Annotated in this window: 54 protein-coding genes and 8 tRNA genes (1 of these 62 running past the window's edge); 17 read left to right on the plus strand and 45 right to left on the minus strand. The window is 45.9% G+C overall.

Going from position 1 to position 57,671, the window contains the following annotated elements:
* From L3V37_RS18940 to fkpA, 9 genes are all read right to left on the minus strand, one after another.
* Positions 1-128: GTP-binding protein (locus tag L3V37_RS18940; protein WP_227484038.1), on the minus strand; the 128-nt coding region annotated here is incomplete at its 3' end.
* Positions 129-281: 153 nt separating this feature from the next.
* The gene (gene fusA, locus L3V37_RS18945) at positions 282-2,381 is read right to left on the minus strand and encodes an elongation factor G (RefSeq protein WP_005382794.1); all 2,100 of its coding nucleotides are present in this window, start codon (positions 2,379-2,381) and stop codon (positions 282-284) included.
* A gap of 75 nt (positions 2,382-2,456) precedes the next feature.
* Complete coding sequence (gene rpsG / locus L3V37_RS18950; protein WP_005382796.1) at positions 2,457-2,927, minus strand: 30S ribosomal protein S7; 471 nt, start codon at positions 2,925-2,927, stop codon at positions 2,457-2,459.
* Between the two features lie 101 nt (positions 2,928-3,028).
* Positions 3,029-3,403 carry a 30S ribosomal protein S12 gene (rpsL, locus tag L3V37_RS18955; protein ID WP_004399892.1) on the minus strand — a complete coding sequence of 125 codons (375 nt, stop codon included), beginning with the start codon at positions 3,401-3,403 and terminating at the stop codon, positions 3,029-3,031.
* Between the two features lie 177 nt (positions 3,404-3,580).
* Entirely contained in the window at positions 3,581-3,856 is a 276-nt protein-coding gene (gene tusB / locus L3V37_RS18960; RefSeq protein ID WP_237306778.1) for a sulfurtransferase complex subunit TusB, read from the minus strand.
* Positions 3,857-3,863: 7 nt separating this feature from the next.
* Positions 3,864-4,220, minus strand: coding sequence for a sulfurtransferase complex subunit TusC (gene tusC, locus L3V37_RS18965; RefSeq protein ID WP_237306780.1), 357 nt, complete (start codon positions 4,218-4,220; stop codon positions 3,864-3,866).
* Entirely contained in the window at positions 4,217-4,612 is a 396-nt protein-coding gene (gene tusD / locus L3V37_RS18970) for a sulfurtransferase complex subunit TusD (RefSeq protein ID WP_017821752.1), read from the minus strand. Before tusD ends, tusC begins: the two co-directional genes overlap by 4 nt.
* Positions 4,609-5,331: a transcriptional regulator gene (locus L3V37_RS18975; protein ID WP_005382804.1), complete on the minus strand. Its 723-nt coding sequence runs from the start codon at positions 5,329-5,331 to the stop codon at positions 4,609-4,611. The genes tusD and L3V37_RS18975 overlap by 4 nt, the downstream gene beginning before the upstream one ends.
* 143 nt (positions 5,332-5,474) lie before the next feature.
* Positions 5,475-6,257 (minus strand): FKBP-type peptidyl-prolyl cis-trans isomerase, encoded by a 783-nt coding sequence (fkpA, locus tag L3V37_RS18980; protein ID WP_017821751.1) that lies wholly within the window; start codon positions 6,255-6,257, stop codon positions 5,475-5,477.
* Between the two features lie 128 nt (positions 6,258-6,385).
* Between fkpA and L3V37_RS18985 the strand changes: the two genes are divergently transcribed.
* Complete coding sequence (locus L3V37_RS18985) at positions 6,386-7,372, plus strand: WD40 repeat domain-containing protein (RefSeq protein ID WP_017633742.1); 987 nt, start codon at positions 6,386-6,388, stop codon at positions 7,370-7,372.
* The gene (locus L3V37_RS18990) at positions 7,369-7,596 is read left to right on the plus strand and encodes a SlyX family protein (RefSeq protein ID WP_005381455.1); all 228 of its coding nucleotides are present in this window, start codon (positions 7,369-7,371) and stop codon (positions 7,594-7,596) included. The genes L3V37_RS18985 and L3V37_RS18990 overlap by 4 nt, the downstream gene beginning before the upstream one ends.
* 83 nt (positions 7,597-7,679) lie before the next feature.
* On the opposite strand, the gene L3V37_RS18995 is transcribed toward L3V37_RS18990, so the two are convergent.
* From L3V37_RS18995 to kefG, 5 genes are all read right to left on the minus strand, one after another.
* Positions 7,680-8,621, minus strand: coding sequence for an isoaspartyl peptidase/L-asparaginase family protein (locus L3V37_RS18995; protein ID WP_186584613.1), 942 nt, complete (start codon positions 8,619-8,621; stop codon positions 7,680-7,682).
* A 130-nt stretch (positions 8,622-8,751) separates the two neighbouring features.
* The gene (gene slyD / locus L3V37_RS19000) at positions 8,752-9,303 is read right to left on the minus strand and encodes a peptidylprolyl isomerase (protein ID WP_005381451.1); all 552 of its coding nucleotides are present in this window, start codon (positions 9,301-9,303) and stop codon (positions 8,752-8,754) included.
* Positions 9,304-9,395: 92 nt separating this feature from the next.
* The gene (locus L3V37_RS19005; protein ID WP_005381449.1) at positions 9,396-9,596 is read right to left on the minus strand and encodes a YheV family putative zinc ribbon protein; all 201 of its coding nucleotides are present in this window, start codon (positions 9,594-9,596) and stop codon (positions 9,396-9,398) included.
* A 33-nt stretch (positions 9,597-9,629) separates the two neighbouring features.
* The gene (kefB, locus tag L3V37_RS19010; RefSeq protein ID WP_237306782.1) at positions 9,630-11,426 is read right to left on the minus strand and encodes a glutathione-regulated potassium-efflux system protein KefB; all 1,797 of its coding nucleotides are present in this window, start codon (positions 11,424-11,426) and stop codon (positions 9,630-9,632) included.
* Positions 11,413-12,003, minus strand: a complete 591-nt coding sequence (kefG, locus tag L3V37_RS19015) for a glutathione-regulated potassium-efflux system ancillary protein KefG (RefSeq protein WP_136977023.1) — start codon at positions 12,001-12,003, stop codon at positions 11,413-11,415. The genes kefB and kefG overlap by 14 nt, the downstream gene beginning before the upstream one ends.
* A 209-nt stretch (positions 12,004-12,212) precedes the next feature.
* Between kefG and L3V37_RS19020 the strand changes: the two genes are divergently transcribed.
* The 6 genes from L3V37_RS19020 (at position 12,213) to crp (ending at position 17,826) form a co-directional block, all read left to right on the plus strand.
* Positions 12,213-14,132, plus strand: coding sequence for an ABC transporter ATP-binding protein (locus tag L3V37_RS19020; protein WP_237306783.1), 1,920 nt, complete (start codon positions 12,213-12,215; stop codon positions 14,130-14,132).
* Positions 14,129-14,617, plus strand: a complete 489-nt coding sequence (locus L3V37_RS19025; RefSeq protein WP_033907158.1) for a TIGR02444 family protein — start codon at positions 14,129-14,131, stop codon at positions 14,615-14,617. The genes L3V37_RS19020 and L3V37_RS19025 overlap by 4 nt, the downstream gene beginning before the upstream one ends.
* 87 nt (positions 14,618-14,704) lie before the next feature.
* Positions 14,705-15,712, plus strand: coding sequence for a hydrolase (locus L3V37_RS19030; RefSeq protein WP_033907159.1), 1,008 nt, complete (start codon positions 14,705-14,707; stop codon positions 15,710-15,712).
* Positions 15,713-15,745: 33 nt separating this feature from the next.
* Positions 15,746-15,958: a YheU family protein gene (locus L3V37_RS19035; protein WP_005381436.1), complete on the plus strand. Its 213-nt coding sequence runs from the start codon at positions 15,746-15,748 to the stop codon at positions 15,956-15,958.
* 125 nt (positions 15,959-16,083) lie between these two features.
* Positions 16,084-16,953, plus strand: coding sequence for a phosphoribulokinase (locus L3V37_RS19040; protein ID WP_005381434.1), 870 nt, complete (start codon positions 16,084-16,086; stop codon positions 16,951-16,953).
* 240 nt (positions 16,954-17,193) lie between these two features.
* Positions 17,194-17,826: a cAMP-activated global transcriptional regulator CRP gene (crp, locus tag L3V37_RS19045; protein ID WP_005381432.1), complete on the plus strand. Its 633-nt coding sequence runs from the start codon at positions 17,194-17,196 to the stop codon at positions 17,824-17,826.
* Positions 17,827-17,962: 136 nt separating this feature from the next.
* Here the strand turns inward: crp and L3V37_RS19050 are convergent, their stop codons facing one another.
* The 6 genes from L3V37_RS19050 to L3V37_RS19075 form a co-directional block, all read right to left on the minus strand.
* The gene (locus tag L3V37_RS19050) at positions 17,963-18,754 is read right to left on the minus strand and encodes a DUF1338 domain-containing protein (RefSeq protein ID WP_005381426.1); all 792 of its coding nucleotides are present in this window, start codon (positions 18,752-18,754) and stop codon (positions 17,963-17,965) included.
* Positions 18,755-19,002: 248 nt separating this feature from the next.
* A complete protein-coding gene (astD, locus tag L3V37_RS19055; protein WP_237306785.1) occupies positions 19,003-20,460 on the minus strand; it encodes a succinylglutamate-semialdehyde dehydrogenase in 1,458 nt (485 codons plus the stop codon).
* Between the two features lie 28 nt (positions 20,461-20,488).
* Positions 20,489-21,508: an arginine N-succinyltransferase gene (gene astA / locus L3V37_RS19060; protein ID WP_005381422.1), complete on the minus strand. Its 1,020-nt coding sequence runs from the start codon at positions 21,506-21,508 to the stop codon at positions 20,489-20,491.
* Positions 21,509-21,617: 109 nt separating this feature from the next.
* Positions 21,618-22,829 (minus strand): aspartate aminotransferase family protein, encoded by a 1,212-nt coding sequence (locus L3V37_RS19065; RefSeq protein ID WP_005381420.1) that lies wholly within the window; start codon positions 22,827-22,829, stop codon positions 21,618-21,620.
* A 361-nt stretch (positions 22,830-23,190) separates the two neighbouring features.
* A complete protein-coding gene (locus L3V37_RS19070) occupies positions 23,191-23,778 on the minus strand; it encodes an aminodeoxychorismate/anthranilate synthase component II (RefSeq protein WP_053303043.1) in 588 nt (195 codons plus the stop codon).
* 189 nt (positions 23,779-23,967) lie between these two features.
* A complete protein-coding gene (locus L3V37_RS19075; protein WP_237306787.1) occupies positions 23,968-26,922 on the minus strand; it encodes an ExeM/NucH family extracellular endonuclease in 2,955 nt (984 codons plus the stop codon).
* A 543-nt stretch (positions 26,923-27,465) separates the two neighbouring features.
* On the opposite strand from L3V37_RS19075, the gene L3V37_RS19080 reads away from it, so the two are divergent.
* On the plus strand, positions 27,466-27,840 hold the full coding sequence (locus L3V37_RS19080; protein ID WP_149192265.1) for a hypothetical protein: 375 nt from the start codon (positions 27,466-27,468) through the stop codon (positions 27,838-27,840).
* A gap of 57 nt (positions 27,841-27,897) precedes the next feature.
* On the opposite strand, the gene trpS is transcribed toward L3V37_RS19080, so the two are convergent.
* The 5 genes from trpS to nsrR all read right to left on the minus strand — a co-directional run bounded on the left by trpS (position 27,898) and on the right by nsrR (position 33,689).
* Positions 27,898-28,914: a tryptophan--tRNA ligase gene (gene trpS / locus L3V37_RS19085; RefSeq protein ID WP_237306789.1), complete on the minus strand. Its 1,017-nt coding sequence runs from the start codon at positions 28,912-28,914 to the stop codon at positions 27,898-27,900.
* 115 nt (positions 28,915-29,029) lie between these two features.
* Complete coding sequence (locus L3V37_RS19090) at positions 29,030-29,716, minus strand: phosphoglycolate phosphatase (protein WP_005382834.1); 687 nt, start codon at positions 29,714-29,716, stop codon at positions 29,030-29,032.
* Between the two features lie 110 nt (positions 29,717-29,826).
* A complete protein-coding gene (gene rlmB, locus L3V37_RS19095) occupies positions 29,827-30,570 on the minus strand; it encodes a 23S rRNA (guanosine(2251)-2'-O)-methyltransferase RlmB (protein ID WP_005381395.1) in 744 nt (247 codons plus the stop codon).
* Positions 30,571-30,640: 70 nt separating this feature from the next.
* The gene (rnr, locus tag L3V37_RS19100; RefSeq protein ID WP_213973476.1) at positions 30,641-33,148 is read right to left on the minus strand and encodes a ribonuclease R; all 2,508 of its coding nucleotides are present in this window, start codon (positions 33,146-33,148) and stop codon (positions 30,641-30,643) included.
* Positions 33,149-33,263: 115 nt separating this feature from the next.
* Positions 33,264-33,689, minus strand: coding sequence for a nitric oxide-sensing transcriptional repressor NsrR (gene nsrR, locus L3V37_RS19105; protein WP_005381392.1), 426 nt, complete (start codon positions 33,687-33,689; stop codon positions 33,264-33,266).
* A 157-nt stretch (positions 33,690-33,846) separates the two neighbouring features.
* Between nsrR and hmpA the strand changes: the two genes are divergently transcribed.
* Positions 33,847-35,031: an NO-inducible flavohemoprotein gene (gene hmpA, locus L3V37_RS19110; RefSeq protein ID WP_237306791.1), complete on the plus strand. Its 1,185-nt coding sequence runs from the start codon at positions 33,847-33,849 to the stop codon at positions 35,029-35,031.
* Positions 35,032-35,111: 80 nt separating this feature from the next.
* Here the strand turns inward: hmpA and L3V37_RS19115 are convergent, their stop codons facing one another.
* Positions 35,112-35,747 carry a tetratricopeptide repeat protein gene (locus tag L3V37_RS19115; protein ID WP_005381388.1) on the minus strand — a complete coding sequence of 212 codons (636 nt, stop codon included), beginning with the start codon at positions 35,745-35,747 and terminating at the stop codon, positions 35,112-35,114.
* A gap of 216 nt (positions 35,748-35,963) precedes the next feature.
* On the minus strand, positions 35,964-37,280 hold the full coding sequence (locus L3V37_RS19120; protein ID WP_005387946.1) for an adenylosuccinate synthase: 1,317 nt from the start codon (positions 37,278-37,280) through the stop codon (positions 35,964-35,966).
* A 172-nt stretch (positions 37,281-37,452) separates the two neighbouring features.
* On the opposite strand from L3V37_RS19120, the gene L3V37_RS19125 reads away from it, so the two are divergent.
* A complete protein-coding gene (locus L3V37_RS19125) occupies positions 37,453-37,638 on the plus strand; it encodes a DUF2065 domain-containing protein (protein ID WP_005381383.1) in 186 nt (61 codons plus the stop codon).
* A gap of 63 nt (positions 37,639-37,701) precedes the next feature.
* Here the strand turns inward: L3V37_RS19125 and hflC are convergent, their stop codons facing one another.
* The 8 genes from hflC to tsaE form a co-directional block, all read right to left on the minus strand.
* Entirely contained in the window at positions 37,702-38,682 is a 981-nt protein-coding gene (gene hflC, locus L3V37_RS19130) for a protease modulator HflC (protein ID WP_005381382.1), read from the minus strand.
* Positions 38,683-38,684: 2 nt separating this feature from the next.
* Complete coding sequence (gene hflK, locus L3V37_RS19135) at positions 38,685-39,890, minus strand: FtsH protease activity modulator HflK (RefSeq protein ID WP_017633728.1); 1,206 nt, start codon at positions 39,888-39,890, stop codon at positions 38,685-38,687.
* A 45-nt stretch (positions 39,891-39,935) separates the two neighbouring features.
* On the minus strand, positions 39,936-41,225 hold the full coding sequence (gene hflX / locus L3V37_RS19140) for a ribosome rescue GTPase HflX (protein ID WP_005381380.1): 1,290 nt from the start codon (positions 41,223-41,225) through the stop codon (positions 39,936-39,938).
* Between the two features lie 38 nt (positions 41,226-41,263).
* Complete coding sequence (gene hfq, locus L3V37_RS19145; protein WP_005381379.1) at positions 41,264-41,527, minus strand: RNA chaperone Hfq; 264 nt, start codon at positions 41,525-41,527, stop codon at positions 41,264-41,266.
* Positions 41,528-41,721: 194 nt separating this feature from the next.
* A complete protein-coding gene (gene miaA, locus L3V37_RS19150; RefSeq protein ID WP_005395375.1) occupies positions 41,722-42,654 on the minus strand; it encodes a tRNA (adenosine(37)-N6)-dimethylallyltransferase MiaA in 933 nt (310 codons plus the stop codon).
* On the minus strand, positions 42,651-44,663 hold the full coding sequence (gene mutL, locus L3V37_RS19155) for a DNA mismatch repair endonuclease MutL (RefSeq protein WP_237306793.1): 2,013 nt from the start codon (positions 44,661-44,663) through the stop codon (positions 42,651-42,653). Before mutL ends, miaA begins: the two co-directional genes overlap by 4 nt.
* An 18-nt stretch (positions 44,664-44,681) precedes the next feature.
* Entirely contained in the window at positions 44,682-46,391 is a 1,710-nt protein-coding gene (locus tag L3V37_RS19160; RefSeq protein ID WP_005381374.1) for an N-acetylmuramoyl-L-alanine amidase, read from the minus strand.
* Positions 46,385-46,849 carry a tRNA (adenosine(37)-N6)-threonylcarbamoyltransferase complex ATPase subunit type 1 TsaE gene (tsaE, locus tag L3V37_RS19165; protein WP_005381372.1) on the minus strand — a complete coding sequence of 155 codons (465 nt, stop codon included), beginning with the start codon at positions 46,847-46,849 and terminating at the stop codon, positions 46,385-46,387. Before tsaE ends, L3V37_RS19160 begins: the two co-directional genes overlap by 7 nt.
* Before the next feature lie 276 nt (positions 46,850-47,125).
* Here tsaE and queG point away from each other — a divergent pair, with 276 nt between their 5' ends.
* On the plus strand, positions 47,126-48,253 hold the full coding sequence (gene queG, locus L3V37_RS19170) for a tRNA epoxyqueuosine(34) reductase QueG (protein ID WP_005381370.1): 1,128 nt from the start codon (positions 47,126-47,128) through the stop codon (positions 48,251-48,253).
* A 620-nt stretch (positions 48,254-48,873) separates the two neighbouring features.
* Here the strand turns inward: queG and L3V37_RS19175 are convergent.
* The 9 genes from L3V37_RS19175 to orn all read right to left on the minus strand — a co-directional run bounded on the left by L3V37_RS19175 (position 48,874) and on the right by orn (position 50,432).
* Positions 48,874-48,950: transfer RNA gene (locus tag L3V37_RS19175), tRNA-Met, on the minus strand.
* A gap of 58 nt (positions 48,951-49,008) precedes the next feature.
* A tRNA-Gly gene (locus L3V37_RS19180) sits at positions 49,009-49,084 on the minus strand.
* Positions 49,085-49,120: 36 nt separating this feature from the next.
* Positions 49,121-49,196, minus strand: a tRNA-Gly gene (locus tag L3V37_RS19185).
* A gap of 36 nt (positions 49,197-49,232) precedes the next feature.
* Positions 49,233-49,308 (minus strand) — tRNA-Gly (locus L3V37_RS19190).
* A 30-nt stretch (positions 49,309-49,338) separates the two neighbouring features.
* Positions 49,339-49,415, minus strand: a tRNA-Met gene (locus L3V37_RS19195).
* A 42-nt stretch (positions 49,416-49,457) separates the two neighbouring features.
* Positions 49,458-49,533 (minus strand) — tRNA-Gly (locus tag L3V37_RS19200).
* A gap of 2 nt (positions 49,534-49,535) precedes the next feature.
* Positions 49,536-49,612 (minus strand) — tRNA-Met (locus L3V37_RS19205).
* Between the two features lie 42 nt (positions 49,613-49,654).
* A tRNA-Gly gene (locus L3V37_RS19210) sits at positions 49,655-49,730 on the minus strand.
* Positions 49,731-49,886: 156 nt separating this feature from the next.
* Positions 49,887-50,432, minus strand: a complete 546-nt coding sequence (gene orn, locus L3V37_RS19215; protein ID WP_017635574.1) for an oligoribonuclease — start codon at positions 50,430-50,432, stop codon at positions 49,887-49,889.
* Positions 50,433-50,561: 129 nt separating this feature from the next.
* Here orn and rsgA point away from each other — a divergent pair, with 129 nt between their 5' ends.
* The 4 genes from rsgA (at position 50,562) to L3V37_RS19235 (ending at position 55,202) form a co-directional block, all read left to right on the plus strand.
* A complete protein-coding gene (rsgA, locus tag L3V37_RS19220; RefSeq protein WP_154204982.1) occupies positions 50,562-51,626 on the plus strand; it encodes a small ribosomal subunit biogenesis GTPase RsgA in 1,065 nt (354 codons plus the stop codon).
* Between the two features lie 116 nt (positions 51,627-51,742).
* Entirely contained in the window at positions 51,743-52,600 is an 858-nt protein-coding gene (gene asd / locus L3V37_RS19225) for an archaetidylserine decarboxylase (RefSeq protein ID WP_005381465.1), read from the plus strand.
* 166 nt (positions 52,601-52,766) lie between these two features.
* Positions 52,767-54,182, plus strand: a complete 1,416-nt coding sequence (locus L3V37_RS19230; protein ID WP_005386418.1) for a DASS family sodium-coupled anion symporter — start codon at positions 52,767-52,769, stop codon at positions 54,180-54,182.
* Between the two features lie 132 nt (positions 54,183-54,314).
* Entirely contained in the window at positions 54,315-55,202 is an 888-nt protein-coding gene (locus tag L3V37_RS19235) for a DMT family transporter (protein WP_025768800.1), read from the plus strand.
* A gap of 82 nt (positions 55,203-55,284) precedes the next feature.
* Here the strand turns inward: L3V37_RS19235 and gpmM are convergent, their stop codons facing one another.
* Positions 55,285-56,817, minus strand: a complete 1,533-nt coding sequence (gpmM, locus tag L3V37_RS19240; RefSeq protein ID WP_033907178.1) for a 2,3-bisphosphoglycerate-independent phosphoglycerate mutase — start codon at positions 56,815-56,817, stop codon at positions 55,285-55,287.
* Positions 56,818-57,364: 547 nt separating this feature from the next.
* Between gpmM and L3V37_RS19245 the strand changes: the two genes are divergently transcribed.
* A protein-coding gene (locus L3V37_RS19245) for a rhodanese-like domain-containing protein (RefSeq protein ID WP_237306795.1) crosses the window boundary here: on the plus strand, positions 57,365-57,671 show its 5' portion. The gene runs 128 nt beyond the window's last position; the window shows 307 of its 435 coding nt (coding positions 1-307); it begins with the start codon at positions 57,365-57,367; its stop codon lies off the right edge, out of view.

Below are 57,671 nucleotides of genomic sequence, written 5' to 3' on the forward strand. Positions count from 1 at the left end.
ACACCGCCGTAAACTTTAGCAAGAGTAGTACAGATAGCTGCAGTTAGAGTTGTTTTACCGTGGTCAACGTGGCCGATAGTACCAACGTTAACGTGCGGTTTCGTACGTTCAAATTTTTCTTTAGACACGATCGTGTTCCTTCCTAGTTATGATTCGTCGTGATCATTATTGATCGACGACGCGCCAGAAATTGTTATTTTATGCGCCAACGCCCGTTAGCGCAATATTTGGACGCCCTGATCTCGCAAAAAGTCGTAAACTTTTTGCAGTTCAATCGTCAATTAGTAACCACGCTCTGCAATAATTTTATCTGCGAAGTTTTTCGGCACTTCAGCGTACTCGTGAAACTCCATAGAGTAAGACGCACGGCCTTGAGTTGCAGAACGTAGATCAGTTGCGTAACCGAACATTTCGGATAGTGGTACTTGAGCACGGATGATCTTAAGACCAGCCACACCTTCGTCCATGCCTTCAATGATACCGCGACGACGGTTTAGGTCACCAACAACATCACCCATCCAGTCTTCCGGAGTGGTTACTTCGACATTCATCATAGGTTCTAGAATCACAGGTTGTGCTTCTAGTGCACCTTTCTTGAATGCCATCGAGCCAGCGATCTTAAACGCCATCTCGCTTGAGTCTACATCGTGGTAAGAACCATCAAATAGTGTAGCTTTAATATCTAGTACAGGGTAACCCGCTAGAACACCACTATTCATTTGCTCTTCGATACCTTTCGATACCGAGCTGATGTATTCCTTAGGAATCACACCGCCCACGATTTCGTCTACGAATACGAAACCTTCACCAGGCTCAGAAGGCTCAAGTTTGACCCAAACATGACCGTATTGACCACGACCACCTGATTGACGAACAAACTTACCTTCAACTTCCGCTTTACCACGAATGGTTTCACGGTAAGCAACCTGAGGTTTACCAACGTTACAATCAACGCTGAATTCACGCTTCATACGATCAACGATAATGTCTAGGTGAAGTTCACCCATACCTGAGATCAGAGTCTGACCTGATTCGTCGTCCGTTTCCACGCGGAATGATGGATCTTCCGCTGCTAGTTTACCTAGCGCGATAGCCATTTTCTCTTGGTCTGCCTTAGAACGAGGCTCTACAGCAATCTGAATAACTGGTTCAGGGAACTCCATGCGTTCTAGAATCACTTTGTGGTTCTGATCACACAGTGTGTCACCTGTTGTTACGTCTTTCAGACCGATAGCAGCTGCAATATCACCAGCGCGAACTTCTTTCACTTCTTCACGCTTATTCGCATGCATCTGAACGATACGACCGAAACGCTCTTTCTTCTCTTTTACTGAGTTGTAAACGGCGTCACCCGAGTTTACAACACCGGAGTAAACACGCATGAAAGTTAGCGTGCCCACGAATGGGTCAGTCGCAATCTTAAACGCTAGCGCTGAGAAAGGTTCGTTGTCGTCAGCATGACGCTCAACTTCATTTTCTCTTTCGTCGACACCTTTAATTGCAGGTACGTCAACTGGTGATGGCAAGAACTCAACTACTGCATCCAGTACCGCTTGAACACCTTTGTTCTTAAACGCACTACCACAAGTAGCCAGTACGATTTCGTTATTTAGTGTGCGAGTACGTAGAGCTTGTTTGAGCTCAGCTTCAGTCAATTCACCTTCTTCAAGGTACTTGTCCATCAGCTCTTCGCTAGCTTCAGCAGCGGATTCAACCATGTGGTTGCGCCACTCTTCAGCAAGTTCAATCATGTCAGCGGGGATGTCTTCGTAAGTAAACGAAGTGCCTTGATCGGCATCATTCCAGTTGATCATTTTCATCTTGATAAGGTCGATGACACCTCTGAACTCATCTTCCGCACCAACGTTCAGCTGGATTGGAACAGGAGTCGCACCAAGACGATTCTTAATTTGGTTCACAACGCGTAGGAAGTCTGCGCCCGCACGGTCCATCTTGTTTACAAATACCAAACGTGGAACGTGGTATTTGTCTGCTTGACGCCATACAGTTTCAGACTGAGGTTCAACACCAGATGAGCCACAGAACACAACCACAGCACCATCAAGTACACGAAGAGAACGCTCTACTTCGATAGTAAAGTCAACGTGTCCAGGGGTATCAATGATGTTTACGCGATGCTCAGGGAACTGTGCTTCCATACCACGCCAGAATGTAGTAGTCGCAGCGGATGTGATAGTGATACCACGCTCCTGCTCCTGCTCCATCCAGTCCATGGTTGCTGCACCATCGTGAACTTCGCCGATTTTGTGAGAAAGGCCAGTGTAGAACAGAATACGCTCAGTTGTGGTTGTTTTTCCTGCATCTACGTGAGCACAGATACCGATATTACGGTAGAGCTCAATAGGAGTTTTACGAGCCACGATTGTATCCTCTTACTAAGGTGTACCTTAGAGTATAGAAAAGTGCTGCGAGAGAACCTCGCAGCACAGAAGGTATTACCAACGGTAATGAGCGAACGCTTTGTTTGCGTCAGCCATGCGGTGAACGTCTTCACGTTTCTTAACCGCAGTACCTTTGTTCTCAGACGCGTCTAGCATTTCAGCAGCTAGGCGTTGAGCCATAGATTTTTCACCACGCTTGCGCGCAGCTTCAACCAACCAACGCATAGCAAGTGCGTTACGGCGAACCGGACGTACTTCTACAGGTACTTGGTAAGTTGAACCACCAACACGGCGAGATTTAACCTCTACCGCTGGGCGAACGTTTTCAAGAGCTTCTTCAAAAATAGCTAAGTGGTCTTTACCAGACTTTTCAGCCATAGCATCTAGTGCAGTGTAAACGATTTTCTCTGCAGTAGATTTTTTACCGTCAACCATTAGGATGTTAACGAATTTTGCCAGCAATTCAGATTTGAATTTTGGATCTGGAAGGATCTTACGCTGACCAATGACGCGACGACGTGGCATGGATTTATCTCCGTTGTCTTCTTCAGGTTTTATCCAAAACTTTTCAGTTTTTTCAAAAAATTAAAAATAATTTAGTGTTTGGCCTTACTTAACGGAATCCATTAAGACTTAGGACGCTTCACACCGTACTTAGAACGACCTTGTTTACGGTCATTTACGCCAGCACAGTCTAGTGCGCCGCGAACAGTGTGGTAACGCACACCTGGAAGGTCTTTAACACGACCACCACGGATTAGAACAACTGAGTGCTCTTGAAGGTTGTGACCTTCACCGCCGATGTACGATGTAACTTCGAAGCCGTTTGTCAGACGTACACGACAAACTTTACGAAGTGCTGAGTTAGGTTTTTTAGGTGTAGTAGTGTAAACACGAGTACATACACCACGTTTTTGTGGGCACGCTTCTAGTGCAGGCACGTTGCTTTTAACAACTTGCTTTGCACGTGGCTTACGTACCAACTGGTTAATAGTTGCCATTAACTAGCTCCTGATTTACTTGAAAGTAAGCTTTGTGAAAAATCTATCCCCAACTGCCAATGCAGTTAGGGACGCAAAATTCTATGCAGCAGTGAGAGGTGTGTCAAGAAATATACGGATCTTTTTTGTTCAATTAGAACAATTCATCCGTAAAGCTTTGTCGACAGCAAATCTTGTTCAATCCCAAGTTAGGGATTTATCCTGTTTTGCTGTTAGTTCAACGAAGCCTGAGTAATTCACAATCGTCAGCGATGGACTGATACGATTTGCAATACCGCGAGCTTGTGCATCGCTCTCTAACACAAATACGCTGCGGTTTTTTAGATGGGAAAATACTTTATGTTGCGAGTTAGCAGCGTACACTGCATCTTCTATAAGTAAGATGTCATCCTGTTCACTGCATAAAGGCATAGCGTCTTCTAGAGCAGAGACTGTTTTTATGATGTGTAACATAACTTCCTCAAAAAGACAGTAGCTTGCCAGCGTGTTGTAACTTATCTTTGAGCTGTTCTGAGCTTAACGCTTGGGCTTCAATGACTAAATCCGCTTGCGCCAAACCTCGCTGGGTTAACGACTCTGAACACACAAAGACTTGTTCGATGTCGTATAAATCGAAAAGCTTTAACATCGGCGCGTAATCTTTACTCAAAATATTGTTGGGGTCTTGTCCGAGTAGAAGCTGGTATACCCCATCACCCACGAAAATGACGCTGATATCTTCACAGTAAGCCGACGCGGCTAACAGTGCATCCACACCTTCACGACCAGCTGCACTGCCATGTGGCGCACTACGAAATAGATAAGTTAACTGACTCAAAACTGTACCACTCTGTCTTGGGTTAACATCGCTTCAGCTAGGCTACCTAAGCCTGCTTGTTCAAAACCATCGGCTAGATTGTTCTGAACCAAACCATGTTGATTCGCTTCTTCTTCACTTACAATCCCGCGACGCAAAGCGGCCGCGACACAAGTTTCTAGGCGAACACCATGCTCTTTAGCCAAAGACTGCCACGCCTTATTGAGATCAAATTCATCGTTGGCTGGCACACTCAAAGCAGTACCATTAGTCACACCATCTTGATAAAAGAAGACGCTCACCAACTGATGGCCTTGCTCTATCACCGCTTTGGCGAACTGATAAGCACTGCGCGCTGACTGGCTGCCATAAACGGGACCATTCACCACTAACGTGTAAGTCAGTTTACTCACCTTTCATCATCCTCGGTTTTACGTTGACGAATGTACAAGTAAACGGTGTGTTTTGAAATATTAAGGCGATCCGCGACACGGTTGATGGCATCTTTAATATCGAAGATACCTTTGTCGTACAACTCCATCACGATCTGGCGATTTTTGGTGTTGTTAGACACGGATTTATCCGCATTGATCTCTTCGATGGTGCGTTCAACAGTTTGGTCCACCAGCTCTTCTACGTCACTAGCAAAGTTGACCGAGGAAGCCGCTTCTTTCGCTTCTTGCGTCGGCATGAAAGACTGAAGGACTTGCGAGAAAGGCGCATCCAAGTTGACGTTGATACACAACAAACCAATCACGCGATTTTCGCCATTACGAATGGCGACAGTAATCGACTTCATCAACACGCCACCTTTTGCACGGGTAAAGTACGAACGTGAGAAGTTGCGCTCCGAGCCTTCGATGTCTTTTAGCATCTTAAGCGCTAAATCAGTGATTGGTGAGCCGACTTGGCGCCCCGTGTTTTCACCGTTAGCGATTTTAATTGCAGAGGTATTTAAGTCTTCTAGAGAGTGAAGAACGATTTCACAAAATGGACCTATCAGGCTGGCGATACCATCCACGACCGCCTCATAAGATCTTAAAATGATTTTGTCGTGCTCGGTAAACGGCATCACGTTAACGGATTCCATTTCGAGCAACATCTCCGCGTTTATTGTTTCTGTAGTTGTCATAAGCCTTCGAGCGAAAAATCAACAAATTGGTGTAAGTTTATCAGAAAATTTGAAAAGCAACCTAGCAAACTCACCAACTAGTGACCTAGAACAAAAAAGGCCCGTTAAACGGACCTTTTTCAATAACTTATCGCAGCTTATTGTTATTGCTCTGCGTTGTCGTTCTCAACTTTTAGCAGCTCAACTTCAAATACTAGCGTTGAGTTAGCAGGAATGCTTGGTGTGTCTTGGTCACCGTATGCTAGCTCTGGCGGGATAACGAATTTGAATTTAGAACCCACAGGCATTAGCTGAACACCCTCTGTCCAACCTGGGATTACACGGTTAAGTGGGAACGTTGCAGGTTCACCACGATCGTATGAGCTGTCGAACTGAGTACCGTCGATCAGAGTACCTTTGTAGTGTACTTGAACCGTATCAGTGTCTTTTGGCTTCTCACCTTCAGCTGGTGTCATTACTTGGTATAGAAGACCTGTATCTGTCTTCACTACGCCTTCTTGCTTCTCAAACTCAGCACGGAAATCATCGCCAGCTTTTTTCGCTTCAGCTGCTTTCTCAGCCGCTTGTGCTTGCATCTTTTCTGCAACACGCTTGTCTAGAGATTCTAGTGCTGCACGTGTTTCTTCTTCATTCAATTCAGCATTGCCTTTGAAGACGTCTTCGATACCTTTTAGTACCAAATCTTTGTTAAGATTAATGCCGATTTCGCTTGGCTTGTCGATGCTTGTGCTTAGGTAGTTAGCAAATGAAACACCGATTGCGTATGCCGCTTTGTCGTCGTCGGTTTTAAAGTGAACCGCTTTACCGGTTTCTGCTTGAACTTGTTCTGCTTGAGGTGCGGTTTCTGTTTTAGTTTCTTCTTTCTGACAACCTACCGCTAGCATAACTGTTGCAGCAAGTAGCGACACTTTTAAAACTGATTTCATTAAATTCTCCCAATAATGGCTCTGCCATTGGTTGTTGTGCACAAATCTTCTATGAGACTAGTGAAGACAATCGTTATACCAATATACTAGCTATATGTCTTAAGACACAAACCGGATTATTAGATGTGATGCAAAGAATTTTTCATTTATTCCTATATTTAATTGTCATCACCACGTTAAATGGTTGCTTTTTCGCCGAGCGTGAAGTGCAGCGTTGGCCGATAGAACCTCAAGGTGCGACGAGCTTCGCACTTAGCAGAGATGGACGGTTTGCTCTGCTCTATTCTCAACAACGTCATTTGATGTTGTGGGACCTAGAGCAAAATGAACAACTAGCCAACCTGGGTGAACTCGATGCCGATGCCAATGTGGTTTCCCATATCCGCATATCTGACAATGGTCGCTACGCAATTACAGCAAGCCAAATGAACTTCGCAGTTTGGGACCTAGGCTGGACGCAATCCGAAGGCCTTTGGTCTATCTCTGATGCGCTCATTCGCGACGTTGATATCACCAGTAATGGTGAACAAGTTCTGCTTGGGTTATCCAACGGTAAAGCAATTTATGTCAACTTAGTCACCGGGCGTCGCATGGAGTTCCTTGCACATCGTGAAAAAGTCAATTCCGTGGCCATTTCTCCTAATGGGCGCTTCGCCCTAACCGGAGGTAATGACTATAAAGCGTATCTGTGGGACACCGAAACCGGACAAGTACTACGAACCTTCGAACATGAACAACGAATTGTTCGCGTGGCCCTGCAAAGAGATGGAAAATTAGCAATGACATCTGATGGCGGAAACCAAGCGATTGTTTGGAATTTAAAAACTGGACAAGAAGTCACACAGTTGAGCAGTTGGTCGCGCCAATTAATTTTCTCTACCGCACGATTTTCTGACGACGGGACTCAACTAGTCACAGGAAGCCCTTCTGGCCGTGTGTCGATATGGGATACTCAAACCGGAAAACGAATGAGTGGATTTGAAGTGGAGCCCAAAAAAGACACTCGCCCTCCCCGTGCGGTCGTGTATGATGCAGCCTTTGATTCAAAACAACGCGTAATTACTGCTACTTCAGCAGGTATTGCCCAAGCTTGGCAGTTAGAGAACGGATCATGACAGAAAAAATCATTCAGCAATTGGAAGCACGCATTAATGACTTAGAATGTCAGCTTGCGTTCCAAGAACAGACTATTGAAGATCTGAACGGCGCTTTATCGCAGCAACAACTGCAAATTACCAAGATGCTCGATCAGATGAAATATGTGGTAGGTAAAGTAAAAAATATGGACTCGTCGAATTTAGCCGATCCGTCAGAAGAAACCCCACCACCGCATTATTAAAATGCAGGCTCAAATAGCATAAAGCCCAGAACATGTTCTGGGCTTTGTTGTATTAATTACTTAAGAAGGTACTCAAGAGGAAGCTATTCGTCGGCGTAGATTTTAACGCTCAGCTCGCCTTGCGTATTAATGCCTGCTCGGTACATGCCAGAACTGTTCATCGCAAAGTGCATCTCACCTTTAGCATCAATGGCAATCAAACCGCCCTCTCCGCCCATCTGTTTGAGATCACCCTGGATAATGTGTTCACAAGCCGTATGAATATCTTCTTGTAAGTAACGCATACGTGCTGCAACGTCTTCCGCAACACGTTTACGAATAAAGAACTCGCCGACACCCGTAGTGGAAACTGCCACGACGCCATTTTCGGCCACCGTACCACAACCAATAAGAGCCGAATCTCCGACTCGGTTGTATTTCTTATTCGTCACGCCACCCGTACTGGTGGCAGCGGCTAAGTTGCCTTGTTGATCTAACGCTACCGCACCAACCGTACCGTGCTTACGGTCATCTGGGTAACGAGATTCCGACAAAGCAAACAGTCCTTTCTCACGCATAGACAGCAACTGCTCATAACGGCGATCAGTAAAGAAGTAATCTTGCTCGGTATACTCATGGCCTTGCTCAAAAGCAAACTTCTCTGCGCCCTCACCCACCAACAGCACATGATTGCTGTTTCGCATCACGTCACGAGCGAGCTCAATTGGGTTTCTGATATGACGAACACCGGCAACAGCACCTGCCGCTTGGTTTCTACCATCCATTACAGAAGCGTCCATTTCAACCATTTCGTTGTTGGTCAGCACTGAGCCTTTACCCGCATTAAAGTTAGGAGAGTCTTCCAATACTTTCACTGCCGCTACGACTGCATCTAAGGCTTCACCGCCCGTGTCTAGAATTTGATGTCCCGCTTTTACCGCAGCTTCTAAATCCGCCAAGATGGATTGTTGCAGCTCATCGCTCATCTGTTCACGCAAGATGGTGCCTGCACCGCCATGAATGGCAATCGAGAAAGGTTTCGTCATCGCTTTGTCCAACTGTTATTCCTTGTATGGTTGGCACTACACCTTAGATAAACAAAAAGCGCAAGTTGAAACTCAACTTGCGCTTTTCAAAGCTTTGCTAGATAAGATTATCTAGTGAAGGCGCTTATGATTAGTGAGAACCACAGCTACCGCCGCCACAGCAGCCGCCTTCTTCTTCGTGATCGTGGTCATGATCGTGACCACCACAACAGCCACCACCTTGGTGGATGTGACCGTGTTCGATCTCTTCTGCTGTTGCTTCACGTGTAGACATAACTTCTACTTCGAAAGTTAGTGTTTGACCAGCTAACATATGGTTACCGTCAACAACCACTTCGTTGCCGTCAACTTCTGTTACTTCAACAGGGATTGGACCTTGGTCAGTGTCAGCTAGGAAGCGCATGCCCACTTCGATTTGCTCAACGCCTTGGAACACGTCCGCAGGAACGCGCTGTACTAGCGCATCGTTGTGCTCACCGTAAGCTTCTTCAGGAGCTACCGTTACTGAGAACTTGTCGCCAGCCACTTTACCTTCAAGTTCTTTTTCAAGACCTGTGATTAGGTTGTTGTGACCGTGAAGGTAATCTAGGGGTGCTTCTGCTGTTGATTGATCAACAACGACACCGTCTTCCATCATTACTTTGTATGCAAGGCTTGCAACAACGTTCTTTTCAATTTTCATACTAACTCCAGGGAGATTAATTGACTTAACCTGAATGGGGTTAAGTACTGAGATATCTGGGTGTATTATGGGGATCAATTATCGAAGTTCAATTACTCCGGCTTAAAAATTCCGATCATTTCCTGATCTGAGTGTTTATTTTTCTCTACAGATTGTGGTTTACGCTGCTCTGTAAACTCACACTCGACACACTCAACTAATTCGATGTTATTTTCAATCCACCAGCGCAGGGTATCTTGCTGGCTGCAATTTGGGCAGCTAGCGCCGGCAATAAAACGTTTCTTGATTTTCACGCTATTTCCTTAGCTTGAGTCTTGGCTCAAGTACTACTTCCAATGATTAGGTGACTGATGGTCGCTCTCCATTTCACGACCAAATATTTCTTCTAGCTCTTTGCGGGCCTCTTTCGCCCTTTGAGCTAATTTCTTATCTTCATTGTGTTGAGGCAATAAGTCCTTAAGCATAGCATTATCCAACTTGCGAAAATGTGCTTCTGCCCGCTTTGCTTGATAAGGATGCATACCCAGTTCTACGAGCGCTTGGCGACCGAGATCTAGCGCCCCTAAAAATGTTTCACGAGAGTAATTCTCTACACCATGACTCATTAACTGGTAAGCCTCGACACGGCTTCTTGCTCTAGCTAACAACTTAAGTTTCGGGAAGTGCACGCGACAAATGTCCACGATGGCCATCACCTCATCAGGTGAATCAGTACAAATAACCAATGCTTCCGCTTTATCAGCGCCAGCTGCCCTCAATAGGTCAATTTGTGTAGCATCGCCATAAAACACTTTGTAACCATACTTACGTAATAGGTGGATTTGGCTGGCATCACTTTCTAATACTGTCACTTTGATTTTATTGGCATACATTAAACGTCCGACGATCTGACCGAAACGTCCAAAGCCTGCAATGATAACGCGTGGTCGGCGATCCACGACTTTCGTGGTCATGCCCTCTTCTTCTTGATTCAGGGTATGAGCAAACCACTTCTTTTGTCCCATCAGCAAAAGAGGAGTCGTCACCATGGATAGACTGACCACCACCAACAGAAACGCCACTTGCTCTTTGGACAAAATGCCCTCTTGGTTCGCCGCGGTAAATATGACAAAGGCAAACTCACCGCCTTGGCTCAAAATTGCAGCCATACGGCTTCTCGCTTTGGCTCCGACACGGGCAGCTCTCGCCAATGCATACAAAACCAAACCCTTAACCACGACCAAAGCCACCACCGCACCGAGAATCTCTAAAGGGTGTAATGCCAATAACCCCAAGTTTACCGCCATGCCCACCGCAATAAAGAATAACCCCAACAACAGACCTTTAAATGGCTCGATAGCGATTTCCAGCTCATGGCGATACTCACTCTCTGCCAGCAAAACGCCTGCTAAAAAAGTCCCCAATGCCATCGAAAGGCCGAGCTTTTGCATCACGACCGAAATGCCAAGCACGACTAAAAGTGCAGCAACGGTAAAGAGCTCACGAACACCGCTCATCACGACAAAACGAAATAGCGGACGTAGTAAAAAGTGACCTCCAATCAACAGTGCTACCACACTGCCTAAAATAGTGAAGACATCCAACCAACTTCCACCACTATGCCCGCCTGCTAGCAAGGGCAACATCGCCAGCATCGGGATCACTGCAATATCTTGAAAGAGCAGCACCGCAAAACCAGATTGCCCCGTTTCGGTACCATTAAGCCCTTGCTCTTCAATGACTTTAAGCGCAATCGCCGTCGAGGACAGCGCCAACCCCATCCCGATCACCAAACTTACTTGCATGCTTACGCCAAACATACTGACGACACTACCAATCACGGTGGTCGTGACCACAACCTGCGCACCGCCTAAACCTAAAATCGGCCCTCGCATCTGCCACAATTTTTTAGGGTTTAATTCCAACCCTATCAAAAACAGTAACAACACAACCCCAAGCTCGGCAAAATGCAAAATGGCATCAACGTCGCTAATTAAGCCAAGCCCCCATGGGCCAATCAACACACCAGCGAGTAAATAACCTAAAACCGAGCCAAGCCCAAGGCGCTGAGCAATCGGCACCGCAATAACCGCAGCCGAAAGAAAGACCACACTGCTTTGAAGAAACTCACTAGTGATCGCCATACTGACCTCCTCGATCTGCCGCTTGCCAGTTTTCAAGTGGGTTACTCAGCCATCCACGGTATAACTCGGCATGTTCGTAGCGTTCAATATCTGAAACATTTCTTGACCAATACAACACCAGTGGTTCAATCCAGTGCATCTGGCATAGGGCTGCCGTCAGTTCAAACGGTTGCAAGATTTGCTCAAGTGGGTATTTGTTGTACCCCTTCGCGCTGAAGGCTTCTTCTTTACCACCTGTTGTAATGACACTACGCCAGTATTTTCCTTCTAGCGCCGCACCTCCGCCAAACGCAAAGCCTTTACCTAACACTCGGTCTAGCCACTCTTTTAATAGGGCTGGACATGAATACATATAAAGTGGGTGATGAAATACGATCACGTCATGAGCGAGCAACAACTCATGTTCGTAATTCACATCAATAAAGAAATCGGGGTAAACACCGTAAAGATCGTGCACAGTGACGTGATCAAGCGACTGAGCTTTTTTTATCATCACTTGATTGGCAATCGAGTTATGTGGCTCTGGATGAGCATAAATGACCAGAACTTTTGGGAGAATAGACGGTGCAACAGCCAAATGGTCGTCCTTGTGGTTATTTTTATCCGTTATCAAATTGTTATACTTTTTTGTACAGCATAATGCAATTAAAGCGAATCAATCGACTTTTCCGGCCAATACCCCTACTATTCACCGCTAGATATATACCCAAGTGGCTTTAAAAACGATTGAAACCACTTCGCTATGTAACCAAGCAACGCGCACTGCGCAAAGTGAATGAAAACTTTATGATTACCTTCTCTGATATTCAGTTACTGCGTGGCGGTAAACCTCTTTTAGACCAAGCTTCTGCGACTATTCACCCTGGCGATAAAGTCGGTCTTGTGGGCAAAAACGGCTGCGGTAAATCAACGCTGTTTGCCCTACTGAAAGATGAACTGTCAATTGATGCTGGCTCATTTAGCCAACCTCAACACTGGGAGTTGGCCTGGGTCGCACAGGAAACGCCTGCGCTAGAGCGCACTGCACTGGAATACGTCATTGATGGTGATCGCGAGTACCGCGCTCTCGAAAAGCAGTTAGCTGAAGCAGAAACACAAGACAACGGAACCCTAGTTGCCGAGATACACGGTAAAATTGAAACCATTGGTGGTTACAGCATTCGCGCTCGCGCGGCAGAATTGCTCGACGGTTTAGGTTTCAGCCAAGAGCAAATGAGTTGGAGTTTGACTCAATTCTCAGGTGGTTGGCGTATGCGCCTTAACTTAGCCCAGGCGCTATTGTGCCGTTCTGACTTATTGCTACTCGATGAGCCAACCAACCACTTGGACTTAGACGCAGTGATGTGGTTAGAGCGTTGGCTACAAAACTACCCAGGCACACTGATCCTGATCTCGCATGACCGTGACTTCTTGGATCCGATCGTTGGTCGCATCATTCACATCGAGAATCAGCAGCTGAACGAATACACGGGTAACTACTCGTCATTCGAAAACCAACGTGCGCAAAAAATGGTGTTACAACAAGCGATGTTTGAAAAGCAACAGAAGCAGATGTCGCACATGCAAAGCTACATCGACCGCTTCCGTTATAAAGCATCAAAAGCACGCCAAGCCCAAAGCCGTATCAAAGCTTTGGAGCGCATGGAAAAAGTACTGCCAGCTCAATTCGATAACCCATTTAGCTTCCAATTCCGTGAGCCAGCTGCGCTGCCAAACCCAATCATGATGATGGATGAAGTATCTGCAGGTTACGGTGACAACCTCATCTTAGAGAAGATCCGCTTGAACTTGGTTCCTGGCAGTCGTATTGGTCTACTCGGCCGTAATGGTGCGGGTAAATCGACCTTAATCAAGCTGCTCTCTGGTGAACTTAACGCGCAAGGTGGTGACCTAACTTACTCACAAGGCGTGAAAATTGGTTACTTCGCTCAGCACCAGTTAGAAACGCTTCATCCTGAAGAAACGCCGCTGCAACACATGATGCAAATCGCACCCGATCAAACCGAACAGCAGCTACGTGATTACCTAGGTAGCTTTGGCTTCCAAGGTGACAAAGCACTAGAAAAAGTTGCGCCGTTTTCTGGTGGCGAAAAAGCCCGTTTGGTATTGGCTTTAATTGTGTGGCAAAAACCAAACCTGTTGCTACTTGATGAACCGACCAACCACTTAGACTTGGACATGCGCCAAGCACTTACGATGGCACTGCAAACATTCGAAGGTGCGATGGTGATTGTTTCGCACGACCGCTATTTACTGCGCGCTACGACCGATGACTTGTATTTAGTGCATGATAGACAAGTTGCTCCGTTCGACGGTGACTTAAATGACTATTACAAGTGGTTAACCGAACAACAAAGAGCGGAACGCAAAGAAGCACAAGCCGCACAGCCAGCCAAAGATAGCACCAACAGCGCGGCAGCGAAAAAAGAGCAAAAACGTCGCGATGCAGAGTTTCGAAAACAGACAGCGCCAATTCGCAAAACGCTGACACAACTAGAAAATAAAATAGATAAGTTAGGTGCTGCACTGGCCGAAGCTGAAGAACAATTGGCGGACAACTCACTGTATGCGGCCGAAAATAAAGCTAAACTTAACCAAGTGCTGGCACTTCAAGCTTCTAGTAAGGCTGAGCTCGAAGAAATTGAAATGGAATGGATGTCTGCTCAAGAAACGTTGGAGCAGATGGAGCTAGAGTTTAACCAATGAGTAATCAACACGCTGAATACACACTCACCCTAGAACACCTTTGGCAGTTTAGTCTGCAGTTTTATGGTGTGCGAGAAGTGAAAGAGGCGTGCTTATCATTGCAAAACAACTACCACGGTAACGTGAACCTACTCCTGCTGCTCAGATGGCTCGATGAGCAGCAACTCATTTTCCAAGAAAAAGACTGGCCCTTGGTGCAAGACTGTCTAGGTAGAAGCGAAACTTTACTTCACTCCTTTCGCGACCTTCGTCGCCACCTTAAGTCTCAAGTCAATGACGCTTTGTATCGTGAGACCTTGCAGTTTGAGCTGCAACTAGAAAAGCAGCAACAAGCGGATTTGGTGGACTGCATTAACTCACTTGCACTACTCAAAAATGATGGTGACCCACTGACGTTGAGATACTGTCGTCAACTCGGTGGGGAGCATTTGCAGCAAGCCTTTGCTATTCCGGTGCCAAACATTCAACCACCAAAACGCCCATAAATCTGTAGAATACCTATAATCTTTATAAAGGATTATATTAATAAGTTCTTCAACGGACACCGAAGGACCGCATAAGAGCAGTTAGGTATGACACAATTTTTCGCAGCCGCCGGGATCAAAAACCCGCATCTCCAAACGCTTTTGCCGCGTTTTATTCGCAAAAAAGCGTTATTTACGCCGATTTGGCAAACCCTCGATACATCCGATGGCGACTTTCTCGATCTCGCGTGGAGCGAGGACCCAACCCAAGAGCCTGCACAAAAAAAGCCGATTTTTGTTTTATTTCATGGGTTAGAGGGGTGCTTCTATAGCCCTTATGCCAATGGGTTAATGAATGCATTTGCTCAATCTGGATGGCTGTCGGTGATGATGCATTTTCGTGGCTGCAGCGGTAAACCAAACAAAAAAGCACGAGCTTACCACTCGGGTGAAGTGACGGATGCTCGTTACTTCCTAGAGCACCTTGAACAACGTTTTCCTGATAATCCCAAAGTTGCAGTTGGTATTTCTCTTGGCGGTAACATGTTGGCGAATTATTTAGCCCAATATAAAGACCACCCTATTTTGAATGCAGCGACTATTATCTCAGCGCCTTTAGACCTAGCTGCGTGTGCAAACCGTATTGAACAAGGCTTTTCGAAAGTGTATCGCCGTTATCTGCTTTCTTCACTGAAACGTAACGCGTTACAAAAGCATCATCTACTGCATGGTGAGCTTGCGCTGTCCTACAACTCAATAAAACGTGTCACACGGCTGTATGAATTCGATGATTTGATCACCGCACCATTGCATGGCTTTAAAGACGCACAAGATTATTACGACCAATGCTCTGGCTTAAGTAAATTACAACAGATCACGCTACCCACACTGATCATCCATGCCAAAGACGATCCGTTCATGACCGATGATGTGATACCGAAGTTTGTTCTGCCAGATAACATTGATTACCGTCTCTTTGAGCACGGTGGCCATGTTGGCTTCCTGACAGGAACGGCGTTAAAACCTAAGTTTTGGTTGGAGGAAGCGCTGCCCGCATATTACGAAAGTATCGCCGCAGATTACCTTTCTGCTGTATCCAAGCAACGAACGCAGTAAACTAGCCGCTCATCATAAAAGTTAGAGGTATTTATGATCATTCCATGGCAAGACATTGCGCCGGAAACATTGGAAAACTTAATTCGTGAATTCGTCTTACGCGAAGGAACGGATTACGGAACCGTCGAGGTTTCTTTGCATGACAAAATTGATCAAGTTAAAGCTCAATTGGAAAAAGGTGAAGCGGTTATCGTGTTCTCTGAGCTACACGAAACCGTCGATATTCAGCATAAAACAAAATTTTAGACCCTTCACATTTTACCGTATCCCACTCGATGACAAGGTATTGTTACGTGCTATAGTGGGATATCGACCGTGCAGTAGTAACTCTACTGCACATTACAGGTAAGTAATTTTCGACAAGGTTTGTCATGTCAGCTAAACACCCAATTATTGCGGTTACTGGTTCGTCCGGTGCCGGCACGACCACTACATCTGAAGCCTTCCGTAAAATGTTCAATATGATGAACGTTAAACCCGCATGGGTTGAAGGCGATAGCTTCCATCGCTTTACTCGCCCAGAAATGGACATCGAAATTCGCAAAGCCCGCGAGCAAGGTCGACACATTAGCTACTTTGGCCCACAAGCTAATGACTTCCCGGGATTAGAAGAGTTTTTCCGTAAGTTCGGGCATGATGGTACTGGCAGCGTGCGCCGTTATCTGCACACGTTTGACGAAGCGGTTCCCTACAATCAAATGCCAGGCACGTTTACACCGTGGCAAGACTTACCCGAAAACAGCGACGTGCTGTTTTATGAAGGGTTACATGGTGGCGTGGTCGATGGCGATGTTAATGTTGCTCAACATGTGGATTTCTTAATTGGCATGGTGCCGATTGTGAACTTAGAGTGGATCCAAAAATTCGTACGTGACACTCGCGATCGCGGCCATTCGCGTGAAGCGGTAATGGACTCAATCGTGCGATCCATGGACGATTACCTCAACTATATCACTCCGCAGTTTTCTCGTACTCACATCAACTTCCAGCGCGTCCCAACGGTCGATACTTCCAACCCACTTAATGCAAAAGGCATCCCTAGTTTGGATGAGAGTTTTGTGGTGATTCGCCTACGCGGTATCAAGAATGTCGACTTCCCATATCTGCTGGCCATGATTGATGGCTCATTCATGTCACGCCACAACACGATTGTCGTACCCGGCGGTAAGATGAGCTTTGCAATGGAGCTCATAGTTCGGCCTATCCTACAACAGCTCATCGAAACAGGGAAAATTGGCTAAAAACCTGCCTGCGAAGATGTTTACTTTTCATACCGTGATCATGTGCACAGTTTTGCTTACAAAATCTCAATCATGGCACGATTAAAATCAAGAAATCGTTTTCGAAAAAGGATACTATTTCTTACCGAAACACAAGAGAGCTTGCAGCATATAAAAAGTGCTCTTATTCTAGTAGGCCTAATTCAGGCTTAGCTAAAATATGGATAGCGCAAGCGTACCCTGCAGAGGAAGTGAGATATTATGGTTCTAGGTAAACCTCAAACCGACCCAACATTAGAGTGGTTTCTTTCACACTGTCATATTCATAAGTACCCTTCAAAGAGCACGCTAATTCACGCGGGCGAAAAGGCAGAAACTTTGTACTACATCGTTAAAGGTTCTGTTGCGGTTCTTATCAAAGACGAAGAAGGTAAGGAGATGATCCTTTCTTACCTAAACCAAGGAGACTTTATTGGTGAACTTGGTCTATTCGAGGAAGACCAAGAGCGCACAGCTTGGGTTCGTGCTAAATCTCCTTGTGAAGTTGCTGAAATTTCTTTCAAGAAGTTCCGTCAGCTTATCCAAGTAAACCCAGACATCCTAATGCGTCTTTCTGCGCAGATGGCTCGTCGTCTTCAAGTAACTAGCCAAAAAGTGGGTGACCTGGCGTTCCTAGACGTAACTGGTCGTATCGCTCAGACGCTTCTGAACCTTGCAAAACAACCAGACGCAATGACTCACCCAGACGGCATGCAAATCAAGATCACTCGTCAAGAAATCGGTCAAATTGTTGGCTGTTCTCGTGAGACAGTAGGTCGTATCTTGAAGATGCTAGAAGAGCAGAACCTAATCTCTGCTCACGGTAAAACCATCGTGGTTTACGGTACTCGTTAATCTCGGACTAGAGTGACACGAACAAAATTATAAAAGCCACCAATGGCAACATTGGTGGCTTTTTATTTACTCATGACCAAATGAGATAGGGTGCAGCGAACACTAATGAGTAAGCTTAACAGGTTAACCCTAAAACTTAGCCATTCGTACTTTCAAAGATTTTGTCAGCTGAAGCGGCCACGAAACCTGGGTACAAATCACCATTTTCCATCGGATAGCGCTTAGCAAATTCATAAAACCCGCCGGGGATAATTTCAGTGCCTTCGCTAAAACGAACCGCTACTTTATCTGCCATGGTCGATGACTGCTCTAGCAACACCTCAGGAGTGCCCTTCACTTCACCACCATTTTCATTAATGGTAAACCCAGCGGTACGCAGATGATCGTTTACCTGCTTCACTTCTTCATATTCATTGAGCTGGTTAACGCTCACCGTGAAGTGGTTTGCTCCGTAACCATGCGCCGCAAGCCAAGATGCGTACTCACTTTCTTTAGCCAACGTTTGGTAATCAGCAAAGCTTAAATCCCACAAGCGTCCACCATGTAAGAATGCGCTATCGTTCAGCTTGTCAGCATCGACTTGTGCCACCAAATTTTTCACAATCTCTTGTAGCTCAGACGAGCACTCTTCAACTTTTAGCTCACTAATAAATACTTTAGGTTGCTTCGGATCTGGGTGCTCATAGTGCTTAGCAACCAGCTTTTTGCTTTCGAAAACGTAATCACCACACGCCTTGTAACCAATAGCTACAAATGGCTTAGCTAGAGTTTCAATACCAAGAGGCGCGATATTGAAGGTACGTAAAGCTATATGATCATTAATCAGAGGCTCATCTTCTTGAAGCAGCTGATGCACTTTAGCAGCCGAAGGGCAAAGACGTTGAATGTAATCTTGCCATAGCGATTCAAATAACACATCGGGCGTCATAACGACTCCTTGTTACGAGATGTAGAGTTTAAAGGTAAGCGGAAGTTGGCTGCTCGTTCACAACAAAAGTTGTCCAGAATAATGAACGAGCAACCATCAACCTGTGACGGTAAATGCCAGTCAGTCAACACGCTTTTCCGAGTCTTTGCTCACTTTTCGTGTTCTGCCAACGATCACTACAACCCATACCTAAATGATGCGCCGGCAAGGTGAGCCGCAATGCATAGTTGCGACTCTATTATTAAAACTTATAGCGCTACACCTGGACTCAATGTTGCAGGCAAGACAGTCTCTTGACCTTCCATTGATGCCATTGGGTACGCACAGTAATCTGCTGCGTAGTAAGCGCTTGGGCGCAAGTTACCCGACGCCCCCGGACCACCAAATGGCGCATCACCACTTGCACCAGTGAGCTGGCGGTTACGGTTCACGATACCTGCACGAATGTGGTCAACGAAGTATTCCCATTCTTGGTCGTCGGTTGAGACCAAACCAGCAGATAAGCCAAAGCGCGTATCGTTTGCTAGCGCCACGGCTTTGTCTAACCCTTCGTAACGCACCACTTGCAGAAGTGGGCCGAAGTATTCTTCATCTGGTAACTCAGCAATGTTCGTTACATCAATGATGCCAGGAGAAACAAACGCCGCCTCTCCTGCTTTCGCTTCAATCAAGCTTTCACCGCCAAGAGACTGTAGATTAGCTTGTGCATCAAGAATAAACTTGGCTGCCGCGACCGAAATTTGCGGTCCCATAAATGGCGCAGGTTCTGCAAATGGTTGGTCTACGCGAATATTGCGTGTCGCTTCAACGAGCTTGGTGATAAGCGCATCGCCTTTTTCACCCAATGGCACATACAAACGACGAGCACACGTACAACGCTGCCCAGCACTGATAAACGCTGACTGGATGATGGTGTAAACCGTGGCATCCAAATCACCATATTTATCAGAGATCACCATCGGGTTATTACCACCCATTTCTAGTGCGAGCATCTTGCCCGGTTGACCCGCAAATTGACGGTGTAATAGATGCCCCGTATTCGCGCTACCCGTAAACAGTACGCCATCAATGCCTTTAGCGTCAGCGAGGGCGATACCAGTTTCTTTCGCGCCTTGAACAAGGTTAATCACGCCTTTCGGCAGACCGGCTTCTTCCCATAGCTTCATTGCCAATTCACCCGTCCATGGCGTTTGCTCAGACGGTTTGAAGACTACCGTGTTACCAGCCAGTAGCGCTGGCACAATGTGACCATTTGGTAGGTGGCCTGGGAAGTTGTAAGGACCAAACACCGCCATCACGCCCAATGGGCGGTGGCGCAATACGATTTGGTTGCCTGCAGCTTCACGGCTCGCCTCACCAGTGCGGTCATGATAAGCGCGAATCGAAATGGCAATTTTACCTGCCATTGCCGCTGCTTCAGTGCGCGTTTCCCAAATTGGCTTACCGGTTTCTTTGGCAATGACTTCGGCGATTTTTTCGCTGTTCTCTTTTACTTTCTCCGCAAAAGCCAACACGATTGCCTCACGCTCTGAAAATGGGCGCTTTTTCCAGTAAATAAACGCTTCACGCGCTGCAGATACCGCCTGGTTCACCTGCTCTGCCGTTGCACCTTTGCCTTGCCAGATCACTTCTTGGTTGTACGGCGACAGAGACGTAAATGCTTCACCCTGACCTTGTACCCATTCACCTGCAATCCAATGTGTCATTGTTTCTATCCTTAAATTCTGTCGTCTGTTACTGCGGAAGAAGGCGAACGAAATCCCCTTCTTCAACCGAAAGTGCATCCGCAACGTCTGGTGCAATCATCACGCTTTGTGTTTCTGCGTCATACGCCGCTTTAGTGACTGTCGCACGGAAGTTCTCGAAAGATGAATTACACATCAAGAAGTCTTGTGTGCTGGAATGTTCAGAGATTTTGACTTGCGCGCGGAATGAATGACGTACCGACTCAATATTACGCAGATCACACTCAACCGTTGGGCCACCATCGAAGATGTCGACGTAGCCTCGGTTGGTAAAACCTTCACGCTCAAGCAGCTTCAGCGCTGGACGCGTGTTGTCATGTACTTGACCAATCACGGCTTGCGCTTCTGGGCTGAGCAGGTTGATGTAAATAGGCAGTTTCGGCATCAAGTCGGCGATAAAGCCTTTCTTGCCGATACCTGTCAGGTAATCTGCAAGCGTGAAATCGATAGAGAAGAAATGCTCTTGAAGCCATTGCCAGAATGGTGAATTACCCTCGTCGTCTGAAACGCCACGCATCTCCGCAAAGATCGTTTCAGAGAAGCGCTCTGGGTGCTCTGCCATCATTAGGAAACGACACTTCGACATTAGACGACCATTCAGACCTTGGCGGAATTTCTCACGCAAGAACAAGGTACAAATTTCGCTGTTACCCGTGTAGTTATTACCAAACGTCAGCAGTTTAACGACGTTGTTAACGCCAAGCTTTGGCGACGAGTGCACAACTTTACTAATGTGATATGAGTAAAATGGGACATCCCAGCCGATAGATGCTTCGATTCCGGTGGTACCCGCAACCTCACCCGTTTCAGAGTCAAAGCCAACCATCAGGTAGCCTTCATCGCCTGGTTCTGCCACATCTGGCTTACCAAAGCTGTACTCTGAATGTTTGATTCGATTGGTTAACAGTTCTTCGTTAACCGGTAGAGATGTAAATCCGTGACCAGACTCCACCGCACAAGTGTGCAGTGCGTCGTAATCCGACATCGCGATAGGGCGAACTACTAGCATCAATACTCCCTCCAGATGCAAGAAGATCCTAACTATATTGTAGGAACAATTCCCCCATCAGAGATCCTTGACGGGGGTGTCTGCGTTGACGTTTAAACTGATATCGCGCTTAAACTAAAGTCGCGATCGCTTTATCCAGTTTCGCCAAGCCTTCTTCAATTTCTTGTTGTGTGATAACGAGTGATGGTGTGAAACGTACGACATTGGCACCCGCAACCAATACCATGAGACCTTGTTTACCTGCAGCAACCAGCACGTCACGCGCACGGCCTTGCCATTCTTCATTTAGTGCAGCGCCAAGTAATAGGCCTTGACCGCGCACTTCTGAGAAGATGTTGTACTTCGCGTTGATCTTCTCTAGACCTTCACGGAACATTGCTTCGCGTTCTAGCACACCAGCCAACACCTCTGGCTTAGTGACTTCATTTACAACCGCTTCTGCAACCGCACACGCTAGTGGGTTACCGCCATATGTAGAACCGTGAGTGCCCACTTTCATGTGCTCTGCCAATTTTGCTGTCGTTAGCATTGCACCGATCGGGAAACCGCCACCAAGTGATTTCGCAGTACTTAGAATATCTGGCGTGATACCTAAACCTTGGTAAGCGTAGAAGTTACCTGTACGGCCATTACCAGTTTGCACTTCATCGAAGATCAGTAAGGCGTTGTGTTTGTCACACAGCTCGCGAACCGCTTGAGCGAACTCAGGCGTTGGTGGCACGATGCCGCCTTCACCTTGTAGTGGCTCCATCATGACCGCACAAGTACGATCAGACATGTGCGCTTGTAAAGCTTCGATATCGTTGTAAGGAAGGTGTGTCACGTCGCCTGGCTTAGGACCGAAACCGTCAGAGTATGCCGCTTGGCCACCAACCGTTACGGTAAAGAATGTACGACCATGGAAACCTTGTTTGAATGCAATGATTTCAGATTTCTCAGTGCCATGAACGTCTGCTGCATAACGACGTGCCAGCTTCAAAGCGGCTTCGTTTGCTTCTGCGCCAGAGTTAGCAAAGAACACACGCTCAGCAAAACTCACTTCTGTTAGCTTTTTCGCCAGACGAAGGGCTGGTTCGTTCGTCATAACGTTACTTAAGTGCCAAAGCTTGTTAGCTTGCTCTGTTAGTGCGTTTACCATTACTGGATGACAATGGCCAAGACAGCTCACTGCAATACCACCAGCAAAGTCGATGTATTCATTACCTTCCTGATCCCAAACACGTGAACCTTCACCTTTAACAGGGATCATTTCCATCGGGTTATAGCAAGGTACCATTACCTCATCGAATAAACCGCGCTCTACTTTAATTTCCGTTGTCATTGCACATTCCTTCTTGATACCGCATGCGTAGCAGATAAGCGAATTTAACCGGCTCTCTTTGCCAGCAAATAATGTTTTGCATTTAAGCTATTGCGGCATTGTATTTACATTTAATTAACCATTTCAATAGTGATTTATTCTTTTCGTTCTCGAAAGTAACTTCCATTAATCACTGCTTATGACTATTTATGCATCAAGAAAGTAAAATAGAGAAGTGATTTTTTATAAATGTTATGTAATACAGGGGATAGAAGGTTTAAAAAGACATGAATAGACAAAGAGACTCGAGAGAATCGCATAGTTTTGCAATCCGCTCACCTCAGCAAAAAGATGAATGATTTGTTAAGAAAAGTGATCGCGATCAGATCGCTTTGCGTGCTAAAAAGTTCGCAAGCAACTCGTGACCTTGCTCAGTTTTGATTGATTCTGGGTGGAATTGCACCGCATCAATTGGCAAGGTTTTATGTTGGTAACCCATTATTTCATCCATGCTTCCGTCAGGCAGTTCTGTCCATGCAGTCAGTTCAAACACGTCGGGTAAAGTACCGTTTTTCACCACAAGAGAGTGATAACGGGTTACCGTGAGTGGGTTATTCAGATTTTTAAACACACTACGACCGTTGTGACGAATCGGTGAGGTCTTACCGTGCATCACTTGTCGTGCACGTACCACTTCACCCCCAAACACTTGCGCTATCGCTTGATGGCCAAGACAAACACCCAATATTGGAAGCTTACCAGCGAAGTGTTCTATCGCTTTCAGTGAAATACCTGCTTCGTTCGGCGTACATGGCCCTGGCGAGATCACCAAATGAGTTGGGTTGAGCGCCTCAATGCCTTGGATATCGATTTCATCGTTACGCACCACCTTTACGTCTGCACCAAGCTCGCAGAAGTATTGGTAAAGGTTGTAGGTAAAAGAGTCGTAGTTATCGATGATCAACAACATAAAGGGTCGGTTGCTCCAATCCGTTTTGGCAATGCTTACGTAGTGAATCGCCACGTTCGTGACAATCAAGGGCGGTATTTTGCTATACCAAGCAAGAAAGGCAAGTTTTTGCTGAATAAAAAGGCCAGCATAGGCTGGCCTTTGGTCTTTACAGCTATTTAGGAACTGTTTGTCAGGAAGTAAATTCGCTTAGCGGCGACGACGGAATAAGCCGAGACCTAGCAGCGCAAATAGCGCGCCAAAACCAAACGAACCACCATCTGAATCCTTCGACCCTTCTGTTCCAGTTTCAGTTTGCGTCATTGAAACATCACGAACAGAGCTAAACTTCACGATATTGCCTGTCGAGTCAGTCACTTTCTCTTCTAACTGATAATTACCTTGCTCTGGCGTTTGTTCAAACTCAATATTCACGCTACGCGCATCAATATCAGCTTGAACTAAGGTTTGGCTAGCCGAGTAAGCTTTCGTATCGCTGCTCGCCGCAGCCGCTTGTGTGGATGGCGTTAAGTTCACCGTAACAATATCACCTACAACCGCCGTTGGTGGTAAACGGACATCGACGGCTAAGTTGTCACCTGCTTTCGGTAAATCGATGTCATCATCTGGTAAATCAATCGCGATGATCACTGGATCGTGGTCAGAGGCAGAGAACGCATCTTTGTACTTCGGCATATCACCGGTGTACTTGCTGCTGTATTCGAACAAGTTACTCTCTAGTGAGTTGATGTGCCAATCTTCAATTGCTACCACTTTTTGCGCTAGGCTACTGCTTGCCAATGCGTGGTCCAAATTACCCAGCTCGCCCGAATAGGTGTAAGAAAACGTATCAGTGCCGTGCAGCAACGTATTTAAGTTGTGCAGACCGTAACCTTTTTCAATTTTGGTCTTCTCTACTTGAAGTTCACCATCACCAATGGTTGTGTAAGCAGCAGTATAAATGTCACGGCCGTATTTCTCTTTCGAGTAATCAGTCAGTGTCAGAACTGGGTCTTCCATGCCATACGCATTGAGGTCGCCCATGAGCAATACATCGCCTTTCACCTCTTTCAACGCTTCACCCACTGCGTGCGCAGCAGAAACGCGGAAGTTGTTACAGTTGCCTTGCAGATCCGCTGGCTCAGAATCTTCTACACCAGCAATCCACTCTTCAATACACTCAGAGCCTTTCGACTTAAAGTGGTTTACGACAATAGACAAATCTTCACCCGTCTCTTTCACCGTAAAGGTCTGAAGTAGACTGTGTCGTTGGTACTTATCGTAAGCAGGGTTACTTTCTGTGCCCTCTTTACGAGTAATTGTGTTTTCTGCAATGTGCTGCTCTGGCGTGATGATCACTTTTGCAGCGTCTTTTGGCGTTACTGCGTTAGCACGATATAAAATCGCCACCATGATCGCATCACTGCCAAAGTATTCGTCTTGGTATTTGTCTTGCTCTTCGATTTCGACATACGTGTAATGATCTTCAGCGTCATCAATCTCAGCATTTAGGGCATCAACTAAGTTTTGGATAGCACTGCCATCACCAAAGCCGTTGTTTTCCACTTCCATCAAACCAATGATGTCAGCGTCCATCTTGTTCATCGCCGCAACGATTTTCGCTTGTTGGATCAGGAACTCATCTAGGTTAGTCGCACCACGGTTTTGTCCGGTTGGGTTTTCATGGCCACTGTCAGCCACGGAGTTGAAGTAGTTCAGTACGTTGAAGCTTGCAATACGCAAATCTGAGTCCGCAATCGCTGGGGCATCTTTACGAGCCACATCGAAGCCTTCACCTGAAGTCACAAAGTTGGTGTTATCGACTTCATTGGTCGCAATCAGGCGGTATTCGTTGTAGCTGTAAGCCACGACACCCTGTAGACCTTCTACTCGAGAACCAAGGCGAATGTGCTGCTCTGAAGAGCCATCTTGGTCTGCATCTTTAGCAAAATCTGGGTAGTATGGGATTTGGCCGTTTGGTGCTTTGCCATCTGATTCTAGGTATACGCGGTTTGCTGCGTTGTCTTTTGCTAGCTCAACGGCTGCATCGCTCTCTGCCGCGTGTAATTGAGTCGGCTTTAACAATGGCGCTTCATGAGAGAGCATCATATTGTTACGACGTGAATCGTAGTCGTAAGAGAAGTTGCGAGTTACAAACAAGTCACTTGCCGAGGTCAACTCAACTTGCATCCCTTCATGACGCTCAAGCGCATCACGTAGTGTCTCACCTTCTTTGATAACAAGATCGGTAACTCGAGAGGTTTCAGAGGTGCCTGTTTTCACATAGCTGTTAGCATCAGAAGCAAGCTGAGTATTGCTGTAATACTCTTGAACTTTACCTTTCACACAAACAACGTCACCAGCTTTCAGCGCCGTGTCTGCCGCGTCAGTATGAATGAACAAGCCTTCTGAGGTCTTGTCGTTGTTGTCGCTTTCTAATGCTTGTAGGTAGAAACCTTTGGTTAGGCCAGTGGTAACAGCAGTCACGACACCCGTTACGAAATGATCTTCGTCAGTAATGTATGGGTAACCATCAATGAATGGAGACGTATCGCCTTCACCTTGAATATCTTGGATGGTAGTGAAGTTAGGTTGCTGACCGTCGACTTCACAAGCGAATGGTGCTGGTGGCTCAGTCGCATTTAGCTCACCAAGGCCGTCAATGTTGTCTTTCTCAAATGCCGTCCACTGAGATGCATCATAAGTAGCAGAAGGGGTTAGTGCATCACTGTTACGAACTAATGTGGTGTCTTTACCAAAATCTACGTCACCCATCACACCGATGATGTCGTGCACTTCACCACCTTTAAGCAGTGCGATCGGGTCGTCACCGTTAAAGTTCGCAACGCTTTTATCTGTGATATCAGAGACAGCTTTGATGGTATCGCTCGCGTCACCATGCGCCAGTACATACACTTGGTTAGCTTGTAGCGTCACTTGGCTAAGGTCGAATGTGCTGCCCCAAGTACCACCACCGTTTGATGATTTCGCCAACTCGTAGCCAGTGAGTGTCACCGCAGTATCGCCCGTATTAGCGATCTCTACCGCTTTATTATAAGCGCCGCCTTCTACGTATTGGGAAATAATAATCTCTGCGTTCGCGTTTGCACTAAGTGCACTGGCGATGGTTAATGCGAGTATTGAGGGTTTGATTAACGTGTCCATTGTCATACCTGATATTTATGTAAATGCAAACTTAGCTCTGGTTAGAGCCTGCCATTTGCGTCTACTATCAGGTTTATTTATGAAATAAATAAGAATGAGTAATTAAAGCCGTGAAATGAATCACATGTGAATATAAGAAAATATGCCAGAGCATCCCATTCAAACATTTTTTGTAATAAATACAGAGCACTATTGATAAACAAGTCAGAATTTAGATTGATTACTCAGTTTACTTTTTCACTTCATGTTAAGGAGTAGAAAATACATCACTTGTTGAGTTGCTTATTAACCCAACCGTTCCGTTACAAATAAAAAATATAATTAGTCACTAATTTAGAATGCTTTAATTTTCACTTGTATCACTGTTCAAGCCCAAGAATCTATTACTCGCTTCGTTCTCTCTTATACAGGCCTCTCATACTTCAAAGTTTTCATGATTTATTCAATAACTTTTCATTACTCACTAGCCAAAAACATACACAAAAGATATAACACCTGCGCGAGACAATAAGATCTCATTAGCTGTAAACCCAGGAACGACAAATGAAAAAAATTCAACGCAGTGTGCTAGCTCTCTCCCTACTTGGCTTGATAGCGGGGTGTCAGTTGACCGCCAGTGAGCCACTTCAACCTACGGCGAATCAAGACATCATCGAATCAGCCAAAAATGAACTGGATGGTATTGAAGAGCTAGAAGTCAGTGACGAGGGTGTTATTACCTTTACTCAGCGTCTAAGAACGCCAGGAACCTACTGGATTCCAGCGAGAATTAAAGAACTCAGCTACGATATATCATGCGTACAGCTTAGTTACTTCATTGATAAAGGCATGGTTGTGAAGTCTGCCTTTCTAGGGGCTCGAGGACGTGTTGAATATTACGACATGGAACGCTGTATGAAAGACACGCCATTTCAGTAATACAGGCATAAAAAAAGCTCCACCAAAGTGGAGCTTTTTCGTATTCGTTCTTAGCAACTATGGGCGAGTAACAAAACCTACTGCTTCGTATGCTTTCTTAAGCGTTTCAGCCGCACGTGCCGATGCTTTCTCAGCGCCTTGCTTCATCACTTCGTTCATGTAAGCGCGGTCAGCACGGATACGGTGGTATTCAGCTTGAATAGGCTCAAGCATAGTAACTAGAGCTTCACCAACGTCTTTCTTGAATGGACCGTACATTTCTACGCCTTGGTATTTCGCTTCAATCTCTTCAAAGCTCATGCCTGTTGCCGCAGAGTACAGACCCATTAGGTTAGAGATACCTGCCTTGTTGTCCCAATCGTTAGCGATACGAGGTGGCGTTTCGGTGTCAGTTTGCGCTTTGTTGATCTTCTTAAGGATCGACTTAGGCTCTTCCAGCAGCGTGATAACGTTCTTACGGTTGTCATCAGATTTAGACATCTTCTTCGTTGCGTCTTGAAGGCTCATTACACGCGCATTTACTGTCGGAATGTAAGGCTCTGGAACTTGGAAGATTGGCTGCTCTGGCGAGTAAATATTGTTGAAACGCGTTGCGATATCGCGCGCTAATTCTAGATGTTGCTTCTGGTCACTGCCTACAGGTACTTGGTGCGCACCGTAAAGCAAAATGTCAGCAGCCATCAACACCGGGTAGTCAAATAGACCGACGTTTACGTCATTCGCGTAACGTGCCGATTTGTCTTTAAACTGAGTCATACGGCTCAGCTCACCCATTTGAGTGTAACAGTTAAGAAGCCAACCTAGTTGAGCATGCTCTGGTACATGTGACTGAACAAATAGCGTGCTCTTCTTCGGGTCAACACCAACTGCCAGACAAATTGCCAGTGCGTCTAGAGTTGCTTCATGCAGCGCTTTAGGGTCCTGACGAACCGTAATCGCGTGAAGGTCTACCACACAATATTGGCAATCATAATCGTCTTGCATCTGCTGCCATTGACGTAGAGCACCCAAGTAGTTACCGATACTTAGTTCACCTGAAGGTTGAACACCACTCAATACAATGGGTTTGCTCATTAGAATGATTCCTTTGACTTCTTAATCTAATTAAATGAAAAAACCGTGCAGTAATAGGTGCACGGTTTACTCAGTGTACTCATTAACGAGTATTTTGGAAGCTCTTTTGTAGCCGTTATGCAGAAACCGCTACAACGTCCAATAATTCTGCCAAACTGTCAGCGACGAAATCTGGATTTGATGCTGAAATAGGTTCACCGTGGTTGTAACCATATGTCAGACCAAATGAGGCACAGCCTGCATTCTTTGCTGCGAGAATGTCGTTTTTCGAGTCGCCAACCATCAGCATTTCACTTGGTTGGATTTGGTGCTTTTCCATTAGCCAGTTCAATGCTACTGGGTTTGGTTTTTTCTCTGGGAATGCATCACCGCCAAGGACATCAACGAAGTATTTTGCGATGTCGTGCTTTTCCAAAACGTCAGGCACAAACTTTGAAGGTTTGTTAGTCACCAACGCCATAACAAAGCCCGCTTTGTGCAGCTCTGCTAGTGTCTCTTTTACCGTTGGGTAAAGATGGCTTAGCTTGTGACCGCTTTGCTCGTAGTAATCATCAAACAATACACGCGCTTTAGCACGAAGCTCTTCACTCAGCTCTGGGTTGATGGTCAGGCTTTGGCTTAATGAGCGACCAATAAGCACGTCTGCGCCGTTACCCACGTAATCACGAACTTGTTCTTCTGAAACCGATGGAAAGCCAAGCGCCTGTACTGCTTGGTCTGCCGCGACAGCTAGATCTGGCACGCTATCAAGCAAAGTGCCATCTAGATCGAAGGCGATGAATTTAATGTCTTGTTGAGTCATAACTTCCCTGAGGATTTTTATTTATAAATCGGTGAAAACGACAAAGGATGGCACCCCATCCTTTGTTTTTATCATTATGTCTGATTCGACAGTAACTGTTTGTTTCGTCGTTACTTTGCAGCAATACGCTGACGAACTGCCTCAAACAAACAGATGCCGGATGCCACAGATACGTTCAAGCTTGAAACGCTACCAGCCATTGGGATCTTAATCAAATCGTCGCAGGTTTCACGAGTCAGACGACGCATACCGTCACCTTCTGCCCCCATTACGATAGCAAGGGGTCCAGTCAGTTTGGCTTGGTAGATGTCGTGCGTTGCTTCACCCGCAGTACCAACAAACCAGATGCCTTTCTCTTGCAATGTACGCATAGTACGAGCCAAGTTAGTTACTCGGATCAATGGTACGACTTCAGCTGCACCACAAGCGACTTTACTTACCGTCGCATTCATTGGCGCAGAACGATCTTTCGGTACGATGATCGCCGCAGCACCTGCCGCATCTGCGTTACGTAAACACGCACCAAGATTGTGTGGATCGGTCACTCCGTCTAACACTAATAGCAGTGGTGATTCGTGCTGCGCCAGGATGTCATCTATATCGTTCTCATTCAGCTGCTTCGCTGGTTTCACACGAGCGATGATGCCTTGGTGATTTGCACCGCGCGCTTTGTCATCCAAAGTTTTACGTGTCATCTGCTGAATAGAAACACCACAAACCTGAAGATCATTTAGGATTGGCATTAGGCGATCATCTTGACGACCTTTTAAAACGTACGCCTCGATAAAACGCTCTGGTTCGCGCTCCAATACCGCCTTCACTGCGTGAATGCCGTAGATAAATTCGTTACTCATTGTTTAACCTGTTGTTCTGGTCGTATTGCCTGCGCCAACCAAGTTTGAACTAAGTTGGCGCTTCAACCTACTACTGCGCTTCTTTTTTAGTGCGCTTGGTTTTCTTCGGCTTACTGTGCGGCTTCTTTTTACGTGCTTTTTTCACTTTAGGCTTCTCGTTGCCTTCGGCGTCACCACGTTTTGGGCCATTACGCTTACTCGTTGCGCCCGTTTCTTCTGGGCGTTTAGTTGGCTCTATCGCAGGAACTGCACGAGCCGCGCCACCTTCCTTCGATGAAGAGCGAGTCGCAGCGCGTTTTTTATCTTTCGCTTTGCGTTTTGCTTCCGCTGCGCGTTTCTTCGCAGTCTTACCTTCGCCGCGTAGCTTACGACTTGTTTCGACCAATTCAAAGTCAATTTGCTTATCATCGAGGTTAACAGCCAGTACTTTTACTTTTACTGCATCACCTAAGCGGTAGATGTTACCGAAACTTTCACCAATAAGTCGTTGACCAATCGGGTCAAATTGATAGTAGTCGTTCGCAAGGGTAGAAATATGTACCAAACCATCGATGTGCAAATCCGTTAAACGTACAAAGAAGCCAAAGCTAGTGACATTAGCAATAACACCGTCTAGTTCGTCACCGACGTGGTCTTGCATATATTCACACTTCAGCCAATCCGCAACATCACGTGTTGCATCATCAGCACGGCGCTCTGTCATCGAACATTGTTCGCCGTAAAAATCCATGTCGTCAAACGAGTAATGATAGCCACCTGTTGGTGTCCAGCGATCTTGATTACGACCTTCTTCTTTAGCAATCAGATACTTGATTGCACGGTGAAGTAACAAGTCAGGGTAACGACGAATTGGCGACGTAAAGTGCGCATAGCGTTTCAATGCCAACCCAAAGTGCCCCGCGTTATCTGCGTTGTATACCGCTTGCTTCATTGAGCGTAGCAGCATGGTCTGAATCAACTCTTGATCTTGACGCCCGGAGATTTGACGTGCGAGATCAGCATAGTCCGTTGGTGAAGGCTCTAAACCACCTTTTAGCTCAAGACCAAGTTCACTTAAGAAGTCACGGAAACCTTGCAGGCGTAATTCACCTGGAGATTCGTGGATACGATAAAGCGCGGGCTCTTTCGCTTTTTCTACCAGCGATGCCGAAGCAATGTTGGCTAAAATCATACATTCTTCGATGATCTTATGCGCGTCATTACGAATTACTGGCTCAATACTTTCGATTTTACGTTCCGCATTGAAAATAAATTTGGTTTCAACGGTTTCAAATTCGATTGCACCGCGTTGATCTCGTGCTTCTTTCAGCACTTTGTACATCTTGTGCAACTCTTCTAGATGAGAAACAAGCGGCTGGTAGCGCTCACGTAGTTCTTCATCCCCTTCTAGAATCGCGTTCACTTTGCTATATGTGAGACGAGCGTGCGAGTTCATCACCGCCTCGTAATGCTTGTAACCAGACAGCTTACCTGTATCGGAAATGGTCATTTCGCACACCATACACAAGCGATCTACTTGCGGGTTGAGCGAACATAGGCCGTTCGATAGTACTTCTGGCAACATCGGCACAACTTGCGACGGGAAATATACTGAGTTACCACGATTGATCGCTTCTTTGTCCAACGCAGAGTCAGGACGAACGTAGTAACTGACGTCAGCAATCGCTACCCATAAACGCCAACCACCTTCTTTGTTCTTTTCACAGTAAACGGCATCATCAAAGTCTCGTGCGTCTTCGCCGTCAATGGTCACTAGTGGCAAATCACGTAGATCCACACGACCAACTTTGGCTTCTTCTGGTACTTCTTCGCCCAAGTTTTCGATTTGTTTATCGACGGCTTCTGGCCACTCGTGAGGAATTTGGTGTGTACGAATCGCAATTTGTGTTTCCATACCTGGTGCCATATTTTCACCAAGGACTTCAACCACTTTACCCATCATGCCGCGTGAGCGTGAGCCACGATCAGTAATTTCAATTACGACTACGTTACCCATGCGTGCACCCGCTTTGTGCTCATTTGGGATCAGGATATCTTGGCTGATACGCGAGTCATCTGGGACAACGTAGGAGTATCCATATTCAAGGAAGAAACGACCGACGATTTGATCATTACGCTCCTCTAGCACACGCACCAAACGTCCTTCACGGCGGCCGCGCTTGCTGTTGTCTGTCGGTTGCACTAAGACAAAATCACCGTGGATGATGTTCTTCATCTGATGGTGCGGTAACAGAATATCATCATCCTTGCCGACGCTGCCTTCTGGACGTACCCAACCATGGCCATCACGATGACCAATCACGTAACCTTTCACCATTTCAAGTTTTTCAGGCAATGCATAGCACTGACGGCGGGTAAACACCAGTTGGCCATCTCGCTCCATCGCACGTAGCCGACGACGCAACCCTTCGTATTGCTCTTCGCCCTCAAGCTTTAGTGCCTCAAACAAGTCGTTACGATTCATTGGAACGCCCGCTTGCTCTAGAAACTCGATGATAAACTCTCGGCTTGGAATTGGATTTTCGTAATTTTTGGATTCACGATCTGCAAAAGGATCGTTTGGAATATTGTCTGACATAGGCACGCCTATCTAGCAAGGAAGGTATATGGCTAGTATATCTGAGTCTCTCGATAAGCTACAGAATTGCTTTGAAAAAAGAATGATCGAGATCGACTCTAGGCATGCAAATGAGTTAAGGACGAGCCAGCAAGATCAAAAGTTCAGAATTGTCACTGAGCAAGGATTCAATCGTGCAGTCATCCAACTCCGCCAGAAAGGCACTTTTTGCTTTCGCCAATTTATCTTTGAGGCGGCAAGCAGGGGTAATATGGCAAAAATCCACACCACAGTTGACTAAATCTAACGGCTCTAAATCGCGCACAACACCACCGACTGTGATTTCAGAAGCAGGTTTCATCAGCCGAATACCACCGTTTTTTCCACGCACGGTGTGGACATAACCTAGTTGCCCTAAACGGTTGATAACTTTGACCATATGGTTACGTGACACACCAAATAAATCCGTCACTTCGGTAATGCTGGTTAACTCATCTTCCGGCAACGAAGCCAAGAAAATTAAGGTTCTCAACGCATAATCAGTGAAACTAGTTAACTGCATATTCTCTCCCAAAGTGCGACTCAATAACCCGCTGGTGATGCTAAAACCCCAAACTTGAGCTATCGATAAAAGTGTAAATCTTTTCTTGATCGAAAGATACATTTGAGATACAACTTTAAACATGCATTATAAATACAACTTAAAGTAGGAAGCCCTTATGCTCAGCAATCAAACTATCGAGATCGTCAAAGCGACCGCACCACTCATCGCCGAAACAGGACCAAAACTGACCGCGCACTTTTACGAGCGTATGTTTACTCATAACCCTGAGTTGAAAGATATTTTTAACATGAGTAACCAGCGTAACGGCGATCAGCGTGAAGCATTATTCAACGCTATCTGTGCCTATGCTGCCAATATTGAAAATTTGCCAGCTCTGCTTGGCGCAGTAGAGAAAATTGCGCATAAGCACACGAGCTTTTTGATCACAGAAGATCAGTACCAAATCGTTGGTAAGCATTTACTTGCAACAATCGATGAGCTTTTTAATCCAGGTCAAGAAGTGTTGGATGCTTGGGCTGAGGCTTACGGCGTACTTGCGAATGTATTTATTCAGCGCGAAGAACAAATTTACCAACAAAATGAAGCTTTGGAAGGCGGCTGGCGCGGTCTACGCGAATTTGAATTAGTCGATAAAAAGATTGAGAGCGAACACATTTGCAGCTTTGTATTCAAGCCAACCGATGGTCAAAAAGTGGCGCCGTATAAACCGGGACAATACCTTGGCATCTACATCAACAGTGACCAGTTAGAAAACCAAGAAATTCGCCAATATAGTCTGTCTTCTGCGGTCCAAGAGAACACTTACCGTATCTCAGTAAAACGTGAAGAAGGCGGAAAGGTGTCGAACTACCTGCACGATAGCCTGAACATTGGCGAAAAAGTGCAGCTTGCGGCCCCTGCCGGTGATTTCTTTATGGATGCCGAACCACAAACACCCGTTGTTCTAATATCTGCTGGTGTGGGACTTACTCCAACGCTGTCAATGCTAGAAAGTCTCTCAGCACATCAAGCACCTGTAACTTGGGTTCATGCAACAGAAAATGGCCAACAGCATGCTTTCAAGCAACACGTAAACCAACTCGTTGCAGAAAAAGAAAATATGAACGCGCTCATTTGGTATAACCAACCAACGGCAGAAGACAAACTAGGTGAAGACTTCCACTTCACGGGCTTTGTCAATCTGTATGAAATTGAAGCTGCATTAAAGCAAGATAACGTGCAGGTGTACTTCTGTGGCCCTGTAGGATTTATGCAGCACGTAGCGAAACAGCTATTAGAACTTGGCGTACCACAAGAGCAATTCCATTACGAATGCTTCGGTCCACACAAAGTGGTTTAAGCGCTACCAACTATCGGGAAAACAACAAAGCCCACGTGACGTGGGCTTTGTTGTATGAAGTTGTTTGCAATATTGAAGCGTTACCAAAAGGTGTCTCGCCGTTTAGCTCGAGCAATAACGTTTTGTGGCATGCGCTGTTCAAGGCCGTTTCTCAATACAGTTATGCGCTTATGCTGCCGCTTATCTGCTGTGACAGAGTTATATAACCAACGATACGCATCTTCGTAATCGAGTGGACTGCCATAATCACGTAAAAGCAACTCGGCCAGATGAATACGCGCGTTTAGGTTTCCCATTGACGCAGCTTCTCGCAAATATGGAATTGCACGTTCTTTATCTTGCTGTACTAAAGTGCCACGCGAATAGTATCGGCCAATCTGCTCTAGTGCAGCAGGTAACCCCTGATGCGCTGCATTTTCGATGTAGTAAAGACCCAGTTCGACATCTTGCTCGACACACACCCCCCAAGCCAACATATCTCCGTATAGAAACTCATAAGCGGGTAAGTTAATTCGAGTCGCACGAGCTACGATATCCTCCACCAGCTGGCAGTTATCAGCGCGCACACGTTGTAAGTGCTTATTTTGCTCAATAAGCTTTATCAGCTCTGCTTCGGTATAGATCGGAACTGGTGCCCCCACATCAGCAACATTGGCTTTCACTGTGGTAGCAACCAAGGTCAACAACAGTGAAGCAGCCACTGTTCGTAACTTCATAAACGTACCCTTAAGGTATCTAAGAAACCAAAGATCGGTGAAGGATCTCCTCTGCTTGATAACCTTATCGGCAAAAAACAGCTAAGCTTTAGACAATTTTTGCCTCTGATTTAGGCTCAGCGGCAAAAGCTTGCCATATGAGAGTCACGCTGTTTTTGTTCAGATACAAAAAAGCCGACCATAAGGTCGGCTTTTGCAGTCTTTAACGGCTATCAATTAAGCTTCGAATGGGTGAACTTTGATGATAGTTTCGTTACGGTCAGGACCTGTAGAGATGATGTCTACTGGAACGCCAGTTAGCTCTTCAATACGCTTGATGTAGTTAAGAGCTGCTTGTGGTAGAGCATCTAGTGACTTAGCACCAAATGTGTTCTCAGACCAACCAGGCATTGTTTCGTAGATTGGCGTTGCTTTTTCGAATGCTTCAGCAGCCATCGGAGAAACTTCTAGCACAGAGCCATCTTCCATCTTGTAACCAGTACAGATTTTTAGCTCTTCTAGACCATCTAGTACGTCTAGTTTAGTTAGACAGAAACCAGATACAGAGTTGATTTGGATTGCACGACGCATAGCAACAGCATCGAACCAACCTGTACGACGTAGACGACCAGTTGTCGCACCGAACTCGTGGCCAACTTCACCTAAGTGCTTACCAATTGGATCTTGCTTATCTAAACCGTCGTATAGTTCAGTCGGGAATGGACCAGCACCAACGCGAGTACAGTACGCTTTTGCGATACCCAAGATGTAACCGATGTGACGAGGACCAAAACCAGAACCTGCAGCAACACCACCAGCAGTCGTGTTAGAAGACGTTACGTACGGGTAAGTACCGTGGTCGATATCAAGTAGTGTACCTTGTGCACCTTCGAACATGATCTTGTCGCCGCGCTTACGTGCTGCGTCTAGTTCGTCAGTTACGTCGATAACCATTGACGTTAGTAGTTCAGCGTAGCCTTTAGCTTGCTCAAGTACTTCTTCGTAGCTTACTGGCTCCGCTTTGTAGAAGTTAACTAGTTGGAAGTTATGGAACTCCATGACTTCTTTTAGCTTCTCTGCGAAAGTCGCCATATCGAATAGGTCGCCAACGCGTAGACCGCGACGAGCAACTTTATCTTCGTATGCTGGACCGATACCACGACCAGTAGTACCGATAGCTTTTTTACCGCGAGCGATTTCGCGAGCTTGGTCCATTGCAACGTGGTAAGGAAGAATTAGCGGACATGCTTCAGAAATGAAAAGACGCTCGCGTACTGGAATACCGCGCTCTTCAAGAGGCTTCATTTCTTTAAGTAGAGCTTCAGGTGATAGTACAACACCGTTACCGATAACACATTTTACGTTATCGCGAAGGATACCTGATGGAATTAAGTGAAGAACGGTTTTTTCACCGTCAATTACGAGAGTGTGACCTGCGTTGTGACCGCCTTGGTAGCGTACCACGTATTTTGCATCTTCAGTTAAAAGGTCTACGATTTTACCTTTACCTTCGTCACCCCATTGGGTGCCTAGAACGACTACGTTATTTCCCATCTTTCCAAGTCTGATTGCTAGTTAAAAATGGATTCTAGCACCGAATCACGCTTCTTGCAGTCATTTTTTGTTCACAGAGTTGCTACCAGAATGTCATCTTGCCGCTTTGTTCATTTTGAAATCAGCATATCACTGATAGTATTTAGCTTTCTCTATTCGACTGGAAAGCGCTATGTCTGAATCCATATGGTTGGCGATTGGGCTCGTCTTGATCGTGGAAGGCATTGGGCCACTGATTGCTCCTAACGGTTGGCGGAATATGGTGGCTCAATTAAGTGAACAACCCAACAATCAGCTACGACGCATCGGTGGCTGCCTAGTAGTTGCTGGAGCCGTCATCGCCATCATGATGAGCTAGCACTTAGCATCAGATACAAAAAAGGCTCCCTAAGGAGCCTTTTATTTCAATGAGACGCGGAGATTATTTCTCCATGCTGCCCTTCGACTGGTTCATGTATTGGAAGAACTCACTCTTCGGATCAAGCACCAGAATATCGCTCTTAGAGCTGAAGGACTTCTCATACGCACGTAGCGAGCGTAGGAAGCTAAAGAACTCAGGGTCTTTGTTGTAAGCTTCAGCATAAATCTTCGCAGCTTCAGCATCCGCTTCACCTCGTGTCACACGCGCAGTTTTATCAGCTTCAGCTAGAATAGTTGCTACTTCTAGTTCTGCTTGAGCACGAATAACTTCCGCTTTTTCACGACCTTGAGAACGGTGCTTACGAGCAACGGACTCACGCTCCGCACGCATACGACGGTAGATAGACTCACTGATTTCATCAGGCAGGTTGATTTTCTTCATTCGGAAATCAACGACACGAACACCCAAGTCTTTCATTGCGCTTTCACGCGTGTCCTTCAATACTTCAGACATGATTAGGTCGCGTTCACCATCAATCTCAAGCGCTTCACGAGCCGCTTCAGTTGCGACAACATCAGCACTTGCGTCTTCTGGTAGCACATCATCGTTACGTGGACCAGATACGATCTGTTTGATTTCACGAGCACCGATTTCAGAACGAAGCACGTCCGTCACTTTACGCTCAAGTAGTGCCTCTGCCGTTAGCGAGTTACCACCGCCAGTCGCGAGGTAGTAGCGACCAAAATCTTCAATACGCCACTTCACGTAGGTATCAATGATAACGTCTTTTTTCTCGGACGTTACGAAACGGTCGGCACGACCATCCATTGTTTGGATACGTGCATCAAGTTGTTTCACACGGTCAAACAAAGGCATCTTGAAATGCAGACCAGGCTCGTAAATTCGAGTGATGTCGTTATTGTCTTTCAAGACACGACCAAATCGAACCACGATACCGCGCTCACCTTCAGGAATCACAAACAAAGACATCAACATTAATGCCAGTGCGATTACCAGTACAGGGATCATTAACTTACGCATTCTTAGTATCTCCCTTGACGTGAACCTGTTGAACGAGACTGCGTGTTCGAAGTGTCTTCTTGTGTACGATCAGACTCAAGTTGAATTTGATCATAGGTTGAAGATGACTTCGATTTACGTTTGGTATCTGCTTTGCCCTCTTGTCCCGCCAACTTATCGATTGGAAGGTAAAGAAGATTGCCGCTTGATTCCGAGTCAATCAACACTTTCGAAGTGCTTGAGTACACCTCTTCCATTGCGTCGATGTACAGACGATCACGCGTTACACCAGGCGCTGCTTGGTATTCTGGTAGTAGTTTTTCGAACTGTGCTACCTGACCAAGAGCCTCGTTAGTGACACGCTCATTGTAACCTTGTGCTTCTTTCTTCAAACGCTCTGCACGACCCGTTGCCTTAGGCAAGATTTCGTTCTTGTATGCTTCAGCTTCACGAATGAAACGCTCTTCATCCTCACGTGCTGCGATTGCATCATCAAACGCATCTTTCACTTGCTCTGGTGGACGAGCAGACTGGAAGTTCACATCAACAAGTACCAGACCCATATCATAGCTATCAATGATTTGGTTCAGTGTTTCTTGCGTAGTTTGACGAATTTGCTGACGACCACTGGTTAGAATGCTATCCATCAATGAGTCACCAATTACTGCACGTAGTGCAGAATCCGTTGCTTGACGCAAGCTGTCGTCTGCATTGGTTACACGGTACAAGTATTTGTATGGGTCAGTCACTCGGTACTGAACATCCATCGCAACTGTTACAACGTTTTCATCTTTGGTCAGCATTAGACCAGATGCACGTAGTGAACGAATCGCTTGTACGTTTACCGCTTCGTACTCATCAATAAAGCGAGGACGCCAGTTAAGACCTGGGTCTACGATACGATCGTATTTACCTAAACGCAGTACAACACCACGCTCTGCTTCACCGATGGTGTAAAAACCAGCGAAGAACCAAACTGCAACAGCAATCAGAGCAATCACGCCAAAGCCAATTGCACTACCACCACCGCCGCCGATTGGAGAACCACCGCCGCCTTTTTTACCAAACTTGCCGCCCAGCTTTTGACTCAGTTTGTTGAACACTTCATCTAAATCTGGCGGACCTTGATCTCGGCCACCAGGACGCTGGCCACCACGATTATTATTACCCCAAGGGTCATTATCGCGGCCATTGTTGCCGTTGTTATTTCCAGGCTCATTCCACGCCATTAGAAAGCTCCATCATTTGATATGACGTTATACTGTAGCAGTCCTTTAAGTGACTATAAAGCCAGTCAAAACTGCCCCTTCTCTTTTTTCAAGTCTAGACCAATCTACTTGCTGCATTCGAATATCGATCAACAAGTTACCATCCTGGTCATATTCCTCACGTTGAATACACTTCATTTGGAAGAAGGTACTACGGAATCGTCCTTGATACTGTGGAGGAATTCGCAACTGATGCTCGACCATTTGTGACGCCAGACGTTCCGTCAGAGCCTCAAACAGGACATCAATGCCCAACCCATCCATTGCTGAAACCCAAACTGCGCGAGGTACGCCTTCCTCGTCTCGTTCTATACGTGGTTTCTGCGAATCTAGATTGTCGATTTTGTTCATGACAACCAGAGTCGGCACTTCATGCGCGTCGATCTCTTCTAGTACTTCATGAACAGCTTGAATATTCTCACGAAAACGCTCGTCACTGGCATCAACAACATGTAACAAAATGTCAGCTTCTTGCGTTTCCTGCAAGGTTGCCTTGAAGGCCGCAACCAAGTCGTGTGGCAAATGTCGAATAAAACCAACCGTGTCAGCCAAGATGGCAGGACCAACATCTGCTAACTCTATCTTACGTAAAGTCGGGTCCAAAGTAGCAAATAATTGATCAGCCGCGTACACGCCAGCTTCTGTAATACGGTTGAAGAGTGTCGACTTACCCGCGTTGGTGTAACCCACAAGTGAAACCGTTGGGATTTCAGCTCGATTTCGGGCGCGGCGCCCTTGTTCACGCTGCTTCGCTACTTTGTCTAAGCGTCGCAGGATGGCTTTGATTCTGTCACGCAATAAGCGACGGTCGGTTTCCAGCTGGGTTTCACCCGGGCCACGTAAACCGATACCACCTTTCTGCCTTTCAAGGTGCGTCCAACCACGAATCAAACGAGTAGAGATATGACGAAGTTGAGCCAGCTCTACCTGTAGCTTACCTTCGTGTGTTCGAGCTCGTTGAGCAAAGATATCGAGAATAAGACCAGTGCGGTCGAGAACTCGACATTGGCACAGTGCTTCGAGGTTACGTTCTTGGGCAGGAGAGAGGGCGTGATTAAAAATCACAATTTCGGCACCCGTTGATTGTACCGCTGTAGCAATCTCTTGGGCCTTACCCTCTCCGACATAGTATTTCGGGTGTGGGGATTGACGACTACCAGTTACCACTTGTAGCGCCTCTACCCCAGCAGAAGAAACCAGCATTTCGAACTCAGCCAGATCTTCCCATTCACCTTCTTGCGTGAAGTTGATATGAACAAGTACGGCTCGCTCACCGGATTCATAACGGTCAAACAAGCAATCAACTCCTTATTTTAAAAATACTCGATGAAGAATTAATCTTCAGATTTCTCTTGTGGACGCTCACCTTGTGGACGTTCACCGCTGTGATGGCTCACTGGACGAGCCGGCACAACTGTTGAGATCGCGTGCTTGTACACCATTTGGTTAACAGTATTCTTCAGCAGGATCACAAATTGATCGAATGATTCGATCTGACCTTGTAGTTTAATACCATTCACAAGGTAGATAGATACCGGGATACGCTCACGACGTAGCGCGTTTAGAAATGGGTCTTGTAGAGATTGCCCCTTAGCCATTTTTATTTTCCTTATTTAATTTGTAGTTGTAATTATTTAGCTAGTGGTGCAATGCAAAAGATACGGCTTTTGCATCTGAGCTAAACGAATCAAAAATGCACTCTAAGTAATTAGCAGCATAGTATAAAAACCGCCAACAACAGATCCTTTGAGAGTGCGTTCACGCAAAAACGATCACATTATACACAGCTATGTCAATCAGATGCTATTGCTTCCGACATCGTTTCTAATGCCTGTTCAATGTTCTCGCTATCCAACCAAGTTAAATCATCCCAGCTGCGTAACCAGGTGATTTGACGCTTGGCCAATTGACGAGTCGCGCATACGCCACGAAATACCGCTTCGTCACGTGTACACTCCCCATCTAAATACTCCCACATCTGTCGGTAACCGACGCATCGTATGGAAGGAAGATCGGGGTGAAGATCTTTTCGCGAATGTAACGCTTTCATTTCTTCTTCAAAGCCCGCTTCCATCATCTTCTCGAAACGGAGTTCAATCCGACGGTGAAGTTCTGCCCTATCCTTGGGAGCTATTGCAAACTGCTTGACTCGGTATGGTAGGCTTTCACCTTTCGTTTGAGTCAATTCAGTCAAAGTTTTACCTGAAATGCGAAAAACTTCCAATGCCCGAGATAAACGTTGGGGATCATTGGGATGGATTCTCGCGGCTGACACAGGATCAACCTCTTTGAGTTCATCGTGCAACACTGACCAACCTTTAGTCAATGCCTCTTGTTCAATTTGCTGACGAATTTCAGGATTTGCAGCAGGAAGTGGTGATAAACCTTCAAGTAACGCCTTGTAATACAGCATTGTTCCACCCACAAGAAGTGGAATTTTTCCTTCTGCAACAATATCATCCATCGCTTTCAATGCATCTCGACGAAAGTCGGCGACAGAGTAAGATTCACTTGGATCCAAAATATCTATCAAGCGATGAGGCGCCAAACTTAACTCTTTTTCATCCGGTTTCGCCGTACCGATATCCATCCCTTTGTAGATCAAAGCAGAATCAACACTGATGATCTCAACCGGAAATTTTTGACGAAGACGAATCGCCAGCTCAGTTTTGCCTGATGCAGTTGGCCCCATTAAAAATAGCGCCAAAGGTAGTTTATCTGTCATGGTTTTAATTTGGCTATCGTGGCAGAGAAATCAACAGCGGATACGAATTTTGTATCTTCTAATGGCAATTGACCATGTCTTAGCTGTTCAAGTTCCGCAATAATTTGAATGGCTTCAGAAAAAGTATAGTGACTCTTCACTGTCGTGACCTGTAATGCGAGCCAATCTATCAACTCAGACAGCATCTGAGCCGCTGCTATACCTTCGTTCACACAAGATTGCGCGTAAGATAACAGATCTGGTACTAAATTTTGTAAGTTTTGTTGACGCAGCGGAGCTGGGACGCCCATCACCATTAAGGCGTGCTCGTTTCTCGCTTTCAATTGAATACCAAGCAATGCCAAATCTTGTTGATAATCTTGGGCCAGTCTCACTAATTCGGCCTCTAACTTAATAGATAGAGGAACAAGCAGAGGTTGTGCCTTGAGTGCACCATCGCTTGGAGAAAGCTGGCCTTTTACACGATAAAATTCTGCTCTAGGTAACGAGACTAACGCCGCCCCACTGTCACTGCTCATCAAAACAAATTGTTCATCGACCACCATCAGCGCTTTGCCCAATGCAGTAATCGATGGCATTGATGTGTGCGAAGTTATCGTTTGGGGCGCTATTGGAGTGACTGCCTGAGCCTCAAACTCTGGCGTTTTCAACAGCTCGTGATAAGCGCGTACTTCTTGTTTAGTTGGCGCTGGTTCTACGTGGCGCTCTTTACTGTGACTTGGCTTTGGTGCAGGTTTGGATTCCACCCAATCATTACGTTTGAATGACTCCACTACGCGCGCCTCTCGCACGGAGGTTTCACTAGGACCGCTATTACGAGGCTTCACTTCATAATCACTGCGTCCAGGATAAGCCGGTGTACTCTCTATCGCTTGATAAACCCGCTCTGGTACTGGTGAAGATGCTGGCTCTTGTACTTTTTCAGGCTCTGGCGAATGCTCAATCTCTTCGGACTCAGTCGGTTCCACGCGATGAAATGCCGATTCATTCACCTGTGGTTTATCAATCACGGCGCTTTGTGAAAGTGCATCCGTCAAAGCTTGATAGATGAAATCATGCACCAAACGAGCTTGGTGGAAACGCACTTCATGCTTAGCAGGGTGAACATTCACATCTACTTGGTGCGGATCCAGCTCAATAAAGAGCACATACGCAGCAAACTGATCTGGCTTTAAGCTCATTTCATAGCTTTGACGAATCGCGTGATTGATTAATTTGTCACGCATCATTCGGCCATTCACATAGCAATATTGTAAATCGCTTTGCTGCCTTGCTCCCTCTGGCGTGGTAATCCACCCATGTAGCTTAAACCCTTGATGCTCAAGCTCGATTCTGAGCATATGCTGCACAAACGCATTACCGCAGACAGCAGCAATACGCTTTTCGGTTTGAAGCTGATTTTTCGCCGCGCGATATTGACGGATGATCTTGCCGTTATGACGCACATTGATGGTGACATCAAAGCGGCTTAACGCAATGCGTTTCAATAACTCATCAATATGAGCAAATTCGGTTTTCTCCGTACGAAGAAACTTGCGACGCGCTGGAGTATTAAAAAATAAGTCCAACACCTCAACGGTAGTGCCAATCGGGTGCGCTGCTGGCTTAAGCTTCACCTGCATATCACGCCCTTCGGAGTAGGCACTCCAGGCTTCTTCTTGTGCCGCTGGACGCGACGTGAGCGTCAAACGCGAAACTGAGCTAATACTGGCTAACGCTTCACCGCGAAAACCTAGACTCATAATGGCTTCGAGATCATCTAAGGTATGTATCTTAGATGTCGCATGACGACTGAGCGCTAAGCCGAGTTCATCTTTCGCGATACCTTTTCCGTTATCACGAACACGAATCAGCTTTGCGCCTCCTTTCTCGATATCGATATCGATTCGAGTTGCGCCAGAATCAAGACTATTTTCAACCAGCTCTTTAATCACAGAAGCAGGTCTTTCGACCACTTCCCCTGCGGCGATTTGGTTTGCAAGTCTGGCTGGCAAAATTTTAATCGTCATAATGAGTTAGAAGCTCACCTACTTGTTTGGAATGATCAGGACTTGCCCAACCGCTAGCTGATCAGAGCGTAAGTTATTCGCTTTACGAATGCTCGATACGCTAACGCCGTATTTGGACGCTATTTTGCCAAGGAACTCACCCCGAGAAACCTTGTGCTTACGAATTGGTTTATCTTTTACCGCGACCGTTATCTTCAACTTTTGCCCTACCCACAAGGTATCTGACTTCAAGTTATTCTCTCGGCGGATATCTGAAACCTTCACTTTATAGTGATTCGCAATCTTACCTAAGAACTCACCAGACTTAACCTTGTGCGTAATGGTTTCTGTCTCAACAGTAATCGGTTTACTTGGCACTTTAATCGTACCAGCAGAAGGAATGTTGAGCTTCTGACCAATTGCCAAGCCTGTCGACTTCAAGTTGTTTGCCGACATCAGCGCTTTAGAGCTAAGCCCATATTTGTTCGCGATCACCGATAATGACTCGCCACGCTTTACAATATGTACCATTGGCTTCGCTGAAGGCGAGAACACCGTACCCTCTGGTGGGTTATCTTTTAAGTACTTGACGACCGCCTTAGTGATAGCCTGAGCTAACTTATCTTGGTGCGCTCGTTGAAACAGTAAACGCTCTTCTGTTGGGTTAGAAATAAAGCCCGTTTCCACTAGCACAGACGGAATCTGTGGAGAGCGTAAAACCGCAAGGCTGGTGTTGATCGGTTTGGTGTTATGCAGGTGCGCAACACGTCCCATCTCACCTAGGATTTCTGTTGCCAGCTTATAGCCTTCTTTTTGTGAATGACTAAACTGCAAGTCCAACAAAGTTTGGTTCACGTTACGATCTTTTGTCTTCGTGAAGAACGCATTACCCGAGCCGCCCAATAACTCAGACTGTTTCTCATGGTTCTCGACCCAACGAGCAATTTCGGTATTTGCACGACGAGTATTTAGTACGAAGACCGATCCACCGCGAGGCTTCGGTGAAGTAAACGCATCTGCGTGAATGGAAATCAGCAAGTGCGCATCATTTTCACGAGCAATCGCGACACGACGGTTTAAGTTTACAAAATAATCTCCCGTACGAGTCATGCGCGTTTTAATACCAGGAGTCGCATCGAGCTGAGCAGCAATTTTTCTTGAAATACTCAATACCGCATCTTTCTCGTACTTACGACGTGAAGGGCCAATAGAGCCAGGGTCTTCCCCACCGTGACCAGGGTCGATAACAATTAATACTTCTTGAGCTCGTTGAACTGAACTCATGTCTTTGCTGGCCGCCGCTGGCTTACTCGGTTTAGAGGTCGATGCCTTCTTACCGTGCGGTAAATCAATCACCAAGCGGTGACCATACTGCCCACCTGGTGTTGGGCTTAATTTAAATAATTCCGCTTGAACGCTCTTCTTTAGTTCAAACACCAAACGATAAGTGCCCTTCTCTGGAGGCGAGCTTTTTCGTACCAGTTTTAAAACAGGGCTATCCGTAACAGTAACAGGCAGTTTGGCCTGCATCGTCGTGCTTTTTAAATCCACGACAAGGCGATCCGGCCCTGATAAAGAGAAATAGGAATAGTCAGCTTCCGAGCCTAAATCGATGACAACACGCGTTTCATCAGGTGAAGGCCAAACTCGAAAACTCTTAACGACGTTAGCAAATGCTAAATTGGGGATGAGAAGGAGAAAAGTGGCGACAAACGTCGCCACTACTCTAAAATTTGAAAAACTCAACATAGTTCCAATCGACTGAGTAACTGCACACCATAATCATTATTAGCTGTTAGTTCGGCTACACGTTGCTCACCTTGGTAGCGAATGTTTACATCAAGATCCGGTTGTGGCAGTAAGCCATGCCCTTTTTCAGGCCATTCAACCAAGCAAATCGCATCGTCTGTGAAATAGTCTCGAATCCCCATAAACTCAAGCTCTTCAGGATCCGCAAGACGATAAAGGTCGAAGTGATATACTTGCCACTGATCCAACTGGTACGGTTCGACTAGAGTATAAGTTGGACTTTTCACGTTACCTTGATGACCAAGAGCACGGACAAAACCACGACTAAAGGTTGTTTTACCTGCACCCAAATCACCATGCAGATAAATTGTGGTTTGCTGGGAACAAAGCTGAGCCAAAGCGGTGCCTAGTGCAACCGTTTCATGCTCATCTTTTAAATTGAATTGTTTCGTGCTCATTGATGCTTCTCTAACTAATGATCGTTGACTATATAAAAATCAAAAGAACAGGAATAGTAAACCGTGTTGGTTTTGAGAGACAAGCTTTCAAATGTCATATGTGCGAAAAAAGTATCCAATAAACGGTATCTTAATCATCTTAGTATCGACCTAGATTTAGAATATATGCAAATGACTTCAATAAGCAGTATTCACAACATCAAAAACGTACCTAACTGGGTAGCACCAAAGCCAGAGATCCGTTAAGATCCGCCCCCCTTTATTCCGGTGGTTAACATGAACTACGAACAACTCGCACAACAAATCAAAGTTTGGGGAAAAGAACTCGGCTTCCAAAAAGTTGGGATCTGCGACGTTGATCTGAGTGAACATGAAGCAGCACTACAAAAATGGCTTGATGCAGGCTATCACGGCTCAATGGATTGGATGGCTCGTCACGGTATGATGCGTGCTAGACCCCATGAGCTACTCCCGGGAACCGTTCGTGTTATCAGCGTCCGGATGGACTATCTGCCACCAGAGGCTCAATTCGCTTCGAACCTCGCGAATAAAAGTCATGCCTATATTAGCCGCTACGCACTAGGGCGCGATTATCACAAGCTCGTCAGAAAGCAGCTAAATAAGCTCGGCAAACTTATTGAACAAGAGGTTGGTCAATATGGTTACCGACCTTTCGTTGATTCCGCACCAATATTAGAGCGACCTCTCGCCCAAAAAGCGGGCTTAGGTTGGACCGGGAAACATTCCCTGATTTTAGATCAAGACTGTGGATCGTGGTTCTTTTTAGGTGAACTACTTATCGACTTACCACTACCCGTAGATGAGCCAAGCGTTGATCAGTGCGGTAAATGCAAAGCATGCATTACATCATGCCCAACACAAGCCATCGTTGAAGACAAAGTTGTCGATGCCAGGCGTTGTATCTCTTATCTCACCATCGAGTTCGATGGCGTGATTCCTGAAGAGTTTCGAAAGCCAATGGGTAACCGCATTTATGGTTGTGACGACTGTCAATTGGTTTGCCCATGGAACCGCTACGCCGACATAACGGAGCAAGATGATTTCCACCGTCGTGACAGTTTCAAAAACCCTGACCTCGTCGACATGTTTAACTGGGATGAAGCGACTTTTCTAAAAAATATGGAAGGCTCCGCTATCCGTCGTATTGGTCATATACAGTGGCTACGTAACATCGCTGTCGCACTTGGTAATGCGGAATATAGTCAGCGAATCATAGATGCGCTGGAAAGTCGGCAAGGTGAAAATAAATTACTTGATGAGCACATTAAATGGGCTTTGACAGAGCAACTGAATCAACTCCCCACTGAGAGTAATTCATCTATAGAGACGAAAAAGCAACGCTTAATAAGGATAGTCGAGAAGGGACTGCCGAGAGACGCATAGAGCGTAGTCTATATGCAAGAGATTGAAAGTACTTTTGCATGTTCAATTCATGACCTTGTTCTCAATTTTGTAATGTGGAAAAAAATTTGAGATTCAAGAAAAACAAGCTAGCAGAAAAAAGTTAAACACAGCTCGGAGAAATGACTAGGATCAAAAAAATACCAGTTAATGATCGTATTTTAACGTACCCGATCCGACAAAAAACTTATTTTTTCTTTATATAACAAAGATTTAATTGATATTTCTTTGTTGTTTCCACTTCACTTTAGAGAAAAGATCTTTCTTCCCCATCATAAAAAGTCAAGCTAAAAACACTTTATCAACCAACTTATCCACAGAACGACGTGTGTGGATAACTCTGTTAATTAAAGTAGATAAAACACGCGAAGCCTCATCATACTTGTACGTCAGCCGATTCATATCGTGTTTTAAACACAAACGAAATCGTCCGACATCATATGATGCGGATAAAAGTTTAGCTTTTGGGGATTCATGCTTCGCAGCATTATGAAAAGAGCGATGTGATTGGTTGCGAGAAGCAGGCGTTGAATCAAGCGGCGCATCCGTAGACGACTTAACAATTGTATACTAAATAAGTACTCAATCTATCGTCTTGTATTTGGTTGCGGGGGCCGGATTTGAACCGACGACCTTCGGGTTATGAGCCCGACGAGCTACCAAGCTGCTCCACCCCGCGTCCGAGTGCTTCATCTTCGTTGATGATGAAGGCTTTGCTTTCATTTATAAAAAGAAACTGGAGCGACACACGAGGTTCGAACTCGTGACCTCAACCTTGGCAAGGTTGCGCTCTACCAACTGAGCTAGTGTCGCCTTTTGTCACCGTTAAGCACGATAAAGGCTATATATTGGAGCGACACACGAGGTTCGAACTCGTGACCTCAACCTTGGCAAGGTTGCGCTCTACCAACTGAGCTAGTGTCGCATTTTGTCACCGTTGAGCACGATGAGGGCTATATACTGGAGCGACACACGAGGTTCGAACTCGTGACCTCAACCTTGGCAAGGTTGCGCTCTACCAACTGAGCTAGTGTCGCATATTAACAGCAGTCGCTATTAATGGAATTTGGTTGCGGGGGCCGGATTTGAACCGACGACCTTCGGGTTATGAGCCCGACGAGCTACCAAGCTGCTCCACCCCGCGTCCGTATTGTGTCACCGTTGAGTACCGTGAGAACTATAAAACTGGAGCGACACACGAGGTTCGAACTCGTGACCTCAACCTTGGCAAGGTTGCGCTCTACCAACTGAGCTAGTGTCGCATTGGTTGCGGGGGCCGGATTTGAACCGACGACCTTCGGGTTATGAGCCCGACGAGCTACCAAGCTGCTCCACCCCGCGTCCGTATTGTGTCACCGTTAAGTACCGTGAGAACTATGAAACTGGAGCGACACACGAGGTTCGAACTCGTGACCTCAACCTTGGCAAGGTTGCGCTCTACCAACTGAGCTAGTGTCGCATCAACAACGTTTCCGCTGTTTAGGGCTGCGAATTATAAGAGCATTTTTTTGTGATGCAAGTCCTTCCTTCAAAAAAACTTTATTTTTTTACTGAACGACGAAAAAGCAATCAAAAGCGATATAAATTACAACAATTTGGATCGCAACCTTAACAGTTAAATCTTGAAAATAGTACCTCGATAGTACTTAAGTTCTGCGATGGACTCACGAATGTCGTCCAAGGCCAAATGTGTTCCCTGTTTTGTGAACCCATTTAGCACCTCAGGTTGCCAGCGACGTGCTAGTTCTTTAAGAGTACTAACGTCAACATATCGGTAATGAAAGAACTCTTCCAACTCAGGCATATGCTTGTATAAAAAGCGACGATCCTGCCCAATGCTGTTACCACATATTGGCGACGCCCCTTTTGGCACCCATTTTTCTAAAAATTCAATGGTTTGTGCGACTGCGTCTTGTTCTGAGATTTGACTGTTTCGAACGCGCTCCACCAAACCGCTTGCCGTATGCGTATTAGTACACCAGTCGTCCATTTTCGCCAGTTCTTCTTCCGGCTGATGAATCGCTAACACTGGACCTTCAGCCAAAATATTTAGTTCGCTATCCGTGACAATAGAAGCAATTTCGATGATTTTGTGCGTTTCAGGATCAAGCCCTGTCATCTCTAAATCAACCCAAATTAGGTTTTGATCGCTAAAGGACATGGTTACGCCGCCTATTTGTTTATCGATAAAAGAGGTACTATACCTCAAAATACGAGAAACACGATACTCATACACGGAGCCAAGAGTACGGCTCAACCATTTGAGTAAATTCACATAAAGTACAGAATTGTGGCAAAGAAGAAAAAGTTAACCAAAGGTCAGGTGCGACGCGTACGTAGCAACCAACAAAAGCGTTTGAAGAAGCAAGAAGATTCCATCCAGTGGGATGAAAACATGCTAGGCGCCAGCAAGCAAGGTCTCGTGATCACTCGTTTTGGTCAGCACGCGGACATTGAAGACCTTGAAACAGGCGAAATTCAACGCTGTAACCTCCGCCGTGGTATTGAGTCTCTAGTATCTGGCGATCGTGTTTTATGGCGCGAAGGATTGGAGTCTATGGCGGGCATCTCTGGTGTTGTTGAAGCGGTAGAACCTCGCTCTTCAGTGCTCACTCGTCCAGATTATTACGATGGCCTAAAACCCGTTGCAGCCAATATTGATCAAATGGTCATTGTCTCTTCGGTATTACCAGAGCTATCGCTAAATATTATTGACCGCTATCTCGTTGCATCAGAAACACTGAATATTGCGCCATTGTTGGTCTTAAATAAGATCGACCTTCTAGAAGCCGATGACCGTGCAATGTATGAAGAATGGCTCAAAGAATATGAACGTATTGGCTATAAAGTGCTTCTGGTCAGCAAGAAGTCTGGAGAAGGCATTGCTGAACTAGAAACCCTACTGCGTGATCGAATTAATATCTTTGTTGGTCAATCAGGCGTAGGGAAATCCAGCTTAGTCAATGCGTTAATGCCGGAACTAGAGAGCGAAGTGGAAGAAGGCGAAGTCTCTGAGAACTCTGGCTTGGGCCAACACACCACGACGGCTGCACGTTTATACCACATTCCAACGGGTGGCGATTTGATCGACTCACCTGGAGTACGTGAATTTGGTCTTTGGCATTTGGAAGCAGAAGAAGTAACAAAAGCATTCGTTGAATTTCGACCATATCTAGGCGGTTGCAAGTTCCGAGATTGTAAACACAATGATGACCCAGGCTGCCTTCTACGCGAAGCTGTCGAGAACGGGGAAATTAACGAAACTCGCTTTGAAAACTATCATCGCATTTTGGAAAGCATGGTTGAAAACAAAGCAAATCGTCAGTATTCACGTAATAAAAAAGCCGATCTGTAATTGAGTTAAGGCTGTAACTGTGTAAAAAGTCTTCACCTAATACTGACAAGCAAATTAAATTTCAGTAACATCACGCGCCCTAAAGCGCGAATCTAACAGAAGTATCGGAATTAAAGATGGACAAGTTTAAAGTTGGACTGCAGTACTGGATCCCACAACACGGCCTCACTCGCCTAATGGGTAAACTGGCTTCAGCAAAAGCTGGCGGTCTAACAACAGCAGTTATTCGTTGGTTTATCAAACAATACAATGTGAATATGGATGAGGCAAAGCACTCAGATCCTAAGCATTTTAAAACGTTCAACGAGTTTTTCGTTCGTGAGCTAAAAGAAGGCGCACGCCCAATTTCTGAAGGCGAAAACGTCATCACTCATCCAGCCGACGCTTGTGTTAGCCAGTTTGGCCCTATTGAAGATGGTCAACTTATCCAAGCAAAAGGTCATCACTTCTCAGCGCAAGAATTGCTGGGCGGTGACGCGAATTTAGCGGACGAATTTAAAGATGGTTCTTTTGCCACATTGTATCTATCTCCGCGCGATTACCACCGTGTACACATGCCATGTGACGGCACTCTACGCCAAATGATTTACGTACCAGGTGACCTGTTCTCAGTAAACCCTCTGACAGCAGAAAACGTACCGAACCTATTTGCACGTAACGAGCGTGTGGTGTGTATCTTCGATACTGAGTTTGGTCCAATGGCACAGGTGCTTGTTGGTGCGACAATTGTTGGTAGCATTGAACAAGTATGGGCTGGCACTATCACTCCGCCTCGTGGAAACACTGTCTACAAATGGGATTACCCAGCAGAGGGTGACAAGGCCGTGATCTTGAAAAAAGGCGAAGAGATGGGCCGCTTCAAACTGGGTTCTACTGTTATTAACCTGTTTGCCAAAGACGCGATTGAGTTTGACGCAAGCATGGAAAACGGTAAGCCAACCGTTATGGGCACACCTTACGCCTTGAAAAAATAAGTAAAACACCGTTAAAGAGCCCTTTATTAAGGGCTCTTTTTATTGATAAAAAGCAAAACTCCGTTCGAAATTTAGCCTCTATTTCTCAAACTCATACCTGCCTCTAAGACCCTCATTCCACAATCAATTATCCTGCGCTTAGAATGAATATTTAGAGGGGCAGCCAATGCCAAAGATGAGTGTAAACACGTTGGCGAAATTGCTGGTGTGCTTTTTAATTCCGCTCGGTGTTTTGATGATGCCGATCGATGCTATTCCTATTGACGATCTCACTTTAATTCAGCATCGCCTGTTAGCTATTTTTCTTCTTGCTGCCCTACTTTGGGTTCTCGAGCCGGTTCCCGTTTTTGCTACGTCCATTCTTATTATCGCTCTTGAACTGATCATGATATCGGATAAAGGTTTGCATCTATTTCGCAATCCACCAGCGGGGCATGATTTAGGAGAGTTAATTGCTTACACCGATATTTTCTCGGCCTTCTCTTCACCGATCATTATTCTTTTTATGGGTGGTTTTGCTCTTGCGATTGCGGCTTCCAAATACGAGCTCGACAACAACCTCGCCCGAGTACTATTAAAACCATTCGGCACCCAACCTAAGTTCATCATGCTAGGCTTGATGTTAATTACCGCCGTTTTTTCAATGTTTATGTCCAATACTGCCACGACCGTGATGATGCTAGCCCTGCTTGGCCCCATCGTCGCTTCAGCACCTAAAGGGGATTTAGGCATTAAAGCACTGGTGTTGTGTATTCCAATTGCAGCGAATACAGGCGGCATTGCGACTCCGATAGGCACGCCACCTAATGCGATAGCGCTTCAATATCTCACTGGAGAAAACGCGATAGACTTCCTATCGTGGATGACAATGGGTCTACCTTTTGTGTTGGTACAACTCACTGTAGCTTGGTTCTTGTTGCAAAAGCTGTTTCCGTCTAGCGAACCAGAAATGAAACTAAAGCTAGATGGTACATTCAAAAAGAGCTGGCGTGCGATCGTCGTCTACATCACTTTTGCACTAACCATTTTGCTTTGGATGACAACGAAAGTGCATGGCATGAATACATATGTTGTCGCGATTATCCCACTAGCAGTGTTCACGTTAACGGGCATTATGGGAAAAGAAGAGCTCAAGCTAATTAACTGGGATGTTTTATGGCTGGTTGCCGGTGGTATAGCAATTGGTATTGCCTTAGACAAAACAGGCTTAGCCGAAGCATTAGCGCACGCTATTGATTACAGCCTGCTATCACCATTTGCCGTTGTTTTAGCCCTATCGGTAGTGTGCTGGTTAATGGCGAACTTTATGTCTAATACCGCAACGGCAAACTTATTGATGCCTATTGCTGCCGCTATTGGTACATCCATGCCAAGCCTTATTGCGGTTGGTGGCCTACAAGGTTTACTGGTTGTCGTCGCCTTCTCCGCATCACTTGGCATGATCTTACCGGTTTCCACACCACCAAACTCTTTGGCTTATTCAACAGGCCTCATCGAGAGCAAAGACATGGCGAAAGTGGGGCTGATTCTTGGTTTGATTGGTCTACTTATCGTGTATGGCGCAGTTTTGGTACTGTTTTAATCGAAGAGCTCCATGAAAAAGCGTGTTGTCATGGAGCTGCTCTCCAGCTACTGCCCTTACAGAGCGGCTTTTACATCCCATAAATTTCGTGCATATTAAGACTCCTCTACTCTACAAGGACGTCGACACATCATGGGTTACGAATGGCTTGCTTTATGCGCCGCTTTTCTGTGGGCAGTTTCTAGCCTAATTTCGGTCATTCCTGCACAACACCTAGGCGCATTTTCTTACAGCCGCTGGCGTATGGGCTGCACAGCCGTGATCTTATCAACAATGGCCTGGATAACTGGCGGCTGGTTAACGGTTTCTTGGGAACATGTAACGCCAATGATGGCCTCAGGACTGATTGGTATTTTTATTGGTGATACCGCTCTATTCGCGTGTTTGAATCGTATGGGGCCAAGACAAGCCGGGTTACTATTCTCTTGCCACGCCGTGTTCTCTGCCATCTTGGGCTACTTCTTATTTAGCGAAGTCATGACCACAATAGAACTACTGGGCGCATCATTGGTATTTAGCGGCGTGGTGATGGCGATATTCTTTGGCCGAAGAGGTCAAGTGAATAACGTCTTGGAAGACATTAAAGGTAACATCTGGGTGGGTATTGGACTTGGCTTAACCGCAGCAATGTGCCAAGCATTGGGCGGCATCATCGCCAAGCCAGTAATGCAAACCAGTATTGACCCAGTTGCGGCTTCTGCTATTCGAATGATCAGTGCCTTTTTCGCCCACAGCATGTTGTTAGTTCTAGGTGTCAAAGTCGCTCGCTCGACGCAACACATTACTTGGCGCATATTTGGTATTACTGCGCTTAATGGTTTCTTGGCGATGGCCGTCGGCATGACGCTAATCTTATACGCACTGCAAGAAGGAAATGTAGGTATGGTTGCACTTCTATCTTCAACCACGCCAATTATGTTGCTACCACTGCTCTGGATTTACACTAAACGCCGACCAAACCGATTTGCATGGTTGGGCGCAGCCCTAGCTGTGATTGGTGCGGGCATTTTGGTTCAGTAACCTTACAGACCAGCCCTTATTGCCAGATACAAAAAAGCCCGAGTTTAAACTCGGGCTTTTGTCATTCGAAGCCGTTAGTTAACTATTTAACTAGTACTTCACCCGTCATTTCTGCTGGGATTTCTAGACCAGCTAGAGAAAGCATGGTTGGTGCAAGGTCAGACAGTTTACCGCCTTCTTTGAATTCAACCGCTTTGTCACCTACATAGATTAGAGGTACTGGTAGGTTAGTATGAGCAGTGTGGATGCCGCCAGTTTCAGGGTCGATCATCATTTCTGCGTTACCGTGGTCCGCAGTGATCAATAGTTGACCGCCAACTTCTTTGATTGCTTCAACCACTTTACCCACACTTTCATCTAGAGCTTCGATTGCTTTCTCAGCCGCTTCATAAACGCCAGTGTGACCAACCATATCTGCGTTCGGGTAGTTACAGATGATGGTATCGAACTTACCTGATTTGATAGCCGCAACCATCTTCTCTGTTAGTTCTGGAGAGCTCATTTCAGGCTGCATGTCGTACGTTGCAACTTTTGGAGAAGCAACCAATTGACGCTCTTCGCCTTCAAATTCGTTCTCAACACCACCGTTGAAGAAGAAAGTCACGTGTGCGTATTTCTCTGTTTCAGAGATACGTAGCTGAGTTTGACCTTGTTTAGATAGCCACTCACCGTAAGTGTTTTCTAGAGACGCAGGTGGGAATGCGATAGCTAGAGGGATATCAGCCGCGTATTGAGTCAGCATCACAAAGTTGATTGCTGGGAATACTGCACGCTCAAAGCCGTCAAACGCAGGAACGAATGCACGAGTGATTTGACGTGCACGGTCAGCACGGTAGTTCATGAAGATAACCGCATCACCATCTTGCATGATTGCGTCTTCTTGACCTTCCGCTTTGATAGTTGTTGCTTTAACGAATTCGTCGTTTTCTTCACGAGCGTAAGCCGCTTCTAGACCTGCAACTGCCGTTTCTGCTGTGAACTCAGCTTTAGCTTGAGTTAGAAGATCGTAAGCAACTTGGACGCGATCCCAGTTGTTGTCACGGTCCATTGCGTAGTAACGACCTACTAGAGAAGCAACGCGGCCTTTACCTAGTTTCGCAAATAGGTCTTGGAAACGTTGTAGTGAGTTTTCAGCACTACGTGGTGGTGTGTCACGGCCGTCTAGGAAGCAGTGTAGGTAGATTTTCTCTGCGCCACGCGCCGCTGCCATTTCAACTGCAGCGTAAATGTGGTCTTCGTGAGAGTGAACACCGCCTGGAGACATCAGGCCCATGATGTGTACTGCTTTTTCAGCTTTCACTGCAGAGTCGATAGCTTCAACTAGCGCAGGCGTTTCTTCGAACTCACCATCCGCAATTGATTTAGTGATACGAGTCAGGTCTTGGTATACAACGCGGCCTGCACCAATGTTAGTGTGACCAACTTCAGAGTTACCCATTTGACCATCAGGAAGGCCAACATCCATGCCTGAAGCAGAGATTAATGTGTGTGGGTTATTCGCAATCAGAGCATCCATTACTGGTGTTTTCGCATTCGCAATTGCGTTACTTGCTGTGTCTTCACGGTAACCGTAACCGTCAAGGATAACTAGAGCCAGTGGCTTCTTAGCTGACATAGTGATGACCTCATCAAATTTAAGTAACTTTTGGCGTAGGGCCTCGCTGCCCTATCTAACCTTGAAACAAAACTAGCGTAATTTTACTACACTTTTTAACCAAAACTGTAGGTTAAGATCAAATAATGTTTGCGATTTATTGTTGCTATCTTACAAGTTAAGCGAACAACGAGTCAGTGCCGACAATCGTGTTCCACAAGCATAGTCATTTCTAATACGCTTTGTACACCCCAGTCTAAGTTCGGTTTTCTTACGCTTCTCATTCTTATTTTTGCACTTGAAACAGCGCTAATTTAAAGCAACATCAAACAAGATGGGTTAATACCTATTGTTCTCTTTTCTCAGTAAAACAGAAGTCACTTAAACCGATAAGTCCAATAGGCCAAAGCAATCAAGCTACCAGAGCGAAATGTACGGATAGTAAGGGCATAACGGGTTTATAGAGATCTCAATTATTCGTTAGAAAATTTTAACCCTCTCGCCTAAGAGCCGTAACCTCGCTATACTCCTGCTTTATTTTTCCGCCAACAGCGTAAGAGCTCAAGACATGCAAGAGTACATTGAATTTTTCCAACAGAACATGATTCTATCTTTGGTTTGGGTAGGTCTTCTTGTCGCCTTTATCATGAACATCGTGAAATCAGCGACAGCCGCATACAAAGAAATCAACGTAAACCAACTGACTCATCTTATGAACCGTGAAAACGGCGTTGTAGTGGATATCCGTACCAAAGACGAGTTCAAAAAAGGTCATATCACCGACTCACTTCACATTTTACCGTCAGACATCAAAGCGGGTAACTTGAGTAGCCTTGAAAACCACAAATCAGACCCAATCATTGTGGTATGCAAGA

The sequence above is a fragment of the Vibrio sp. D54 genome, from assembly GCF_021728075.1.
GTDB classification, from domain to species: domain Bacteria; phylum Pseudomonadota; class Gammaproteobacteria; order Enterobacterales; family Vibrionaceae; genus Vibrio; species Vibrio alginolyticus.

What these genes read in the sequence shown, in the direction of transcription:
- rpsG (WP_005382796.1), bottom strand. Translation starts at nt 2,927, where the DNA reads ATGCCACGTCGTCGCGTCATTGGTCAGCGTAAGATCCTTCCAGATCCA.
- rpsL (WP_004399892.1), bottom strand. Translation starts at nt 3,403, where the DNA reads ATGGCAACTATTAACCAGTTGGTACGTAAGCCACGTGCAAAGCAAGTT.
- tusB (WP_237306778.1), bottom strand. Translation starts at nt 3,856, where the DNA reads ATGTTACACATCATAAAAACAGTCTCTGCTCTAGAAGACGCTATGCCT.
- L3V37_RS18975 (WP_005382804.1), bottom strand. Translation starts at nt 5,331, where the DNA reads ATGACAACTACAGAAACAATAAACGCGGAGATGTTGCTCGAAATGGAA.
- fkpA (WP_017821751.1), bottom strand. Translation starts at nt 6,257, where the DNA reads ATGAAATCAGTTTTAAAAGTGTCGCTACTTGCTGCAACAGTTATGCTA.
- L3V37_RS18985 (WP_017633742.1), top strand. Translation starts at nt 6,386, where the DNA reads ATGCAAAGAATTTTTCATTTATTCCTATATTTAATTGTCATCACCACG.
- L3V37_RS18990 (WP_005381455.1), top strand. Translation starts at nt 7,369, where the DNA reads ATGACAGAAAAAATCATTCAGCAATTGGAAGCACGCATTAATGACTTA.
- L3V37_RS18995 (WP_186584613.1), bottom strand. Translation starts at nt 8,621, where the DNA reads ATGACGAAACCTTTCTCGATTGCCATTCATGGCGGTGCAGGCACCATC.
- slyD (WP_005381451.1), bottom strand. Translation starts at nt 9,303, where the DNA reads ATGAAAATTGAAAAGAACGTTGTTGCAAGCCTTGCATACAAAGTAATG.
- kefB (WP_237306782.1), bottom strand. Translation starts at nt 11,426, where the DNA reads ATGGCGATCACTAGTGAGTTTCTTCAAAGCAGTGTGGTCTTTCTTTCG.
- L3V37_RS19020 (WP_237306783.1), top strand. Translation starts at nt 12,213, where the DNA reads ATGATTACCTTCTCTGATATTCAGTTACTGCGTGGCGGTAAACCTCTT.
- L3V37_RS19025 (WP_033907158.1), top strand. Translation starts at nt 14,129, where the DNA reads ATGAGTAATCAACACGCTGAATACACACTCACCCTAGAACACCTTTGG.
- L3V37_RS19030 (WP_033907159.1), top strand. Translation starts at nt 14,705, where the DNA reads ATGACACAATTTTTCGCAGCCGCCGGGATCAAAAACCCGCATCTCCAA.
- L3V37_RS19035 (WP_005381436.1), top strand. Translation starts at nt 15,746, where the DNA reads ATGATCATTCCATGGCAAGACATTGCGCCGGAAACATTGGAAAACTTA.
- L3V37_RS19040 (WP_005381434.1), top strand. Translation starts at nt 16,084, where the DNA reads ATGTCAGCTAAACACCCAATTATTGCGGTTACTGGTTCGTCCGGTGCC.
- crp (WP_005381432.1), top strand. Translation starts at nt 17,194, where the DNA reads ATGGTTCTAGGTAAACCTCAAACCGACCCAACATTAGAGTGGTTTCTT.
- L3V37_RS19050 (WP_005381426.1), bottom strand. Translation starts at nt 18,754, where the DNA reads ATGACGCCCGATGTGTTATTTGAATCGCTATGGCAAGATTACATTCAA.
- astD (WP_237306785.1), bottom strand. Translation starts at nt 20,460, where the DNA reads ATGACACATTGGATTGCAGGTGAATGGGTACAAGGTCAGGGTGAAGCA.
- astA (WP_005381422.1), bottom strand. Translation starts at nt 21,508, where the DNA reads ATGCTAGTAGTTCGCCCTATCGCGATGTCGGATTACGACGCACTGCAC.
- L3V37_RS19065 (WP_005381420.1), bottom strand. Translation starts at nt 22,829, where the DNA reads ATGACAACGGAAATTAAAGTAGAGCGCGGTTTATTCGATGAGGTAATG.
- L3V37_RS19070 (WP_053303043.1), bottom strand. Translation starts at nt 23,778, where the DNA reads ATGTTGTTGATCATCGATAACTACGACTCTTTTACCTACAACCTTTAC.
- L3V37_RS19075 (WP_237306787.1), bottom strand. Translation starts at nt 26,922, where the DNA reads ATGGACACGTTAATCAAACCCTCAATACTCGCATTAACCATCGCCAGT.
- L3V37_RS19080 (WP_149192265.1), top strand. Translation starts at nt 27,466, where the DNA reads ATGAAAAAAATTCAACGCAGTGTGCTAGCTCTCTCCCTACTTGGCTTG.
- trpS (WP_237306789.1), bottom strand. Translation starts at nt 28,914, where the DNA reads ATGAGCAAACCCATTGTATTGAGTGGTGTTCAACCTTCAGGTGAACTA.
- L3V37_RS19090 (WP_005382834.1), bottom strand. Translation starts at nt 29,716, where the DNA reads ATGACTCAACAAGACATTAAATTCATCGCCTTCGATCTAGATGGCACT.
- rlmB (WP_005381395.1), bottom strand. Translation starts at nt 30,570, where the DNA reads ATGAGTAACGAATTTATCTACGGCATTCACGCAGTGAAGGCGGTATTG.
- rnr (WP_213973476.1), bottom strand. Translation starts at nt 33,148, where the DNA reads ATGTCAGACAATATTCCAAACGATCCTTTTGCAGATCGTGAATCCAAA.
- nsrR (WP_005381392.1), bottom strand. Translation starts at nt 33,689, where the DNA reads ATGCAGTTAACTAGTTTCACTGATTATGCGTTGAGAACCTTAATTTTC.
- hmpA (WP_237306791.1), top strand. Translation starts at nt 33,847, where the DNA reads ATGCTCAGCAATCAAACTATCGAGATCGTCAAAGCGACCGCACCACTC.
- L3V37_RS19115 (WP_005381388.1), bottom strand. Translation starts at nt 35,747, where the DNA reads ATGAAGTTACGAACAGTGGCTGCTTCACTGTTGTTGACCTTGGTTGCT.
- L3V37_RS19120 (WP_005387946.1), bottom strand. Translation starts at nt 37,280, where the DNA reads ATGGGAAATAACGTAGTCGTTCTAGGCACCCAATGGGGTGACGAAGGT.
- L3V37_RS19125 (WP_005381383.1), top strand. Translation starts at nt 37,453, where the DNA reads ATGTCTGAATCCATATGGTTGGCGATTGGGCTCGTCTTGATCGTGGAA.
- hflC (WP_005381382.1), bottom strand. Translation starts at nt 38,682, where the DNA reads ATGCGTAAGTTAATGATCCCTGTACTGGTAATCGCACTGGCATTAATG.
- hflK (WP_017633728.1), bottom strand. Translation starts at nt 39,890, where the DNA reads ATGGCGTGGAATGAGCCTGGAAATAACAACGGCAACAATGGCCGCGAT.
- hfq (WP_005381379.1), bottom strand. Translation starts at nt 41,527, where the DNA reads ATGGCTAAGGGGCAATCTCTACAAGACCCATTTCTAAACGCGCTACGT.
- miaA (WP_005395375.1), bottom strand. Translation starts at nt 42,654, where the DNA reads ATGACAGATAAACTACCTTTGGCGCTATTTTTAATGGGGCCAACTGCA.
- mutL (WP_237306793.1), bottom strand. Translation starts at nt 44,663, where the DNA reads ATGACGATTAAAATTTTGCCAGCCAGACTTGCAAACCAAATCGCCGCA.
- L3V37_RS19160 (WP_005381374.1), bottom strand. Translation starts at nt 46,391, where the DNA reads ATGTTGAGTTTTTCAAATTTTAGAGTAGTGGCGACGTTTGTCGCCACT.
- tsaE (WP_005381372.1), bottom strand. Translation starts at nt 46,849, where the DNA reads ATGAGCACGAAACAATTCAATTTAAAAGATGAGCATGAAACGGTTGCA.
- queG (WP_005381370.1), top strand. Translation starts at nt 47,126, where the DNA reads ATGAACTACGAACAACTCGCACAACAAATCAAAGTTTGGGGAAAAGAA.
- orn (WP_017635574.1), bottom strand. Translation starts at nt 50,432, where the DNA reads ATGTCCTTTAGCGATCAAAACCTAATTTGGGTTGATTTAGAGATGACA.
- asd (WP_005381465.1), top strand. Translation starts at nt 51,743, where the DNA reads ATGGACAAGTTTAAAGTTGGACTGCAGTACTGGATCCCACAACACGGC.
- L3V37_RS19230 (WP_005386418.1), top strand. Translation starts at nt 52,767, where the DNA reads ATGCCAAAGATGAGTGTAAACACGTTGGCGAAATTGCTGGTGTGCTTT.
- L3V37_RS19235 (WP_025768800.1), top strand. Translation starts at nt 54,315, where the DNA reads ATGGGTTACGAATGGCTTGCTTTATGCGCCGCTTTTCTGTGGGCAGTT.
- gpmM (WP_033907178.1), bottom strand. Translation starts at nt 56,817, where the DNA reads ATGTCAGCTAAGAAGCCACTGGCTCTAGTTATCCTTGACGGTTACGGT.